At 63.6% G+C, this 57,671-nt stretch carries 46 protein-coding genes (2 of these 46 running past the window's edge); 22 read left to right on the top strand and 24 right to left on the bottom strand.

Annotated features, from left to right (window positions below; translation table 11 throughout):
- The 3 genes from ACSFDB_RS20170 to ACSFDB_RS20160 all read right to left on the bottom strand — a co-directional run.
- Positions 1-650, bottom strand: partial view of a hypothetical protein gene (locus tag ACSFDB_RS20170; RefSeq protein WP_440772687.1) — the start only. 1,132 nt of this gene lie to the left of the window's left edge; 650 of the gene's 1,782 nt are visible here — the first part of the coding sequence; its start codon is at positions 648-650; its stop codon lies off the left edge, out of view.
- A 750-nt stretch (positions 651-1,400) separates the two neighbouring features.
- The gene (locus ACSFDB_RS20165; RefSeq protein WP_440772686.1) at positions 1,401-2,348 is read right to left on the bottom strand and encodes a hypothetical protein; all 948 of its coding nucleotides are present in this window, start codon (positions 2,346-2,348) and stop codon (positions 1,401-1,403) included.
- Positions 2,349-3,251: 903 nt separating this feature from the next.
- Complete coding sequence (locus tag ACSFDB_RS20160) at positions 3,252-5,042, bottom strand: hypothetical protein (protein ID WP_440772685.1); 1,791 nt, start codon at positions 5,040-5,042, stop codon at positions 3,252-3,254.
- Positions 5,043-5,512: 470 nt separating this feature from the next.
- Between ACSFDB_RS20160 and ACSFDB_RS20155 the strand changes: the two genes are divergently transcribed.
- Positions 5,513-6,817 carry a hypothetical protein gene (locus ACSFDB_RS20155; RefSeq protein WP_440772684.1) on the top strand — a complete coding sequence of 435 codons (1,305 nt, stop codon included), beginning with the start codon at positions 5,513-5,515 and terminating at the stop codon, positions 6,815-6,817.
- 60 nt (positions 6,818-6,877) lie between these two features.
- Here the strand turns inward: ACSFDB_RS20155 and ACSFDB_RS20150 are convergent, their stop codons facing one another.
- From ACSFDB_RS20150 to ACSFDB_RS20135, 4 genes are all read right to left on the bottom strand, one after another.
- Positions 6,878-7,207 carry a hypothetical protein gene (locus ACSFDB_RS20150; protein ID WP_440772683.1) on the bottom strand — a complete coding sequence of 110 codons (330 nt, stop codon included), beginning with the start codon at positions 7,205-7,207 and terminating at the stop codon, positions 6,878-6,880.
- Between the two features lie 220 nt (positions 7,208-7,427).
- Complete coding sequence (locus tag ACSFDB_RS20145; protein WP_440772682.1) at positions 7,428-8,633, bottom strand: carboxylate--amine ligase; 1,206 nt, start codon at positions 8,631-8,633, stop codon at positions 7,428-7,430.
- Between the two features lie 29 nt (positions 8,634-8,662).
- Positions 8,663-9,958, bottom strand: coding sequence for a GNAT family N-acetyltransferase (locus tag ACSFDB_RS20140; RefSeq protein WP_440772681.1), 1,296 nt, complete (start codon positions 9,956-9,958; stop codon positions 8,663-8,665).
- A 231-nt stretch (positions 9,959-10,189) separates the two neighbouring features.
- Entirely contained in the window at positions 10,190-11,782 is a 1,593-nt protein-coding gene (locus ACSFDB_RS20135; RefSeq protein WP_440772680.1) for an alkaline phosphatase family protein, read from the bottom strand.
- Positions 11,783-12,069: 287 nt separating this feature from the next.
- Here ACSFDB_RS20135 and ACSFDB_RS20130 point away from each other — a divergent pair, with 287 nt between their 5' ends.
- The 4 genes from ACSFDB_RS20130 to ACSFDB_RS20115 all read left to right on the top strand — a co-directional run bounded on the left by ACSFDB_RS20130 (position 12,070) and on the right by ACSFDB_RS20115 (position 16,188).
- Positions 12,070-13,020 carry a polysaccharide deacetylase family protein gene (locus tag ACSFDB_RS20130; protein WP_440772679.1) on the top strand — a complete coding sequence of 317 codons (951 nt, stop codon included), beginning with the start codon at positions 12,070-12,072 and terminating at the stop codon, positions 13,018-13,020.
- Between the two features lie 158 nt (positions 13,021-13,178).
- On the top strand, positions 13,179-14,282 hold the full coding sequence (locus tag ACSFDB_RS20125) for a Gfo/Idh/MocA family protein (protein ID WP_440772678.1): 1,104 nt from the start codon (positions 13,179-13,181) through the stop codon (positions 14,280-14,282).
- Positions 14,279-15,220 carry a DUF362 domain-containing protein gene (locus ACSFDB_RS20120; protein WP_440772677.1) on the top strand — a complete coding sequence of 314 codons (942 nt, stop codon included), beginning with the start codon at positions 14,279-14,281 and terminating at the stop codon, positions 15,218-15,220. The genes ACSFDB_RS20125 and ACSFDB_RS20120 overlap by 4 nt, the downstream gene beginning before the upstream one ends.
- Positions 15,217-16,188, top strand: coding sequence for an NAD-dependent epimerase/dehydratase family protein (locus ACSFDB_RS20115; protein ID WP_440772676.1), 972 nt, complete (start codon positions 15,217-15,219; stop codon positions 16,186-16,188). Before ACSFDB_RS20120 ends, ACSFDB_RS20115 begins: the two co-directional genes overlap by 4 nt.
- 61 nt (positions 16,189-16,249) lie before the next feature.
- Here the strand turns inward: ACSFDB_RS20115 and ACSFDB_RS20110 are convergent, their stop codons facing one another.
- The 3 genes from ACSFDB_RS20110 to ACSFDB_RS20100 all read right to left on the bottom strand — a co-directional run bounded on the left by ACSFDB_RS20110 (position 16,250) and on the right by ACSFDB_RS20100 (position 18,485).
- Positions 16,250-16,699: a hypothetical protein gene (locus ACSFDB_RS20110; protein ID WP_440772675.1), complete on the bottom strand. Its 450-nt coding sequence runs from the start codon at positions 16,697-16,699 to the stop codon at positions 16,250-16,252.
- Between the two features lie 9 nt (positions 16,700-16,708).
- Complete coding sequence (locus ACSFDB_RS20105; protein WP_440772727.1) at positions 16,709-17,188, bottom strand: DUF7342 family protein; 480 nt, start codon at positions 17,186-17,188, stop codon at positions 16,709-16,711.
- A gap of 331 nt (positions 17,189-17,519) precedes the next feature.
- Positions 17,520-18,485: a glycosyltransferase gene (locus ACSFDB_RS20100; protein WP_440772674.1), complete on the bottom strand. Its 966-nt coding sequence runs from the start codon at positions 18,483-18,485 to the stop codon at positions 17,520-17,522.
- 479 nt (positions 18,486-18,964) lie between these two features.
- Between ACSFDB_RS20100 and ACSFDB_RS20095 the strand changes: the two genes are divergently transcribed.
- From ACSFDB_RS20095 to ACSFDB_RS20070, 6 genes are all read left to right on the top strand, one after another.
- Positions 18,965-20,074, top strand: a complete 1,110-nt coding sequence (locus tag ACSFDB_RS20095) for a DUF354 domain-containing protein (RefSeq protein ID WP_440772673.1) — start codon at positions 18,965-18,967, stop codon at positions 20,072-20,074.
- Positions 20,075-20,225: 151 nt separating this feature from the next.
- Positions 20,226-20,477 carry an AbrB/MazE/SpoVT family DNA-binding domain-containing protein gene (locus ACSFDB_RS20090; RefSeq protein ID WP_440772726.1) on the top strand — a complete coding sequence of 84 codons (252 nt, stop codon included), beginning with the start codon at positions 20,226-20,228 and terminating at the stop codon, positions 20,475-20,477.
- Between the two features lie 7 nt (positions 20,478-20,484).
- The gene (locus ACSFDB_RS20085; RefSeq protein WP_440772672.1) at positions 20,485-20,865 is read left to right on the top strand and encodes a type II toxin-antitoxin system VapC family toxin; all 381 of its coding nucleotides are present in this window, start codon (positions 20,485-20,487) and stop codon (positions 20,863-20,865) included.
- A gap of 165 nt (positions 20,866-21,030) precedes the next feature.
- Complete coding sequence (locus ACSFDB_RS20080) at positions 21,031-21,456, top strand: universal stress protein (RefSeq protein ID WP_440772671.1); 426 nt, start codon at positions 21,031-21,033, stop codon at positions 21,454-21,456.
- Positions 21,457-21,716: 260 nt separating this feature from the next.
- Positions 21,717-24,926 (top strand): bacterio-opsin activator domain-containing protein, encoded by a 3,210-nt coding sequence (locus tag ACSFDB_RS20075; protein WP_440772670.1) that lies wholly within the window; start codon positions 21,717-21,719, stop codon positions 24,924-24,926.
- 272 nt (positions 24,927-25,198) lie between these two features.
- Entirely contained in the window at positions 25,199-25,912 is a 714-nt protein-coding gene (locus ACSFDB_RS20070; RefSeq protein ID WP_440772669.1) for a helix-turn-helix domain-containing protein, read from the top strand.
- 180 nt (positions 25,913-26,092) lie between these two features.
- Here the strand turns inward: ACSFDB_RS20070 and ACSFDB_RS20065 are convergent, their stop codons facing one another.
- Both ACSFDB_RS20065 and ACSFDB_RS20060 read right to left on the bottom strand, forming a co-directional pair.
- The gene (locus tag ACSFDB_RS20065; RefSeq protein WP_006090883.1) at positions 26,093-26,284 is read right to left on the bottom strand and encodes a DUF5786 family protein; all 192 of its coding nucleotides are present in this window, start codon (positions 26,282-26,284) and stop codon (positions 26,093-26,095) included.
- 248 nt (positions 26,285-26,532) lie between these two features.
- Positions 26,533-28,596, bottom strand: a complete 2,064-nt coding sequence (locus ACSFDB_RS20060) for a cation:proton antiporter domain-containing protein (RefSeq protein WP_440772668.1) — start codon at positions 28,594-28,596, stop codon at positions 26,533-26,535.
- Between the two features lie 852 nt (positions 28,597-29,448).
- Here ACSFDB_RS20060 and glmS point away from each other — a divergent pair.
- The gene (gene glmS / locus ACSFDB_RS20055) at positions 29,449-31,263 is read left to right on the top strand and encodes a glutamine--fructose-6-phosphate transaminase (isomerizing) (RefSeq protein WP_440772667.1); all 1,815 of its coding nucleotides are present in this window, start codon (positions 29,449-29,451) and stop codon (positions 31,261-31,263) included.
- Positions 31,264-31,732: 469 nt separating this feature from the next.
- On the opposite strand, the gene glmU is transcribed toward glmS, so the two are convergent.
- Positions 31,733-32,914 carry a bifunctional sugar-1-phosphate nucleotidylyltransferase/acetyltransferase gene (gene glmU, locus ACSFDB_RS20050; protein ID WP_440772666.1) on the bottom strand — a complete coding sequence of 394 codons (1,182 nt, stop codon included), beginning with the start codon at positions 32,912-32,914 and terminating at the stop codon, positions 31,733-31,735.
- A 391-nt stretch (positions 32,915-33,305) separates the two neighbouring features.
- On the opposite strand from glmU, the gene ACSFDB_RS20045 reads away from it, so the two are divergent.
- Together ACSFDB_RS20045 and ACSFDB_RS20040 are read left to right on the top strand one after the other, a co-directional pair.
- Positions 33,306-33,515, top strand: a complete 210-nt coding sequence (locus tag ACSFDB_RS20045; RefSeq protein ID WP_006090878.1) for a DUF7563 family protein — start codon at positions 33,306-33,308, stop codon at positions 33,513-33,515.
- Between the two features lie 635 nt (positions 33,516-34,150).
- Positions 34,151-34,423, top strand: a complete 273-nt coding sequence (locus ACSFDB_RS20040; protein ID WP_440772665.1) for an ATP-binding protein — start codon at positions 34,151-34,153, stop codon at positions 34,421-34,423.
- Positions 34,424-34,504: 81 nt separating this feature from the next.
- Here ACSFDB_RS20040 and ACSFDB_RS20035 read toward each other — a convergent pair whose 3' ends face one another.
- Both ACSFDB_RS20035 and ACSFDB_RS20030 read right to left on the bottom strand, forming a co-directional pair.
- Positions 34,505-35,515 (bottom strand): lipid II:glycine glycyltransferase FemX, encoded by a 1,011-nt coding sequence (locus ACSFDB_RS20035; RefSeq protein ID WP_440772664.1) that lies wholly within the window; start codon positions 35,513-35,515, stop codon positions 34,505-34,507.
- A gap of 2 nt (positions 35,516-35,517) precedes the next feature.
- Complete coding sequence (locus ACSFDB_RS20030; RefSeq protein WP_440772663.1) at positions 35,518-37,143, bottom strand: alkaline phosphatase family protein; 1,626 nt, start codon at positions 37,141-37,143, stop codon at positions 35,518-35,520.
- Positions 37,144-37,368: 225 nt separating this feature from the next.
- On the opposite strand from ACSFDB_RS20030, the gene ACSFDB_RS20025 reads away from it, so the two are divergent.
- Positions 37,369-38,481, top strand: coding sequence for a DegT/DnrJ/EryC1/StrS family aminotransferase (locus ACSFDB_RS20025; RefSeq protein ID WP_440772662.1), 1,113 nt, complete (start codon positions 37,369-37,371; stop codon positions 38,479-38,481).
- A gap of 641 nt (positions 38,482-39,122) precedes the next feature.
- Here the strand turns inward: ACSFDB_RS20025 and ACSFDB_RS20020 are convergent.
- Entirely contained in the window at positions 39,123-40,853 is a 1,731-nt protein-coding gene (locus tag ACSFDB_RS20020; RefSeq protein WP_440772661.1) for an ATP-binding protein, read from the bottom strand.
- Positions 40,854-41,885: 1,032 nt separating this feature from the next.
- On the opposite strand from ACSFDB_RS20020, the gene ACSFDB_RS20015 reads away from it, so the two are divergent.
- Both ACSFDB_RS20015 and ACSFDB_RS20010 read left to right on the top strand, forming a co-directional pair.
- On the top strand, positions 41,886-42,716 hold the full coding sequence (locus tag ACSFDB_RS20015; protein WP_440772660.1) for a ParA family protein: 831 nt from the start codon (positions 41,886-41,888) through the stop codon (positions 42,714-42,716).
- Positions 42,709-43,185, top strand: coding sequence for a DUF7970 domain-containing protein (locus tag ACSFDB_RS20010; RefSeq protein ID WP_440772659.1), 477 nt, complete (start codon positions 42,709-42,711; stop codon positions 43,183-43,185). Before ACSFDB_RS20015 ends, ACSFDB_RS20010 begins: the two co-directional genes overlap by 8 nt.
- 20 nt (positions 43,186-43,205) lie before the next feature.
- Here ACSFDB_RS20010 and ACSFDB_RS20005 read toward each other — a convergent pair whose 3' ends face one another.
- The 6 genes from ACSFDB_RS20005 to ACSFDB_RS19980 form a co-directional block, all read right to left on the bottom strand.
- Positions 43,206-45,137 carry a DEAD/DEAH box helicase family protein gene (locus ACSFDB_RS20005; protein WP_440772658.1) on the bottom strand — a complete coding sequence of 644 codons (1,932 nt, stop codon included), beginning with the start codon at positions 45,135-45,137 and terminating at the stop codon, positions 43,206-43,208.
- Positions 45,138-45,222: 85 nt separating this feature from the next.
- Positions 45,223-48,285: a DUF7286 family protein gene (locus ACSFDB_RS20000; RefSeq protein WP_440772657.1), complete on the bottom strand. Its 3,063-nt coding sequence runs from the start codon at positions 48,283-48,285 to the stop codon at positions 45,223-45,225.
- The gene (locus ACSFDB_RS19995) at positions 48,282-49,247 is read right to left on the bottom strand and encodes a DUF7284 family protein (RefSeq protein ID WP_440772656.1); all 966 of its coding nucleotides are present in this window, start codon (positions 49,245-49,247) and stop codon (positions 48,282-48,284) included. The genes ACSFDB_RS20000 and ACSFDB_RS19995 overlap by 4 nt, the downstream gene beginning before the upstream one ends.
- 64 nt (positions 49,248-49,311) lie before the next feature.
- On the bottom strand, positions 49,312-50,283 hold the full coding sequence (locus tag ACSFDB_RS19990; protein ID WP_440772655.1) for a DUF7283 family protein: 972 nt from the start codon (positions 50,281-50,283) through the stop codon (positions 49,312-49,314).
- Positions 50,284-50,376: 93 nt separating this feature from the next.
- On the bottom strand, positions 50,377-52,623 hold the full coding sequence (locus ACSFDB_RS19985; RefSeq protein ID WP_440772654.1) for an AAA family ATPase: 2,247 nt from the start codon (positions 52,621-52,623) through the stop codon (positions 50,377-50,379).
- A 65-nt stretch (positions 52,624-52,688) separates the two neighbouring features.
- Positions 52,689-53,324, bottom strand: coding sequence for a helix-turn-helix domain-containing protein (locus ACSFDB_RS19980; RefSeq protein ID WP_440772653.1), 636 nt, complete (start codon positions 53,322-53,324; stop codon positions 52,689-52,691).
- Between the two features lie 86 nt (positions 53,325-53,410).
- Between ACSFDB_RS19980 and ACSFDB_RS19975 the strand changes: the two genes are divergently transcribed.
- Both ACSFDB_RS19975 and ACSFDB_RS19970 read left to right on the top strand, forming a co-directional pair.
- A complete protein-coding gene (locus ACSFDB_RS19975) occupies positions 53,411-54,319 on the top strand; it encodes a ribonucleotide-diphosphate reductase subunit beta (protein ID WP_440772652.1) in 909 nt (302 codons plus the stop codon).
- A gap of 123 nt (positions 54,320-54,442) precedes the next feature.
- Positions 54,443-54,577: a DUF7128 family protein gene (locus ACSFDB_RS19970; protein WP_440772651.1), complete on the top strand. Its 135-nt coding sequence runs from the start codon at positions 54,443-54,445 to the stop codon at positions 54,575-54,577.
- 48 nt (positions 54,578-54,625) lie between these two features.
- On the opposite strand, the gene ACSFDB_RS19965 is transcribed toward ACSFDB_RS19970, so the two are convergent.
- Together ACSFDB_RS19965 and ACSFDB_RS19960 are read right to left on the bottom strand one after the other, a co-directional pair.
- Entirely contained in the window at positions 54,626-54,871 is a 246-nt protein-coding gene (locus ACSFDB_RS19965) for a DUF7508 domain-containing protein (RefSeq protein ID WP_440772650.1), read from the bottom strand.
- Between the two features lie 4 nt (positions 54,872-54,875).
- Positions 54,876-55,397: a DUF5796 family protein gene (locus tag ACSFDB_RS19960; protein WP_440772649.1), complete on the bottom strand. Its 522-nt coding sequence runs from the start codon at positions 55,395-55,397 to the stop codon at positions 54,876-54,878.
- 155 nt (positions 55,398-55,552) lie between these two features.
- On the opposite strand from ACSFDB_RS19960, the gene ACSFDB_RS19955 reads away from it, so the two are divergent.
- The 3 genes from ACSFDB_RS19955 to ACSFDB_RS19945 form a co-directional block, all read left to right on the top strand.
- Complete coding sequence (locus tag ACSFDB_RS19955; protein ID WP_440772648.1) at positions 55,553-56,425, top strand: shikimate kinase; 873 nt, start codon at positions 55,553-55,555, stop codon at positions 56,423-56,425.
- Positions 56,422-56,748, top strand: coding sequence for a chorismate mutase (locus ACSFDB_RS19950; protein ID WP_440772647.1), 327 nt, complete (start codon positions 56,422-56,424; stop codon positions 56,746-56,748). Before ACSFDB_RS19955 ends, ACSFDB_RS19950 begins: the two co-directional genes overlap by 4 nt.
- Positions 56,749-57,101: 353 nt before the next feature.
- On the top strand, positions 57,102-57,671 hold the 5' portion of the coding sequence (locus ACSFDB_RS19945) for a DUF2270 domain-containing protein (RefSeq protein WP_440767331.1). Its footprint extends 147 nt past the window's final position; 570 of the gene's 717 nt are visible here — the first part of the coding sequence; its start codon is at positions 57,102-57,104; the stop codon falls past the right edge of the window.

Raw genomic sequence — 57,671 nt, 5'->3', positions numbered from 1 at the left:
TTGTACGCGACACAGTCGCGGAGCGTGTCGCCGCCGCTGGCGGCGCGGAACGTCGTGACGCCGTTGTTCTTCCCGAAACACCGCTCCCACGTAACGGACCCGCCCCTGGAGCTGTTCGAACAGTACCAGCCGTTGTTGGGATAGCCCTGTACGTTGCACTCGCGGAACACGACGTCGGCGCTGGCGTTGGCGTGGTAAAAGATTGCGCCGGGACCGTGAACGAAGCTCGAGCCCGACTTGTTCGCGCCGTCGCCGATGTAGATGTTCTCGAACTCGACGGTTCCTCGAGGAGCGGTGATCGAGAAGATGAAGCCGTCTCCCTGGTAGAGACCGCTGATTCCGATGTTTCGGATGGTTGCCGCACCGTCGACGACGAACGTGATGCCGTTTCCGTTCGAGACGTCGACGAGCTTGTTTTCGAAGGTCTCGTTACCGATCCTGATCACCTGCCCGCGCGCCTCGATGACGTCGTAGTCGCCCTCGTCGGCGCTCGCGCCGGTACTAAATACCGCTGCCGCCGCGGTGGTTGCTCCAGCCAACTTCATGTAGGATCGCCGGCCGAGTAATTCACTGGTCTCGTCATTACTGGTCGACGACAGCTCGTCGCCGACGCATCGATCGTCATTCGGTACCGAAGATTCGCGTGCCATGCAATCGAGTAATCTAATACTACCACCATAAACTTTCTCCTCTACTTATCTTAAAATTAACAGACTATATCTCCAATCTGAATTTTCCTTCACGAAACCATTGACGAATAATCGCGAAATTTTATATATTGGTGAGATCGAGCGACGTTCCAAGTAATCATAATTTACCAGCAATACGGCATCCAGACCGCTTCTAACCCTATAGTAATACAGTATTACCGCAAATTTCGGTCCGTTCAGGGGCGCAGAAACTGACTGAACGGTTCGATACGGCGGGATGCCGGACTGACAGCGGCTAGAGACTTATCCGCAAGAGAGACGGTCAAGACGGAGCGCACTACCGATACAGGGGGACGCATGTGACTGTCACGTTCGGTGGTTGCACCGGTGGAGTTACTACCGAATGTGATAGAAAAGCGGAACGAAACGGTAGCGGGGGACGGACAAAAACGTCGCTGGCAGCGTGGGCGGTAGTAAGTTCGCCAACGAAGCTGGCAGACACGTCGTCAGGGGGTGAAAATGAGTTCCAGCGAGAAATGGAGCGGCGTCGCCGGTAATGGGGTGAGTCGCAGTGAGATGAAAGAAACCGTCGTCAGCGGGGATGTGGACTCGGTCGGTGGAGGGGGTGGGGAGCCGAGTCGTCAGCGGGGATAGGGGTCGAGTTGTCGGAGGGGGTGGAGGGGTGAGTCGTCAGCGGGGTGGTGGGGGATCGTTCGGTGCTGGCGTCAGCGGGGTGTCGAGTATCCTCGATCAGGCGTCACCGGCAGCAGCGTCTTCGGCGCTGGTCGGGGTGCCCTCGGGGATGAACGCTTCGGGATCGGTTCCCGAGTCGCCCTCGAGTTGGACCGACGAGCCGGCGTGTTCGACGATGCCGGCCTGGTCGTCGTAGTCGGTGTCGCGGACAAGAACTTCGGTTCCCTGTCCGTTGGCGCCGGCGTCGATCGCGGTGTGGTTGCCGTTCATCTCGATCTGGCAGTCCTCGATCTCGATCGTTCCGGGGGCCCAGGCCCAGATGCCGCGGCCCGCGTAGCCGTCTTCGTCGACTAAGATGCCGGAGTTCGTCACCTTGCTCCCCTCTGTCGCGAGACGGAAGTGGGAGACGTGACAGTTGGCCGCGAAACAGCTGTCGATGTGGATCGTTCCGCCGCCGCTGTTTCCGGGTGCGGAGCCGTAGACCGCGTTGTCGGCGAAGCCCTGAATGTTGACGTTCTGCATGTCGATGTGACCCGCGTGGTCGGGATTGACCCAGAACGCGGTCTGTCCGTGACCGGTCGAACTGCCGTTGCGGTCGTCGGAGCCGTCACCGAGGTAGACGTTCTCGATCGTACTCGAGCCGCCGGCGTCGGAGATACCGAACGTCGCGGAGCCGGCTCCGGAGGTGTTCTCGCCCTCGAAGCCGATGTTGCGGATGGTCCAGTCGCTCCCGAGGGTCGTGATCGTCACGTCCTGCCCGGTGGTCATGTCGAAGAGTTTGTTCTCCCAGGTCTCGCCGTCTTCGACGGTGATCTCCTGGTTTGCGGCTTCGATGACTTCGTAGTCGTCCTCGTCCTGTGCGGCGGCCGTGCCGGCCGCACCGATGCTGGTTGCGGCGGTCACGATCGCTGCAAGCGAACGCACGTATGTGCGGCGGTGTAAGCCACTGTTACGGTCTGCAGTCGGCGTAGTGTCCGTCTCGGACGAGCGGGGGTTCTGCGCCATACACTCTCGTAACCTGGGCTTACACTCATAAACTTTTCCTTGGGAGTATAGCCTTCATTTACAGAATGTCTTTCTAACATTCTATATTGTAACACAATTCGTGGTTATTATCCTAAGAAATTGTGAACGTGCGTGCGGGAATACGGCGTCCGTTAGCCACTGTTTTCGGCAGAAATAGATGATTACTGCGCTTCGGAGCCGGTGTACCGCCTGTATTGCGAATCGGCGGTCGATCGTTCTGATCGTTCACGGACGGGTCCGAAACGGCGTGAACGATCGGGGCGTTACGGTCGAGCCGCCCGTCGACTCGTCCCCGTCTGCTGTGTACGCAGCAAAACCAGTGCGGACGAACGCGCTCGACGGACGGCTCCGATCGGTCGAAGACGGACGGGCTGCCTGCGACGACTCGCTGGCACGTCGTTCCGAAACAGCTCTTCGACCTCGCTCCTCACACTCGTCGCGGCTCGTTCGTGAGGTCGATTCTCGCGAGCGACTCGTCGGGCGCGTCTCGGGTGGCGCGGGTTGACGATTGCGGGAAACCACGGTGCCCACCGAGCGACGCGTAAAGGCCGCTCGTTCACCGACCGTCCCCACGCAGTCGCAGTACGCCCGTTCCCTCGCTCGCGTGCGACACGGTTCTACGGCATGCGTCGGTCGTTCATCGCTTGCAAGTGGTGACTTGAGCGCGGTCGCGTTCGCACCTTCGTTTGCCGATCCGCGCCGGCGGCTGCTCGAGTTACCGATCTGCGCGACAGCCCTCGTCGCGTTCGGTCGAACGACAGATGGGAGTCAGCGACGCTCGGAGTGGGCAGCGGGAACGGTGATGATCGAACACCGTCTCGAGTCCGAACGGAACGACGTTCGCACTTCACACGCGCGCAAAGAACCTATAAAAGAGCCGAGTTAGTCGTCGCCCTGGACGTTGTACATCCGGAACTCGTCGTTCGAGATTACTTTGTTCGTACTCGAGTCCTTCTCGAGGGCCTCGAGTGCGGCTTCGCTGTGGTGGAGCTCCTGGTAGACCTCGAGCTCACGGGTGGTGTCGAACTCCGTCACGATGAAGTTGTAGTTCACCCCCCCATACGCGCCGCTGAAGTTGCCCTCTTCGAATTCATCGGGCTCGACGGTGCCGCTGGCGGTTGTCGCTGCGCTGAGACTCTCCTGTCCTTCGACGCCGTTGATGCCGTGATCGTACCGGAACGGATCGTACCCCATCCCGACGAGCGGCACGTCCTCGTCACCGTGTTCCATGGTGGTCTCGTAGCCGCTGAACTTCTGGTCGGTGACGTGCTGACCGGGGTTGTAGATGATCGGTGAGGAGAACACCGTCATCAGCCCGAGCACGAGACAGGCGCCGAGCAAGAGCGCTGCGACGGCTGTCCCACCTGGGACCGTAATCACGCCCGAGAGCGCATCGATGGCGCGTGCGATCCCAACTCCCGCCAGGATCGTCAGGATGATCGCGATGAACCCGATCTGGCGGAACGCCATCGTCGGCGTGCCGACGAAGTAGATGAAGAACATCCCCGTCAGCGGAATCAGCGCGATCGCGAAGTAGTTGACGAACGACTTCGTCTCGGGATCGAGTCTGGTCCGGCCGAGCCACACCAGCAGGATGAACAGCCCCACGGCGAGCGAGATCAGTGCGAGGTCGAGGAACATCGTTACGAACAGTTCGCCGAGGCTCCCACCGACTTCGCCGAGCGAGGCTTCCGCTTGGTCGACTTCGGCACTCCCGCCCACGTCTTCTGCGAAGACGCCGCTGACGAGCCCTTCGACGGCCCCTCTGAACCGCGCGTTACTCGCCGCCCAGACGGTGAAGATGACGCCGAGAACGGCTGTGTGGGCGTACGTCGTCGGGTGATCGAGCATCGGATGATCGTCGTACCGTCGCCGGGCGAGATACTGAACGCCGGTGACCGCGGCGATGAGGACGACGACGTTGATCATCTGCTGGGGGTGCATGAACAGCAGCCCGATACCGGTGACGTAGATGAGGAGGCTGAAGGGCGAGAGCCCGAACGGCAGCCGTTCGATCGTCGCGCGCCGACGGAGGTACGCGAGGAACGCGAAGATGACGACGGGCACCAGGAAGAGCGCGTTCGAGTTCGTGTGGATACCCATGTGCGTCGCGATGTTGTTGATGGGGAGCACCATCCAGGAGACGATCGCGGCGACGCCGATCGCCATCCCGCTGCCGCCCATCTCTCGGACGACGAGCGGAACGAACAGCAGGAACGGGAGGAAAGTGATCGCGACGACGAACAGCATTCCGCGCTCGATCGGAACGCCGCCGACGTAGTGGAAAACCGTCGAGATCGCGTGGAACCCGGGATAGAACAGCTCGTGTGGGGCCAGTGACCCATCGATGATGTCCCGGGCCCAGCCGAGGTGAGTGAGCGCGTCACCCATTCCGGAGAACCGGTAGTTCCTGATCACCGGAAGGCCCACGATTGCCGTCACCGCTGTTCCGCCGAGTGCGATTCCGTAGGCCTGTTCGCGACCCCGGCAGGTAAGCGCCGTGCTGGCGGCGATCGCGAGCGCGAACGCGAACGCGATCCACGTAATCGTCGGCGTGCCAGTATAGATCGACGCTTCGTAGCTTGTTGCGGGGTTGGCTCTCGCGACGAGGATTGCGATCGCAACCGCGAGGAAGCCCACGGCGAACGTGACGTTGAGTGTCGACCGTTTCATGTGCTCTCAGAAGTGGCGCTGTCCGGTCCAGTAGCGATACGCATGTGTTGGACGGATGGTCATCGATAGCGACGTTTGTTATACGGCTCCTATCGGTTCTGCGCACGGAGAAGGCCTCGGTTGCTCGGCCGCTGTGACGTCGTCGCAGCCGATCGACAGCTCTCGAAGATCAATCCGGCCGGGTTAGCCCCCCTATCATCCCACTTCGAAACCGCTCACGCCCCGCCGTTGCCCCTTTCTATTGTGCGTCTCGTCGCACCGATCGTTCTCCCCCCGGTCCTGACTACCCCGGTCGGAACTGCTCTCGCTCTGAAGTATGCACTCATTACCGATTCCAACCCGTCGCTATGGATTGCATTCTCGAATTCGGGACGATCAACGGTTCTGATGCTTTTTGTACCCGTTTGTACTCCGTTGACTCGACAGCGGACAGTGCACCACCGACACTGTGACGCGATTTGGACCCAACTATGTCATCAATCGTTATCGACCACGTCAACGCCGACGGTACGACTCTCGAGTGTGATGTCCGAACGTCTCCGGACGTAGAGCGGTTCTTCTCCGGCGAATCGTTTCGAACCGAGTACGACGTCTCGATCGAAGACGTTCCCGACGCAGTTCTCGTCATTCCAGTTCTCGCGCAGGTCTGTCCCGTCGCGTGGGCGAACGGTGCCGACGTCTACGTCGACGAAGTCGACGCAACGTTCGCCGCGGCGTTAGACGACGTTCAGGCGTCGCTGTGCTCGATGCACGACTTCCTCGAGGGCGGCACGCTCTACGCGAAAGAGACCGTCGACGTCCAACGGGAGGCGGGCGGCGAGAGCGGCCTGCTCTTTACCGGCGGCGTCGACTCGACCTGTTCGTACGTTCGCCACCGTGATGAGGAGCCGACGCTGATCAGTATCCGCGGCTGGACGATTACGCCCGACGCCGCCGACGACGACAAGTGGGACCACCTTCGGTCCCGGGCCTCGTCGTTCGCCGACGATCACGGTCTCGAGACCGCGTTCGTCGAATCGAACATGCTCTCGTTTCTCGCCCACCCGATGTTGCTGGCTCACTACAAGCGCCACGTCGACGGCGCCTGGTACAGCTCCGTCGGCCACGGGCTCGGATTACTCGGCCTCTGTGCGCCGATGGCCTACGCGCGCGGCATGGACGACCTCTACGTCGCCGCCACCCACTGGGAGGGGATCGACCTCGAGTGGGGTTCGCGACCCGATATCGACGACCACGTCCGCTGGGCCGGCACCCAGTGTCACCACGACTCCTACGACCTGACTCGACAGGAGCGACTCGACGCCATCGCCGACTACATCAAGGCGGAAGCGCCGGCGCTCCAGTTACAGACCTGTAACGTCCGGATGGACGGCAACTGCGGCGAGTGTGAGAAGTGTTACCGGACCGCCGTCGGCCTGCGTCTCTCGGGACTCGAGCCGACGGACCACGGCTATCAGTTCGAACACGAGGACTACCGGGAGATCCGGACCGCCATCGAGGAGGGTCAGTGGATCCTCGGACAGGACGAACGCTACATGTGGGAAGATATCCGCGATCGCACGCGAGAGACGGAGCCGTCGTCGCCCGACGAGGCGGCCTTTTTCGCGTGGCTCGACGACGCCGACCTCGACGAACTCGTCTCCGAATCGAAGTCGCCGCTCTCGCACCGAATCCTTCACGCGGGCGCGAGAAACACGCCGGCCCGCGTCTACAACACCGTCTACCCGGCTTGGCGGAGCGCGAAGTCCGGACTGCAGCGCGTGCGGAGTCGCTGACGCGTCGCTCCCGTTCGAGCGCCGTTCGTTAAAAAACAGCCCCCTACCTGGACAGCGCGTCTACCGTTCGGGAACGCCGTAGTCGACGTGAACGTTGGGAACGCTCGCGGACTCCGGCGCGGGGACGCCGTTCCAGTCGACGAGGTGGACGTTCGTTACCTGGCCGTCGAATCGGAATCGCTGGACGCCAACGTCGATCGACCCTTCGGCGACGCTGCCCGAAACGACGGTCGCTTCCTCGACGGGATCGTCCGTATCCATCTCGATCTCACCGTCGACGGTGATCTCGAAACTCGAGGGAACGCCGCGTCCAACGATCGTTACGAGGTTCGGGAGTGGTTCAGCGTCGGTCGTGGCAGCTTTGTTCTGTACCGGTGTGTCACGTGCCATACTGTGGTAACCCGAGTATCCCGGTATAAGCTTTCCTGTCGAATTAATGGTAGCTGTTTTGGAAATACACTCAGTTGGATACTGACACTGCGGTGAACCGCCGTCTCGTTGCTGACGAGAACTGGACAGCCGCGGCCGGCGGTGGATCCGTGGGACGGTCCACGACTGCCCGACTGGTGCGGCCAATCCTCGTCACTCTCGGACATCGGACCTGATCACGCTACTGCCGGATCGCCGAGAGCGTGTTCAGGAAATCCCGAACGAACGGCTGTGGATCGTCGCGAGAGAGGTAGTCGAACCGCGGCTGCTCGAGGAGCGAGCGACCGATATCGAGGACGGCCTCAGCCAGCCCCGGCTTCTCGACCAGATCGATCTCGTCGGTGAGGACGGAGTGGAGATATAACAGTTCGCCGCGGAGGAGGTGGCCGCCGATACCCGGCTGATAGCTGTGATCGATCCGGTCTCGCATCCCGTTCGCTAGCAGCCAGTAGTAGTACGGAAAGTCCGCGCCGGCCTGTACCGAAAACGGCAGCGACGACCAGAACCGGGGGTTGACTTCCATCAGTTTGAACTCGCCGGTCTCGTCGTCGCGCAGGAACTCGACCATCGCGAGCCCGTGCCACTCGAGTTCGTCGAGCAGCGCCAGTCCGGCCTCCTCCAGCGCCGGAATGTCGACCGATTCCCGAAACGCGCTGGGGCCGCCGGCGTAGCTGTAGCCCCGTCGCTGTCGGTGTTGAAACGTCGCGACCGGCTCGCCCTCGTCGTAGAGGGCGAAGAAGCCGTACTCCTCGGTCGTCGAGACGTACTCCTGAACCAGCGGGACGTGTTCCATCTCGGTCCGGACGTCCTCAGTACTCTTGGCGCGGGTCGACTCGAGATACTGGGTCGACGGTGGTGCAACACACCGTTCGGGCGCGTACTCCTCGAGGTACTCGTCGCCTAGAATCGTATACCGCGGCTTGACGATCCACTCGCGTTCCCTGTCGGGAGTCGCCGTAAAGAGGGTCGTCTCCGGCGCGGCGACCCCTGCCGCGGCGGCGGCCTCGAACAGCTGAACCCGATCCTGGGTACGCGACAGGGTCTCGAACGTCGGCCAGGGGGTACTCACGAACTCCGCGAACTCGTCTCTGTACTTCGACAGCACGTAGATATCCGGCTCTCGGACGGGAACGATCGTCTCGACGTCGGGCCGCCTCGCGAGCGAGCACAGCACGTCCTTGTACGCCACGAGATCCTCGTGTGGCGATGGCGCGCGGATCGCCTCGTCGCAGTACTTCGACGCGAACGCCGGCGTCGTGTCGTCGCTCGAGACGACGATCGTTCGGATGCCGCGGCGACCGAGCGACCGGACGCAGGCGACGGTACTCGGCGCGGTGACTCCCGGAACGACGACTGACTGCGACCCGTCCCAGGGGGCAGTGTCCATACGTCCAGTTCTCGTACGGAATAGAAATGTTATGTCGTGTCTACATCGAGACCCGAGAGCGTCCACTCGTCCGGCGTCGTCTCCTCGAATGCGGTTTCCCGCTCGAGATCGCGAGCGAGTAATGTCAGCGCGGTCGGCCGGTCCAGCGTCGAGAGCGGAAACCGCGTGTCGGGATAGAATCGGTACCGGATCGGCGTCGGCAGCGTCTCCCCGAACGCGGTGACGTAGCTTCGATTCGGACAATCAGCCAGCGCTGCCGCTAGTACGTGATTGATCGCGTCCTGCGCTGCCGTAATCTCCCGTGGAAGGGTCTCGACGATCCGGAGGTGGTCGTCGACGCGCGAACAGACCAGCGCAGCGATCGGCGTTTCGCCGTCGCGCGTCGCGACGTAAGTCGTGTAGCTCCGCGCGGGGTTCTCGAGGCGCCACCGGTAGAACTCGGCGGTGCGATTCGTGTGAATCTCGTCGGGAATCGACCGCCGGTATACCGACTCGAGAACCTCCGCAGGCGGCGTCTCGAACTGAATTACGGCAATTTCCGACGAGCGCTGTGTTACCAGCGTGTCGCCCGCGAGCTGTGAGTTCGTGACGACGTCCGAGAGGACTGCCGTCACGCCGTCTTCGTCGTCCGAACCGTCGTCGCGAGGTCGATCGGAATCGTCGTCCTCGGACGGAAGGTCACGGTACACCCACCCGTCCGCCCCATCGCTGCTTACCGTTGTATCACTGCTCGTTGCTGTTTCGCCGCCCGTTGCTGTATCGCCGTTCACCGCTGCATCGCTGCTCGTCGTGGTTTCATCGCTCGCCGCTCTGTCGTCTCTGTCAGCGTCGTCTGCGACCTTTTTTATGCTCTCGACCGGATCCTGTGGCCGGTAGTACGTCGGGACCGTTCCGATCTCTTTCCAACCGTGTTTGAGGTTCCCCGGCTTGGCGCTCTCGTTCGGAAAGTTGAAGCACAGAGTCGGTGGGCCGTCGGCGTATCGCTCGAGCGCGTACTCGTTCATGCGGCTGAACAGGCCCCGGTCCCGGTGTTCGGGGTGGACCATCGTATCGCAGGGTTGGTACGCGATCGGCCGGTCGTCGCCGACGCGTAGCTCGAGGGCGAAGAAGGCCCGACAGCCGACGAGTTCGCCGTCGGCGTCGGCGACGACGATCGGCACGTGATCGACGTACGGGTTCTCTGCGTACTTCCAGCGGAACCAGTCCGCGCCGCGCTCTTTCTCGAAGACGGTCTCGTACAGCGACAACAGCGCGTCGCGGTCGCTAGGTTCGAACGAGCGGATCGTATACGACGGCTGCGTCGCCGGTGATGTGGATTCTCCCATAGCGAAGTCTCGTGCTGCCAGCCTGCGGATGGTCGGTCGTTCGGTTCGCGTCGGTCGCGTTCGTTTCCTCCGAGAATCAAACGGATCCAGAGCCGAACACGGTGCGTCGGCCGAGAGACGTTCAGTACAGCATCCACTGCGGACGAGTGTCTGATACGCTCTCACTCGAGTATCGCGCTAGCCGAAAACGAAACTTGAGTGACTAGTCGAGACCGATCGTGCGTCCCCCGATCACTCCATGTAGCCGAGGCCCTTCAGGCGATCCTCGACCTCTCCGAAGTCGTCGTCGACCTCCTCGTCGGTGCCGCCCTGTGAGACGCCCGTCCGTTCGACCTTCGTCGATGCGGGGGTCGTCTCCTCGTCGAACGCGTCGAAGAGGACGCGACCGTCGGCGTTCTTCGGGACCGGTTTGCCGATGCCGTGGAGCAGCGTCGGCGCGATGTCGACGACGCGCGCCCCGCGCAGCTCCGCCCCGGCGTCGATCGAGGGGCCGCGACAGAGCACGATTCCCTCCTTGCGGTGGCTCGCGTCGTAGTTGCCGGTGTCGCCGGTCGGCTCGTCGGTAAGCGCGTTTCGCGCCTCGTAGACACCCCGTCCGTTGACGATCAGATCGGGCGAGTCGTCGTCGGTCGGGAACAGTTCGTCGCCGTCGAACACGTTGAGCATCGGTTCGCCGTCGTCGTTGGTCACCGACTCGAAGAGGTCGGTGAGTTCGTCTTTGACCGCCGGCACCTGGCTCGGATCGACGACCCCGCTGTCGAAGCGTTCGGTGTCGTTGACGTACAGGCAGCCGGCGCCGTGGACGAACGCGACGGTCTTCTCGTAGTCGACGTCGTAGAGGGCGTGATCGCCCGGGATCTGCTCGGCAACGGTGTCGACGATCGACCGGGGCAGCGTCGAGACGATCTTCTCCTCGGAGATGCCGACTCGATCGAGCGCGTCCGTGATCCGGTCCCGGGAGATGCCGAGACTCGAGAGCGCGCCGCGGGTCCCCTCGTCTTCCTCTCGGAAGAGGTAACCGTCCTGTTCGAGGATGTGGTTGACGTAGACCAGTTCCTCGATCGGCCCGAAGCCGTGGTCGGAGACGGTGTAGAGGTCGGCGTCGTGTTCGTCCGTGTAGTCCATCACCTCGCCGAGGATGTCGTCGAGCTTCTTGTAGTGGTCCAGCAGCCGGTCCATATCCCAGATGAGGTGCTGGAATCGGTCGGGCGCGGTGAAGACGAAAAAGAACAGCCCCCAGTCGTCGCCGGCTTTCTCCATCTGGAGCTGCATCAGTTCGCGCCGGTTCTCGAGCATGTCGTCGACCGCGACCTCGAACTCGTCGAGTCGGTCCGCGTAGTCGGGGTAGTCCAGGCTGATCTCGTAGTCGGGGATTCGGGACTCGATCTCGTCTTTCAGCTCGGGCGGGTGCGTGTACTCCTTCTCGGTCGACGGGGTCATCATGCCGGTGACCATCGTCCCGTCGATCTCTCGGGCCGGATACGTCATCGGGACGTTGCCGACGTGGGCTGGCGAGAGCTGCTCCCAGAGCGTCGGTTGTTTCATATCGTAACTGGTGTACATCTCGTGCGTGTAGTTCGACGAGAGATTCTGGAAGCCGTAGAGACCGTGTTTGTCGGGCCAGACGCCCGTCGCGATGGTCGGCCACGCGAGCGGCGTCGTCGCCGGCTGGGTGCTCTCGAGGGTGCCGGAGGCGCCCTCTTCGCGCATTCGGGCGAAGTTCGGGAGCTCGCCCTCGTCGCTCCATTGTTCGATGAGTCTCCACGGTACGCCGTCGAATCCGAGCACGAATGCGCGCTCGGCTGTCTGGGAAGACCTGCTCATGATTGGATATCTGAGACGTTGGGGACGTCTGCTGTGCTGGAAGTTACTGGTTGTCGGCTTTGTTATGGGGAGATTTCATCCACCGTCCGGACGATGGCCGGCGAATTTGCTCGATTTGTTGTCGAATGTCGCGTCCTATCGTGTCCCGATCTACCACGCCTATATCCGGCCACTATACGTCAGCGAGTACCCCCTCGTCCGGAACAGGCCATCCATAACAAAACTATTCGTCGGGTAGCTGTGACGTATGAGACGGATTCACCGGCCGTATCCTGGTGGTGACTGTCGTGGGTAGCGTCGTTATCTCCCTCGACGCCGAACTCGGCTGGGGCTTTCACGATCTCGAGGACCCGCCGGACGACCGCGTCGAATCGGGCCGCCGCGGCTGGAACGTCATGCTCGAACTCCTAGACGAGTTCGACGTCCCCGCAACGTGGGCCGTCGTCGGCCATCTGATGCTCGAGGACTGTGACGGCCGCCACGCCGACCATCCGGCCCCGCCGGGCTGGTTCGATCGCGAACGCGGCTCGTGGCGCGACCGCGAGGACCTTCGGTTCGCTCCGGATCTCGTCACCGATATTCTTCGGGCCGACGCCGACCACGAGTTCGCGAGCCACTCGTTCTCCCACGTCCTCTTCGGCGGCGCGGAGACGGATCACGAACTGGCCGACGCCGAACTCGAGCGGGCGACCGAGATCGCCGACATCTGGGACCAGTCGATCGACTCGTTCGTCTACCCGCGCAACGACGTGGGCCACCGGGACGTCCTCGCGGATCACGGACTCTCGGCCTACCGCGGCAAATCTCCGACCAGAGACGGTGTCCGCGGCGTCGTCGACACGACGCTCCGGGATCAGTCGATGATCGTCGAGCCCGAGATCGACGAGTACGGGCTTGTCAACGTCCCGGCCTCGATGTTCCTCTTCGGGTTCGAGGGACCGGCGCGGACCGTCGCCGAGTCGGTCTGGACCGATCCCATGCTCGAACTCGCTCGTCGCGGCATCGACGAGGCGGTCGAGGCCGACGGCGTCTTCCACATGTGGCTGCACCCGAACAATCTGACGAGCGAACGGGACGACCGTCGCATGCGAGCGATCCTCGCGTACCTCGAGCGGCGACGCGCCGAGACGGATCTCACGGTCGAAACGATGGCGGACGTCGCTCGACGGTTTCAGGGGTTTGAGGGAGCCGACGTCACGGAACGGATCGACGGACAGGTGCCGGCGAGCGGTAACTGACGGCTATCGGTCCCGCCAGTGACGGTTGTTCTCAGCTGAACCGCCTGCAGTCCCGGCACCTCGAGCGTCCACCGGCGGAACGAATGCAGGTGCTACCGTCTGCTTCTCGTCGGTATGGCGACGATAACAAAGCCCGCTGCTGGTCCGTTTTCGACCGAATGGCTCCACCCTTTCTCGACCGGTGGTCCGACTCGAGCGCGCTGCAACTCGGCGTCCTCGGTGTCGGAAACATCGGCATGGTACATCTGAAGTCCGCGCTCGCGATGCCCGGCGTCGACGTCGTCGCGGCCGCCGACGCGATGCCGGCGAACCGCGACAAGGCTGCTAGCGCCGGCGCGACCCGAACGTACGACGATTACACGACGTTGCTCGAGCAGGAGGCCCTCGACGCGGCGGTGGTCGCGTTGCCGCCGTTCCTCCACGCCGACGCGGTCGAGTGCGCCGCCGACGCGGGCGTCGACGTCTTCGTCGAGAAACCGCTCGCCCGAACGGCCGCGGAGGCCGAAGCGATGCTCGAGACCGCTCGCGAGGCGAACATCGCGCTCGGCGTCGACCACACGCTCCGATACCAGCCGGACATGGAGGGCGTCAAGGCGGCATACGACGACGGCAGCGTCGGGCACGTCCCCTACGCCTCGATCACGCGGCTCAACGATCACCCGCTCGGAAAGCCGCCCGCCGCCGAGGCCCCGCCGGCCTGGCCGATGGATCCCGACGCCGCCGGCGGCGGCTCGCTCATCGAACTCGGCGTCCACTGTTTCGACCTCCTCGAGTGGTTGTTCGGCGACCTCGAGGTACAGGACGCGACGATGGGCAAAACGCTCAACATTCCGGCTGAGGACGCCGCGACGGTGTTGCTCCGCGCGCCGGAGACCGAGACGACGATCAACCTCCACTGTGGGACCTACCAGTGGGAACAGCTGCCCGAGGTCAACACCCGACTGCGACTCGAGGGCGTCACGGGGACGATCAGTAACAAAGAGCACATGCCCGGGAACTTCTACGCGGGCGCGGCCAAATCCGCGCTGTCGAACGTCGCGAGCCGATTCACCGGCGGCGAGCCGGACGTCTTCGGGCCGACGTTCTACCTGCAGGCTCACTACGACGCGTTGGAAGACTTCTGTGACGCGATTCGCGAGGACGAGGCGCCGCCGGTCGGCGGCGAACTCGGCCTGCGAACGCTCGAGTTAGCTGAAACCGCGTACGAACTCGCGGCCGAGGGCGACGGTGCGGAGCTCGAGCCGCCGGAGGTGATGACGTGAGCGTTCACGTCGCCGGCGTCGACGCGACCGACCGACGCGGCGGGTGGATCGCCGACACCGACGCGCGACTCGCCTCGTTCGAGTCGGCCACTCGGTCCGTCCTCGAGCCTTACGTCAGTTCGCTCACCGCGGCGGATCGAATCACGGTCGTCCCCGACGCTCACTATCCGTTCCACCCCTCCACGGGGATGGTCACCGACCCCGCCGTCGTCGGCTCGATCGCCGACCACATCGCGGGCTGGACCGAGGCCGACGTCGCCGTCGCCGGGGCGAGCGACGACCGAATCGCGTTCGACCGGACCGCCGACTATCTGAGCTACCCAGACATCGTCGAGCGCTTCGGCGCCGAGGTCGTCGACCTCGCGGACGAGTCGCGGCGCAACAGCGTCGTCACCGTCGACGACGAGCAGGTGTCGGTATCGGTTCCGGAGCGACTCCTCGAGAGCACCGTCCTGGTTGTCCCGACGCTGCGACCGACCGAAACCGGCCCGGTCGCCGGCGGGATGCGCGCACTCGGCCGACTCGTCTCGAGTGCGGCCGACGCCGACTCGACCGCGGTCGCGGCGACGCGAACGATCGAACCCGCCCTTTCGGTGCTGGACGCGACGACCGCGTACGCCGGCGATCCGATTGCTGCGGACGCCCTGTTCGCCGGGCCGACCCAGCAGGTCGACGCGATCGCCTCGTCGCTGCTCGAGCGCTCGATCGAGGAGGATCCGGTGCTCCGCGCGGCGTTCGGCGTGGACGATCCGTCGATTACGGTCGAAAACGCCGGCGGATCGGGAGACGACGTCGATCTCACGGCGCTCAGACGCCGGCTCCCGAACGGGGGGCTCCCGCCGCGGGACGAGACGCACCCCGCCGTGACGCTCGCGTACCGACTCTACGCGCGGGTGGCCGGTGACGCCGTCCCGCCGCAACTCGAGAGTGGACGATGACCGGCCAGCGAACTGCAGCCGTCACCGGCGCGACGGGCTTTCTCGGCTCGGCGCTCTGTGAGCGCCTGCTCGAGGAGGGCTGGGAGGTGCACGGTCTCAGCCGCCCCACGTCGGATCGCCCGGATCTCGAGGGGATCGACTGGTACGTCGGCGATCTCTTCGACGACGAGACGCTGCAAGAGTTGGTCGACGGCGCCGACACCGTCTTCCACCTCGCCGGCATCGGACTCTGGAGCGCGGGCCCCGAGACCGTCCACCGGGTTAACGCCGACGGGACAGAGCGCGTCCTCGAGGCCTGCCGCGAGCGCGACGTCGGCCGACTCGTCTTCACCAGCACGTCCGGGACGCGCCGACCGTCGGGCGACGACGAGTTCGCCGACGAGACGGACGTGGCCGAGCCGATCGGCGCCTACCAGGAATCGAAGGCGGAGGCCGAGCGACTGGTCGACGAGTACGCGGCGACGGATGGCAACGCCGTCACCGTTCACCCGACCTCGATCTTCGGCCCCGGCGACGAGGAGTTCACCGCCCAGTTGCTGGCGATGGGACTCGAGCCGACGATGCCGGCCTACCTGCCCGGCGGGCTGAGCATCGTCGGCGTCTCGGACGTCGTCGACGGCCTGCTGCTGGCCGACGAACGGGGAACCACCGGCGAACACTACATCCTCGGCGGCGAGAATCTGACGTTCGACCAGGCGGTCTCGCGGATCGCCCACGCTACCGACGGCTCGCCCGCCCGGATTCCGGTTCCGGCGATGGCGATCCACGCGGCCGGTCCGGTCGCCGAAGCCGCCAGCGCCGTCGCCGACGTCCGCGTGTTTCCGTTCGACCGACAGATGGCCAAACTCGCGACCAAACGGATGTTCTACACCTCGAGGAAGGCGGAGCGCGAACTCGGCTACGAGTACCAGCCGATCGAGGCCCACCTCCCGGAGACGATGGCGTGGTACCGGGCGGACGTGCAGTAGCTGTCGGGTATCTGCGGCCAGCAGAGCGCGTCGGTCGGATCTCTAGAACATTCGACCGCTCCTATCGGTCTTCTTCGGCCGTGAGCGCCGGGATTCGATCCTCGAAGAGTTGTTCAATCGCTGTCCAGAGAACCTCCGTCGGAACGGTTTTCGTGAACTGAGCGTTCTTGTAGTGACTCTCCCCCGTCGACGGATTTTCGTACTGAAAGTGAACCGCTCCGAGTTCGGGGTGATCCTCGTCGCGGTGCCGCCCGCAATTGAATCCCGTGTTCGCATCGGCGTAGTGAATGCGATAGTACTGTTCTCCTCGCTCGTATCGCCACTCGACATCAAGCGTCGGTGACGTCGGACCCGTGGACGGTACGACGCGAGCGGGATCGATCTCTGCCCGAAGGAACTTCTTGGTGATGCTATCCGGTTCGTAGGCGACAGCCGTAACTTCGGGCTGTCGTTGAAGGACGTCTTTCAGCCCGCCGTAAACCGCGGTATCGACGACTCCTGGAAACCCCATCCGTCGACCTCACGCGGAGATTGCGTCTCGTTCGGCCGCCCAGTCGTACTCGTTGAGCGCTGCTCGTACGACGGGGAGGCGACCCGCGAGGTGCTCCCACTCGCTGGCGATCTCCCGGCGTCGCTCGACTTCGTCGGTTTCGTCGAGGTCGGCGATGCTCGCCCGGAGTTCACCGGGACTCTCGACGTCGTACGTCTCTTTCCAGTCCACGATACGGGATCGCATCGAGTCGAGCGCACTGGTGAGTTCCTCACGATCGTATTCTCGCTGGAGCGTCGCGATTTCCCGATACGTCGCCATCAACTGGTCGACGCAGTACACCGTCTGGTCACCCTGTTCGATTTTCCGAAGGACGTCGTCTTCGACGAGTTGGTCGAGATATTTCTGCGCGGTTTTCACCGAGACCTCCGTTTCGTCAGCGATCCACGAGGCGGAGCGAGGACTTCGCAGCGTACGCGCCGCCGTACGAACGCGCTCGCCGCGCGTCATCGAGGGACGATCCCGGGTAATGTCTCCGGACATACCCCCGAATAGGTGCCACTGAAATATATATCCAGTGGGTAGGATATATGTTCGAACCCTCGGCGTATCCGTAGCTACGGTGGCTCTTCCCCCGCGTTCAAGATCGGTGGATCCTCGCCCTCGAGGCCGTTCCACCAGCACGCGAGGACGACGAGCGTGACCAGTTCGGGCTCTTCGTGCGTGATGCACGACTCGCGATGCGCGGACGGGCCGTCGGGACCCCTACGCGCCGTGGAAAACAGTGTTGGTACGGAAACAATTCTTTGCTATCTGCGCCGCGTCCGGCACCCTCGAGCGATCAGTCGATCCGCGGCGTCTCCCGCACCTGTTCCGTCGTTTCGCCGGCGACCCGTTCGTAAACCTCGAGTATCCGCTCCGTCGTTCGCTCGATACTCACTTCCTTCGCAGCCTCCCGTCCGTTCGATCGCTCGCCGCGCTCGAGGACGTCCATCAGTCCCGTGATCAGTTCCTCGTCGCTGGTGGCGACCCACGAGGGCTCCACCCTGGCCAGCCGTTCACGGACGTCCCCGACGTCGACGGCGACGACGGGCAGGTTGCAGGCCATCGCTTCCTTGACCGAGTTCGGCGACCCCTCGCTGTGGGAGGTCAACAGGAGGGCGTCCGCGGCGTTCATGTAGTCCGGGACGGTGTCGTGGTCGACGCCGTGGACGGTCCGGAGTTCGACCGGCCGGTCGAGTAGGTTGTCGGCCGCGGTGACGATCCGGCGCGCTCGCGGGTAGTTCTTCACCTCGCGCTCGGGGGGGTAGGGAAACAGCACCTGGTAGGCGTCGCCGGCGTCGTCCCAGCCGACCCTCTCGCGTGCGCGTTCCTGTGATCCCGGCTGGAACTGCTCGAGGTCGACCCCGTCGGGGATCACTCGCGCATCGCGGCCGAGCTCCTCTCGCATCTCCTCGGACATGACGACGACTTCCTCACACAGCGGCGCACAGAGGCTGCTGACGGGTTTGACGGGTCCGTGTACGTCCGACCCCCACAGCGACAGGACGACCGGCGTTCCGAACTGGGCGAGCGCCATCGGGGCCATCAACCCGTAATGGGCGTGGATCAGATCGTAGCCGTTGCTCGACTCGCTGATGACCTTCGGGACGGTCCGAAGGTAGTCCGTCGGCCCGCGCGCGGTCGTCGCGTCCACGTCGCCGGAGACCGACACCGTGGTAAAGGAGACGCCGCGACGCTCGAGTTCGGCCATCTGCTGGTTCATGAACGGTGCGTCCGCGCTGTTCGTGAGGGTGAGGACGTGCATTCCGACTTGCTGTCAGCTAGCAGCCGGCGGCGTTTTGTTATAGAGCGAACAGCCCGTGAACGGCGAGACGCAATCACCGACTATCTTCGTTTCAGTTGCTGAGAACGGGACCGTCAGAGGGCGACGATCGAGTTTTTCTTCACGTACTCTTATACGTCGGCGGACACTCCGAACTGATCCGTTCGTTCGCTTCGATCGGCCGGCACGCTGGTTACGCACCTGCTTGCTGTCCGCTGTATCGCTGCTGTCGCGCCGCTGGATCAACTCGCCGACGCGTAGATCGCCCGTCTCGGCGTCGGTATTCGGTGGCTGAACCGCGTCCTGCTGTCGTCCGTCGGCGGTAGCGAATTTCTGATTTCCGTTTTCGGGTCGTTTCTCTCTCGTCGCGACCGCCGTCTATCGGCGCTGGATTTCTCCTCAGGCGATCATATCGGGTAGCTGTACGATTACAAAGGTTCAGACACGGATACAGTCTGTTGATGCGGATCCTCGTCTTCGCCAATACGCCTGCACACGTCCACCTGTATCGACATACCGTCGACCGTCTCGAGGACGCGGGACACGACGTCCGCGTCCTCACGCGGGAGTACGCCTGTACCACGGACCTACTCGAGTTCTTCGACATGCCGTACCGGGTCTACGGCGGCCACGGGACCGATCGCTACTCGAAGCTCCGGTTCGCCCGCGAACTCGGCGGACAGGTGGTGACGATCGGTCGCGAGGCCCGTCGGTTCGATCCGGACGTCGTCTTCGGCCGCGGGCCGTACGCGGCCTACGCGGGCACGCTCACGCGCACGCCGGTCGTCCTCGTCCTCGACGACGAGCCGGGCGACTTCAACTACGCCGTCTCGCGCCCCTTCGCCGACTGCATCCTCTCGCCGGCGGTCACTCGTCGGGACCTCGGCGACGCCCACTACACCTTCGAGGGGTTCAAGGAGTGCGCCTATCTCCACCCCGACGTCTTCGAGCGCGACGAGGGCGTCCGCGAGTATCTCGGCGTCGAGTCGGACGAACCGTACGTGCTCGTCCGGTTCAACGCACTCGACGCGCTCCACGACGCCACCCTCGAGGGATTCAGACCGGAGCAGCGCCGCGACCTGATCGAGCGGCTGAGCGAACACGCGACGGTCTTCGTCTCGGACGAGGGAGACGACATGGACCTCGCGGACCTGCCCGCTCGGTCGTACGATCTCCATCCGGCGCTGATTCACGACGCGATGGCCGAGGCGTCGCTGCTCGTCGCGGATACGGGGACGATGGCCACCGAGGCGGCGCTGCTGGGGACGCCAGCCTTCCGGTACCGCGGCACCGACGACCACGAGTACGGCGAGTTCCAGGAACTCGAGCGCGCGGGGCTCGCCGAGCAGTTCGACGAGTTCGAGACGGTTCGCGAGCGTTCGCTCGAGGTCGTCACGGACGACGACGCCGCGGCTCGCTGGCAGCGGCGACGCGAGGCGTACGTCGCGGACCTGGTGAACCTCTCGGATCTGCTGGTCGAGGTCGCCGAGTCCCGCGGTGCCGTCGATCGGCTCAGTTCGTCGATACGGGGGTCGTTACAGGCGAAAGGGCGGGAACAGCCCCAGATTTAGCGGTTGACAGTCGCTGACTGCGTTGAACTGCTTCCCGCTCGGTTACGAAAGACGCACGGCACCTTTCGAAACCGTCCGATGACGGGGGCAGGGGAGCGTAACGATATTTGTGGGAATCTTTTTGATTGTTCCCGCAGTAGTAGTGGCTACAATGAGCAAAACAGCAGAGGCCGACGACCGAGGTCGAATCGTGATCCCCCATAAAATTCGGGAAAAACACGGTGATCGATACCGCGTCGTCGAGCTTAAAGACCGAATTGAGCTGATCCCGCTCGAGGATGACCCGATCGAGGGGCTCCGGGATGCTGTCGGCGATGCGTTCGACGACAAATCGATCGAGGAAATTAAGCGAGAGTCGCGCGAGGCCGCTCGAGAAGACGCTATAGACGGCTTAACCGAGTAAGATAGTGATGATATACGCCGATACGGACTTCTTTATCGCGCTGGTCAAAGACGACGATTGGCTCCAGCGTAGCGCAGCCGAGATCGCTCTCGAGAACGAGGGAGAGATTTACACCTCGCGGGCGACGCTGCTCGAACTTCTTGTAATTTCGAACCGGTTCGAGTTCGATCGGATGGAGGCGCTCACCTACGCACTCGAGCTCGCAGTGGTCCCCGAAGACGAGGACGTGCTGTTTCAGGCAGCGGACTACATGGAACAGAACGGACTCACCGCGTTCGATGCGTATCACGCCGCTTACGCGGACGAAGACCCGATCATTTCGTCGGACAAATCGTTCGACGATATCACGGACGATCGCATCGCAATCGAAGAGAACAGGGCCGAATGATCGAAAATAGGATGAATTCGATCTCGTCCGCCTCGAGCGACCGTCCATCGCGACACCGTCTATGTCGATCCCCTCGACCCGCTCGATGTCCGATACGGGCACTGGATAGCCTCCCGGCAACGGCAAGTGCGGTATGTTTCCGTCCGTCCGGTGAACGTTCAGGTCATGTATCAGGATCTGCTGCTCGCGACTGACGGCAGCGACGGCGCTCGACAGGCAACCGAGCACGCGATCGAACTGGCCGACCGTCTCGGGGCCACGCTCCACATCGTCTCGGTGTCCGAGGACGGCCCGCACAGTAGCGAAAAACAGGACGCAATGCGCTCGGACCCCGAGGGCGAGGCCGCGGAGGCCGTAGAGGAGGCCGAACGGGCCGCGGCCCAGCGCGACCTCGAGGTGACGACGACCGTCCGTCACGGCGTCCCCCAGGAGGAGATCGTCGACGTCGCCGAGGTGAACGCGATCGATATGATCGTCGTGGGAACCGAGGGCCGGACCGGTCTCGATCACCTGGTCGTCGGCAGCGTCGCCGAGGAGATCGTCCGCAACGCGCCGGTTCCGGTCGTCACGGTCCGGGATCAGACGGAGTAAGGCTCGATCCGATCGCTTCAGGGGGCGTCTCCGCCGGACGACAGACGAACGGGTACGCTCCCGAAGCGTCGCCCTAATCGACCACTAGCGTCCGATACGCGATCGATAATTAACCGCCGAGCGACCGATAGCCGTCCTATCGTGTTCCGTCGGTTCACGACGACTCACTGTCGGCCGGCGACCGGTCGACTCTGCCATCGTTCGTCGTCCATCCCCCGGCTCGCATCCGCGACGCCGTCCTGCACGGAGGTGGATCTCCGGTGAGCGACGGTACTACAGCCGTCGTCGGCGACGTCCTCCGGGTGCTCGTGGTCGGCGACTCGAAGCCGGTCGACGCGGCGATGGACGCGCTCTCCTCGCAGTTCGACTCGATCTCGCTCGTCAGGGAGCGCTCGGTCTCGAGCGGGCTCGATCGACTCGCACACCTCGATATTCACTGCGTCGTCGCTCCGCTCGAGAGTGGTTCGAACGGGGTCGCGATCGAGGAAATCCGCGAAAGGGACAGCGAGCTGCCGGTCATCGCGGTAATCGAGGCGGGAGAGACCGATACCGACGCGGTCGAGCGGGCACTCGAGGCGGGCGCCATCGACGTCTTCGACGCCGATGATCCCCAGTCGCTCGTCGCCGCCCGCGTCAGGAACGCGGCCGAGCGCTACCGACTCGAGACCGCCTCTGTCCGCCGCGATCGATCGATCCTCGAGCGCTCGGACGCGCTCGTCTGGGTGGTCGACGAGTCGGCGACGATCGAGTACATCAGCGCGGCCGTCGAGCCACGGCTGGGGTACACGCCGGCCGAACTTGAGCGAACGCCGCTCACCCAACTCGTCCATCCGGACGACCGCGAGACGCTCTCCGAGGTGTTCGAGGCGGTCTCGGCGGCCCCGTTCGGAACGACCGACCGCGTCGCTATCCGTATCGGCCACGCCGACGGCACCTGGCACGCCTACGAGCTGACGTGCAGCAACCGCCTCGCGGATCCGCTGGTCGGCGGCGTCGTGCTGACGCTTTCGGAGACCTCGGCCGCCGACGTCGGAGCCGACAGCGGTGTTCGGCCGGCGCTCGAGCGCCTCGCGGAGCCGCTGTTCGCGCTCGGGCCGCAGTGGGAGCTTCGGTACGCGAACGCGGCCGCCGAACGACTGCTCGACGCGGACGGTTCTTCGTCGCCCGGGACCGTCGTCTGGGATCTCCTCGACGAGCGCGTTCGAGGGGTGTTCTACGAGCGCTTCCTCGAGGCCGCCGCCTCGGAGTCGGCCGTCGAGTTCGAGACTCCGTACCCGTCGCTCGAGACGCGGCTCGTGGTCTCAGTCTACCCCGGCGACGACGGTGTCACGGTTCACGCACGCGAGGCGGCCGAGGGCGACACCGCAGCTGTCGACCGAGACCGATTCGACCTGCTCGAGTCGGTCGTCGACGGACTCGACGACGGGGTCGCCGTCCTCGAGGAATCGACGATCCGGTTCGCCAACGCGGCGCTGCTCGAGGCCACCGGTGCGGCGACGCTCGTCGGCCGGGAACTTGACGACGTTTTCGACGACGACCTCGCGGCGACGATTCGAGAGCGCGCCCGTTCGTCCGTCATTCGGTGGATGGTGCCCGTCACTGGGACGATCACGGCCGCTGACGAGCCGCGAGCTGTCGATGTCTTCGTCACCCCGCTACCGGACGACGATCGAACGCTCTGTGTCGTCCGAGACAGGGACCGATCCGCCGCCGGTGCGCTGTCGGCGATCGACCGATCGATCGCGACGATGGCCGACGCCGAGAGCCGTTCCGCTGTTCGGCAGGCAGCCGTCGACGCCGTCCTCACGTACACCGGCGCCGACCTCGTGGGCTGGTACCGCCTCGAGGACGATCTGTTCAGGCCGGCAGCAGTCGCGACGACGGCCGCGAGTTCGTCGGTCGAACTCCCGCCGATCGATCGCGACCTAATCGACCGGATCGATCCGGCAGACGGGACGGACGCCGACGCGGACGCGAACGGGGAGCGCGTGACGACCGTTCTCGACCGATCTGAACTCGAGTCGCTCTCTACACGGACGGGGATCCGTGCCGAGCGAATTCTCGCGATTCCGATCGACGGTCGCGGCGTCGTCCTCGCGACCAGCACCGATCCGATGGCCTTCGAAGGGGACGGTCGAACGCCGCTCGCGGTCGTCACACGGGCCGCGGCGATCACGCTCGAGTCGCTCGAACGCGGCTCGACGATCCGGTCGTCCCGCTCGGAACTCGAGCGACTCGAGAGCGTCGTGGCTCGCTGCCAGCGCTTGCGAGAGATCGAGCGGACGGTACTCGCCAGCGAGGCCCGCGGCGAGATCGAGCAGTCGCTCTGTGACGCGCTGGTCTCGTTGCCGTTCGCGGAGACGCCGGGATCGATCGAACTGGCCTGGATCGGCCACGTCGATACCGGCTCCGAACGGATCACGCCGGACACGTGGGCGGGCGAGAACGGCGCGTTCCTCGAGTCGGTCTCGGTATCGATGGCGGCCGCGGACCCGGACCACCCGACGGCGGTGGCGGCCGCGACGCTCGAGCCGGCGGCCATCGCCGATATCGGCGACGGGGACCCCGCACGCAACGGTGCGGAGTGGCGTCGACGAGCGATCGAACGCGGCTTTCAATCCGTACTAGCTGTCCCGCTCGTGACCGACGAGTTCTGTTACGGCATACTCACCGTGTTCGCCGACCGGCCGTCCGCGTTCGACGACGTCGCACGGGAGCTCTGTATCCATCTCGCGTCCGTTGCCAGCCACGCGATCGCGGCCGTCGAACGGAAGCGGGCGCTGCTGGCTGAGCGACTGACCGAACTCGAACTCCTCCTCCGGGAGGACGACGAGCCCCTGTCCGCGATCGCCCATCGACTCGACCGGCGGCTCGACGTGCAGGCGGTGATTCCTCGGTCGTCCGGCGGCTCGACGGTGTACTGTACCGTCCCGGCAGTCGACGACGCGGCGATTCGGGCGGCCGTCGACGCCGTTGCCGGGGTCGAATCCGGCCGGCTCGTCGGCGACCGATCTGAGGAGTCGCTCCTCGAGTTCGTCCTCACGGCGCCGTCCGTCGCGGAGCCGTTCGCGAACCACGGCGGGACGTTGCGATCGGTCCTTCCGGTCGACGATCGGACCCGGCTCGTGGTCGAACTTCCCAGCACCGTCGACGTTCGCTCGTTCGTCAGCATGGTCGAGCGTCGGTACGCCGGGGCGGAACTGGTCGCCCGACGCGAGCGCGATCGATCCACCCGATCCGCTCGCCCGTTCGACGCCGAACTCCGTAACCGGCTCTCGGAGCGCCAGCTTCGGACCCTCGAGACGGCCTACTACAGCGGCTTCTTCGAGTGGCCTCGAGAGAGCACTGGCGAGGTGGTAGCCGAATCGCTGGGCGTCTCACAGCCGACGTTCAGCCGCCATCTCCGACTCGCCCAGGACAAGCTGTTCGCGCTGCTGTTCGACGAGCGCGACGGTGACGACGAGGCGTAATCTCGCTCGCTCGAGCCGACGGCACGAACGCGATTTTGCCCGCTCGCGGCGAGTAGTGTCTGATTACCGCGCCGGACCGTCGGCGAATACGGGTGTAAGGCGTTGTTTCTATTGACGACAAACACTCTGGATGAACGACGCGTGAATAGATATAGCGTATCGGTGGCGTGTCGATTTCCTATATAGCGTCTACCACCATGTACTCGCGGTCGAATTTGGCATTCAATGAGCGAGTTCGTGGTAACGAGGAATTACAGCCGCCATCTACCCGGATGGGGGATTCACCTGTGAGCATCGAGAGTACGGAGTTCGAACACGAGCGGACCGGCGTCCGGTCCCAGGCCGACGGCGGAATCGTCACCCAGCTCCGTCTCGATCACTCGTCGCTGTTCTTGCGTCCGACGCTTCGTCGCGCGCCCGATGTCACCGTCGAACCGGAGTACTGGACGACCGTCGGAACCGGTCGAACCCTCGTCTTCTGTAGCGTCTTCGGCGAGTCGTTCGATGGCTTCGAGAGCGCCCTCGAGACGGATCCGACGATCAGCGAGCCGATTCTCGCCGACCGCTACCCCGACCGACGCGTCTACCGCGTCGAACTCACCAGCCGGGCGATCCCCTTCATCGCCCAGACGGCGGAATCCGACGGTCGACTGCTCGAACTTTCGAGTTCGCGCGACGGCTGGCTCGTCCAGCTTCAGTTCCCCAGTCGGGACGACCTCATCGCGTTCAACGACTACTGCCGCGGGCGCGATATCTCGGTCACGGTCGATCACCTGCGCGTGTCGGACGACGAGGACGACGGCGTCGTCGCGCTGACGGAGAAACAGCAGGAACTGCTCGCGGTCGCCTACGAGGAGGGGTACTTCGACGTTCCTCGCGGGATTTCTCAGGACGAACTGGCCGATCGGCTCGGCGTTTCGAAGTCGGCCGTCTCCCAGCGGCTTCGTCGAGCGATCGGCGAACTCTGCGCGTCGAAACTGTGCTGAGCGTCGCAGTCCGGCGGTAGTTCGACCGTTCCCCGTCCATTGTCAGTCCGACTCTGCGTTCGGTGACTATCGGTTCGACTCTGCGTCGGTTTGGTTCGTGCGTAAAAAGATCGAGATGCATCGGTACGGGCCGGTCGAGCCGTTTCGCGGACGGCTACGCATCCGTCCGCTGCCGGCCGGTTACTCGTCTTCCTCGTCCGGGTCGTCTTTCATCGCGTCGAGCTGGGAGACGAGCTCGTCGGTCGAGGCGTCGGACTCGAACGACATTTTCCCGTCGTGATCGTTCTCGTGGACGTTGACGGCCTCCACGTCGTCATCGTCGTCGGCCGTCTGCTGCTGTTGTTCGGATTCGTCGTAGCTACCAAAACCCATACCCTAGCTCTCTCAGTGACTGTCAAAGGTGTGCCGGTTCGCTGGCCGTTTTCCGACACATTGTGTTTGAATTTGATATATCCGTCTCGGTCCGAGCCGACGTCGTTTCCGGACCCACCCCCGAGGCCGTTCCCGCGTGCGGTCTGGACCGGAACCGTGGTGTGTTCGAGCCCGGAATCGATTCGCGTATCGACGAAAACCGATCAGATTCGAAGCCAATCCGATTGCTTCGTTGCTCGGACTGGCCGTCACTTCAGCCGTAGGTACTGTCGATCGTACTCCGGTTCGCCCTGGCGCGGGTGGATCGTGATGAACGACTCCGGGGGCATCTCGGCCAGTCGGGCCGGGAGGTCCTCGAGTTCGTTGTGCCAGCCGACGTCGCCGCGACGCGGCGAGATGGTGACGATGAGGTCGTCGTCCTCGGATTCGCTCTCGAGCGTCGGGAGGAGTTGCCCCCAGTCGCCGAGTTCGGTGAACTCGGCCGTGGCGTCCTCTTCGACGAGTTCGAACAGCTGCTCGAACTGGTGGGCGGAGCCCTCCACGACGATCACGTGAAGCTCCGCGCCCAGGCTCGCGGCGATCCGCTTGACGATGTGGACGGCCTCGTAGAACCCCTCGTGGTGGTCGGCGCCGATCGGGACGACGACGAAGATCCGTTTGGTCGTGTTGATCGGGTGGCCCAGCCGGGAGATCAGGACAGGCAGGGTGGTCCGTTTGAGCACCTGATCGATGATGCTCCCGAAGATCCGGTGCCGGAACGTCGAGGCGGCGTCCCACCCCATGATGATCTGGTTCGCTTCGATCTCGACCGACCCCTGCACGATTCCGGAGGCGACGTTGTGGTTGACGCGCGTCTCGGTTTCGATGGGAACCTCGGCCGCACTTCCCGCGGCGGCGAGCTCCTCGAGTTCGTCGTTGACCCTTGCAACTTCGGTTTCGGTCGTCTGATCGTCGCTGGGCTGGACCACCGTCATCACGTGCACCGGGCTGGAGCCGCGCTCGCCTTTGATCACGAACGCGAGCTCGAGCAGTCGTTGCTGGAGTTCGGCGTTGCGGGACAGCGGGAGCAGGATGTTGGGATCCTTCGCGCTGTCGTCGCCCTCGCCGACCTCGCGCTCGAGGGCGAGGCTCGTCGCGGCCCGTTCGGTCAGCCACGGACTGATCAGGGCCGTGATGAGCAACATCAGAACGACGGCGTTGAGCACTTCGGAGCCGAACAGCCCGGCTTCGAACCCGATGAGCGTGATCGCCAGCGCGGCGGCGGCCTGTCCGACTGAGAGCCCGAAGATGACGTCCCGTTCGTTGGCCGTATACCCCTGAACCGTGGCGACGAGCCAGGCTGCACCCCCCTTCGTGACCACCATGACGACGACGATGAGCGCGGTGATCTGTAGCGTCTCCGGCCCGTCGAGAATGACGCTCGGATCGACGAGCATGCCGACGTGCAACAGGAAGAAGGGGATGAAAAAGGCGTTGCCGACGAACTCGACGCGGTTCATCAGCGTGCCGCCCTCCGGAATGAGCTGATTGAGTGCGATCCCGGCGACGAACGCGCCGAGGATGGGGGCGAGTTCGAGGATCTCGGCGAGACTGGCCGCGGCGAAGATCGCGACCATGACGAACAGGAACTCGAAGTAGCTCTCCTCGCTGAAGCTCTGGAAGAACCACCGCGAGAGCGGCGGGATGACGAACCAGGCCGCGCCGAAGAGCACGACCAGCGCGAGGAAGACCTGGGCGAACAGCCAGACGGTGAGTTCGCCCTCGACGGCCCCGGAGACGATCGCGAGCACGACCAGCGCGAGCGTGTCGGTGAAGAGAATGCCGCCGAAGACGGCCGTGACGGCCCGGTTCTTCGTCACGCCGAGGCGGTTGACGATCGGATAGGCGAGCAGGGTGTGAGAGGCGAACACCGACGAGAGCAACAGTGCGGCCCACAGGTTGTCCGGAAAGAGGAGAGTGTACGTCGCGATGGTCCCGACGATAAACGGGATGAAGAAACTGGCCAGTCCGAATAGGGCCGCGTTCTCGGGGGCCTCCTTGAACCCCTGGATATCGACTTCCAGACCGACGGTGAACAGCAGGTAGATCAATCCGACCTCACCGAGCAACACGATCGCGTCCGAGTGCTCGACGAGTTCGAGCGCGCCCGGCCCGATGGCCGCCCCGAAGATGACGATGCCGACGATTCCCGGTTGACCGAGCCGTTTGACCAGCAACGGGCCGATGAGAAAGATCGCCATCGCGATCGTAAAGACCAGCACCGGCTGATCGAGCGGGAGACCGAGCGCGTCGACGACGAGTGGCGTGTTCATCGGTGGTTCGAGATCTCGTATGTACGGATTTGCGTCCGCTTGCATCGAGGTGGCGCCGACGGCGTGTCGGGCGACGGTTCCGGCAAACGATGCGCCTTTCGTGTGGTTTCAGCTCGGAGCAGCGTAATCGTCGCGAGAAAATGGCCGGATAGGTAATAAAATGTCCTACTTGGGACGACGGATACGGATAAGCGTTCAATTTGTTCCTGGATCAGGGACGCGAAACTGTCTCAGTGAGTGGTTTCCACGGCATTTTCCGCGATCAATTCACGTTTGTTCGGCTCGAGGTGGTTCGTCGTCTCCCTGTGTATTGGTAGACAATATCGGGACCAACGCTGGCACGATTTCTCTCACCATACTGTGTTGTTTGGCCATCGATACCGTTTCGTCGCTCGTTCATACTCGAGTACTGTGGCGCTGTTCGCTTGACATACTGGTTCTCGGAAGGGCCTTCGAACGAACTATCTTCGTACTGATACCGAGAACTGGACGAATATTTCAAAAAGCACTTCGATCACGTTAGTGTATCGAGAACTGACTTCTGGGGGTGGATATCCGCCACTGGCCGTTACCCCCTCGCTACCGGGACTAGTAGCCCGTCTATAGTAATGGGTGCTGGTGGGTAGGTCTGTATCATGTCCGTGCACCGTCCCCGCTCTCGAATAGTCTTCGTGGACGAACGACTCCCGATGACACGATCACGATTGTCACGGGCGGGCGCTCGAGCGCCCGTCCGCGTTCGTCCGATATCAACGCGTGCAGACCGAACCGTCGTCCCGTCTACTGTGCAAACCGAACCGTCGTCCGAGGGAGCAGCTCTCCCCGGGCAGCCGTCCGAATGGTGAGTTTCTAATGTGTGGAATAATCGGCCGAGTCGGTGATGGAAACGCGCTTGAACCGCTGCTAACTGGACTCGAAAACCTCGAGTACCGCGGCTACGATTCGGCCGGAATCGCCGTCCAGAACGGCTCCGGCATCGACGTCCAGAAGCGGTCGGGGAAGGTCGACGAACTGCGAGAATCGATCGGTGATACGGTGCTCGAGGGCGAGGTCGGTATCGGCCATACGCGCTGGAGTACGCACGGTCCACCAACCGACGAGAACGCCCATCCCCACACCGACGAGACGAAAGACGTCGCCGTCGTCCACAACGGAATCATCGAGAACTACGCCGAACTCAAATCGAAACTGGCCGACTACGGTCACACGTTCACCAGCGACACCGACACCGAGGTCATCCCGCATCTCATCCAGTTCTATCTCGACGAGGGAATGGACAACGAGGCGGCGTTCCGTCGAGCGATCGACGAACTCGAGGGGAGCTACGCCGTCACGGCCATGCTCTCCGGCGAGCACGTCCTCTACGCCGCCCGACAGGGCTCGCCCCTGGTGGTCGGCATCGAGGACGGCGAGTACTTCCTCGCCAGCGACGTCCCGGCGTTCCTCGAGTACACCGACAGCGTGGTCTATCTCGAGGACGGCGACGTCGTCATCGTCGACGACGACGGCGTCGAGTACACCGACCTCGAGGGCAACCCCGTTACGCGCGAGCCCGAGACGGTCGAGTGGGACCCCGAGCAGGCGGGGAAAGGCGAGTACGACCACTTCATGCTCAAGGAGATCTACGAGCAGCCGACCGCGCTGGCCCAAGCGCTCGAGGGACGAATCGATCCCGAAAACGGACGAATCGCCCTCGAGAACTTCGAGCCGGGGACGTTCGCGGATATCAGCAGCGTCCAGTTCGTCGCCTGCGGGACGTCCTACCACGCGGCGCTGTACGGATCGCTCGCGCTGAAACAGGCCGGTGTCCAGTCGACCGCGCTACTCGCCAACGAGTACAGCGTCTCCGCGCCGCCGATCGACGACGACACGCTGGTCGTCGCGGTCACCCAGAGCGGCGAGACGGCGGACACGCTGAACGCGATGCGACACGCGAAAGCCGAGGGCGCGTCGACGGTGACCGTCACGAACGTCGTCGGCTCGACGGCGGCCCGCGAGGCCGACGAAGCGCTGTTCATCCGGGCGGGTCCGGAGATCGGCGTCGCCGCCACGAAGACGTTCTCCTCGCAGGCCGTCATGCTCACGCTGCTGGGCCAGCGTATCGCCGCGGACCTGCAGGGGGAAGTGCCCGCGAACCTCGAGTCGCTGTTGCCGGAGCTCGAGGCGATGCCCGATTCGCTCGAGGCGTTGCTCGAACAGTCCGACGCGGAAGCCATCGCCGAGCAGTACGAGAACAGTCAGTCGTACTTCTTCATCGGCCGCGGACTCGGCTTCCCGGTCGCGCTCGAGGGCGCGCTGAAGTTCAAGGAGATCACCTACGAGCACGCCGAAGGCTTCGCCTCGGGCGAGCTCAAACACGGGCCGCTCGCGCTCGTGACTCCCGACACGCCCGTGTTTGCCGTCTTCAACGGGATCGAAGACGAGAAGACGTTGAAGAACGCCGAGGAGGCCCAGACTCGCGGCGCACCCGTCGTCGCGGTCTGTCCGGACGGGCATCGGGCGGTCGACATCGCTGACGCACACCTCGCGATCCCCGAAACCGAGCCCGATCTCGCGGGGCTGCTCGCCAACGTCCAGCTCCAGCTCGTCTCCTACTACGCGGCCGATCTCTTAGACCGGCCAATCGACAAGCCGCGTAACCTGGCGAAGAGCGTCACCGTCGAGTAAGTGCTCGAGAATCGGGTCTTGAATGCCCCGTGCGGTCGCTGTTTTCTATGCGGTGTTCGCGGATAAACGAGGTTCACTTCGACTGCACAATTCTGCTTGAGTCCTCGTCTTCTCACGGCACACGTCCGTCTCGAGGAGGAGCGGTCGCGTCGCCGCGCTCGACCGCCCTGATCGCATCGCTCGACGCACGGTGTGCAGTGATGTCGACGGAGACGAGTACGAGTCGCCGACGCCGCCGGAACCGAAACCACCCCCATAGTCTCGGGTCCACACGGCCTCTTCGGGCACCGACCCGTGACCCGCACTCGGTCGAGTCGGAACCGTCCTGGAGGGTGTCTCGGTCGTATCGTCGTTCGATCCCTCCACGTGTGATAGCAATTCGCAATCTGATAAAGCTCATACTTGCGATGGACGGTTCGCTCGAGCGCCGCGTTCTCCGTCTAGAGCGTCGAAAACAGCCGATCTCGAGCTATCGATCCTGCTCGACGGTTTCGCCGGGTCGCGTCGTCGCGCCGGTTGTGAGCTTCAGCCCCGGTGTCAGGCTAGTGTTGGTCCCCGTCTTCGCGTCGTCGCCGGCGACGACACCGAACGTCTGTCGCTCCGTCGAGATCCCCTCACCTTTGACGGTAAACTCGACGTCCGCACCGTCGTGACGGCAGTTCGCGACGTTCGTCCCCGCGCCAATGGTGACGTTGCGGCCGAGGACGCTGTCACGGACGGACGAAAGGTGCTCGACCGACGTCCCGCCTGAGAGGACGCTGTTTTTCACCTCGGCTCCGTTGCCGACCGACGCCTCCTCGCCGATCAGGGTCGCCCCGCGAACGGACGCGTTCGGCCCGACGGTCGCGCCCGAGCGAATCAGTACCGGCCCCTCGATCACGGCACCCGATTTCACCGTCGCACCCGACTCGACGACGATGTCACCCGACAGGTGGGCGCTGTCGCTCACGTCGCCGTCGATCCGGCGATCGAGCGCCGCGAGCTTCCACTCGTTGGCCTCGAGTAGTTCCCACGGCCGGCCGACGTCGAGCCAACGCTCGAGGGTGACTGGCGTCACCGCGTACTGGTCGACCACCGAGGCGAGCACGTCGGTGATCTCGTGTTCACCGCGGTCGCTTTCGGGGACCTCGAGCCACTGCTGGGCCGCTTCGGGGAAGGCGTAGGCCCCGGCGTTGGCGAGGTTCGTCGGCGGGTCGGCCGGTTTCTCGACGATGTCGACGACGGTACCGTCATCGGTACTGAGAACGCCGTAGTTACGGGGATCGTCGACCTCGACCGCACAGACGGCCGGACAGCTATCGAAGAGTCGATCGATCGCCGCGGGATCGTAGAGATTGTCGCCGTTGAGGACGGCGAACGGCCCGTCGAGGTGCTTGCGTGCGGTGTCAACGGCGTGGGCCGTGCCGGCCTGTTCGGTCTGGACGGCGTAGCTGACGGGGACGCCGCGATACGCCGAACCGAAATAGTCACGGACGGTCTCGGCTTCGTAGCCGACGACGAGAACGATCTCGTCCGCGCCGGCGTCGACGGCGGCGTCGACTGTGTGGGCGGCGAGCGGTCTATCGGCGACGGGCAACATGGGTTTCGGCAGTGCCGCGGAGAGCGGCCTGATCCGCGTCCCTTCGCCCGCGGTAAGCACAACGGCTTGCATGTCGTCTTCCTACCTCGATTTCGTGGATAATTATACGGCTGCTACTGCCGTCACCCGTTTTCTCGGGTGGAATCAGTCTATTACCGCCTGGAAATACCCCTCGTCCCGTCGTCTCGAGGGTGACCGCTCCGAGCGCTTTCGACGGGTCGGCCGTGTCGCTGGCTCCGTTGATTCTGTGAGCGGGTTACACCCCGCCCAGCGAGGGTCAGCACCCGGTAAAACGAATCATTACCGGATAGAAATATTGAATTTCTGCCGAGTGAGGGTGTGACACTGCCGTTCTCCGGACAGTCTTCGTTCAATGAATAATCCGGCTGGATTCAGCGTGACCGTGCCCGACACGGAATTATGCTGTCTATAGTAAATACCGTTCTGTGGCTACGAGTTGTTGATGTCGACGGAACCAACCGACACGAAGTGGACGCCGATGACGTCCGGCCAGCAAACGACTGCCCCCCGTTGTGTCAACTGTGGAAACCAGGTCACCCGGCAGTTCGCTCGCGTCTTCGGGGACAATCGCGACGTCGTCCACGCCTGTCCCGACTGCGCGACGTACCGTGAGATGAAAACGTCCGATTTCATTCCGAAGGAACAGCGATAACGGTTTCTTGTAGACGTCTCGTTCGTCCGCGTGTCGTCGCCGATCAGTACGCGGGGAGGTCGCTTCTCTCGCCGCTACCGACGGTCGATATCCACTCGAGCGGCCGCCGGTCGTTCGATAGCGGCTCGCTCGAGTAGCGTTCCGTCTCTCGTGGCGTCCATCGATCCAGTCGGCGGATTCCCCCACTTCCACTTGCTTGCGTCGGTCGCAACTGACTGTTCTATGCAGTTCCTATACGGCTTCGCCATCGACTCCGGGCTGCGTGTGTCGAGTGTGATCCGCCGGTCGATCCGGTCGATCGCCTCGCTGGCTGTACCATCCGTGGCGGCTCGCAGAATCCCGTGTTCGTCCCGCGCCGGTGCTCCGACAAGCGGCGAAAGTCGGACGGTACGGGACGGCTTGAACACCGGTTACGACGCCGTTAGTCTCTCCCTATATTTTTGAACTGTCGTCAGCGTATATACGACCCACTCGCGTTGGACGCGTACGAGAATGCATTCAGCGTCACCGTCTCACAGCCGACGGCCTGCTTCGGCCCGCCCAACGACGTTCGAACGAACGCGAAACGCGTCGCCTCCCGACGAACAGTGCGTCGGCGCAGCACGAACCGCTCACACCGACACGCGGAGGCAGCGATGAGCGCGACCGAACCCGACGCCGAGGTCGATGCGGACGACGTCAACGCGGACGCCAGCGGGTCGCTGACCGAACTCCCGCCGAGCTCGAAACTCGTCTACAAGGTTCTCGAGTACGAGGGGTCGATGACCCAGGAGGAGATCGCCGGCGAGTCGAGGCTCTGTTCGCGCACCGTCCGGTACGCGCTCGGGAAACTCGAGGACGAGGAACTGGTCACCAGTCGCGTCTACCTCGAAGACGCACGACAGTCGAAGTATCGGATCGTCGAGTAACTCGCCTCTCGAGTCGTCGACTGTCCGACGGTCGACTGGCGACGGGGTCGCCGGGCTGCCACCGCGGCACAGTCGGGACCGCTACCTGTGTTTCTGGTACCGATCGACCAGGAGGTCGAGTCCGAACGCGCCCGACGTGATCTGGTAGTGCGTCTCGAGACGCGGGTTGAACTTCGCCTTGTAACGGTTGATGCTCGGCACGCCGGCGCCGACGAGATCGTACGTCTCGACGCCGTCTCGGAGGCCGTCGCGCATGACGTGCCAGTCGAGGAGATCGTTGATCGGCAGATCGATCCCGGTATCCGGTTTGACGCCGCCCTGCCATCGGTATCGAGTCCGCTCGGAGTCGACGACGAGGATGCCGCCGAGAAACTCGTCGTCGACGCGACAGACGTAGGGACGGATCGAGCCGTCCGGGAGCTGTTCGTGGACCGCTCGCGCGAACTCCGGGCTCAACTTGAACGATTTCCCCTGGCTTTCGTATCGGTTCGCGACCTGTTCGACGATGCGCTCGACGTCGCCGTTGGTCCCCTCCTCGATCACGTATGCGTCCTCGTCGGCGTTCCGAACGTTACTCCGCGCGTCGCTGCTGAACCGCTTCAACAGCTCGTCTTCGGAGCCCTCGAGGTCGACGACGTACGTATACCCCGGCTCGACGTCGTAGCCGTTCCAGATGAACGGCCGCACGTCGTCGAATTCGGCGGCGACGAACTTGGTGTACAGCGGCGAGATCTCCCGATCGATCCACTCGAGACAGCCCTCGAGGAAGCGTTTCGTCCGGCGGTCGGCCTTTCGTTGTTTGAGTTTGTTGACGTTCAACAGCGACGGCCCGAGGTAACACGACCACGAGTGTGGGGCCGGCGAGAACGCGCCGGTGATCGGCCCCTTCCTGTACTCGAAGACGGGGAAGAGACCGACGGCTTCCTGTCCCTTAAAACCGGCCAGCAGATGCGCCGTCGACCCGGTGTCCTCGGCCTGTAACTGCAGCGCCTCGGCGCGGAAGAACGGGTTCGTTCCGTCCGATCGTTCGACGTAGCGATTCCACTCGTCGGCGTCCGTCTCGGCGTCGAGCGTGGTGACTTCGATGGTCATCGTTAGAGGTACCCCAGATCGGAGAGTCGATCTTCGACGGCCGTGTCGTCGGTCGCGCTGATCGGGTCGGCCTCGTAGTCCGGGTACTCCGCCTCCGTGCTGCCGTCGACGACGGGGAGGGTCGTTCCGTCCATGGCGGTGTCGACCGGCACGTCGAACAGCGTACAGACCGTCGGTGCGACGTCGAGGATCGTCGCTCCCTCGACTCCGGCCCCGTCGTCGAACTCGTCTCCCGTGGCCGCGACGATTCCGGTCTGCTTGTGGTTCCACGGCTCCATCGGCTCGCCGAACTGGTCGGTGCCGACGTCGGCGACGATCGCGTTGTCGAATCCGGCGGGGACGGTCACGATGTCCGGGCCCTGCTCGACGTAGGGTCCGTCAAAGTACGCTTCTCGAGGTGCGACGACCTCGAACATCGGCTCGCCGTCGGGCGTGTCGACGGCGGATAGCTGTTCGATCAGTTCGTCCCGAACGGTCTCGTACTCGTCCTCCGGCACCTGCCCGTTCGGCTCCCGTCCCTCGAGGTTGATCCGGACGCCGAGTTCGCTTTTCGACCGGAGGTAGGCCTTCGACTCGGGGAAGTCGACCTGCTCGCTCGCCGCTCGAATCATCCCGTTGGGTACCCGGCTCCCGATCGGCTCCTTTAACCCGACCCTATCCAACGCGCTCGCGACTCGTTGCGTCGTGATGCCGACTTTCGCGGCGACGTTCATGGCTCGTTCGAGGACGCCCTCGTCACGCTCGCTGGCGCCGTCGCCCTCGAGCAGGTCGTTTTCCCACGCCGCCGACCAGTCGGGCATCCCTTCGCCGCCGCTTTTGACCTCGAGGTAGCCCCGCTCTCGGAGGAACTCGTTGACTCGGAACTCGTGGCCCGTTACTTTCCCCATTCCGTGATCGCTGACGAGCAGGACGTTGTCCGGATCGACCGCCTCGAGCGTCTCGGCGAGTTGGCTGTCGACCGCGCGGTAGACGGCCTCGATCGCCTCTTTGTCGCCGGGACGCTCGTGGAAGACGGTGTCCGTCTGCTGGAACTGCAGGAAGCCCATTTCGGGGGCGACCCGCCGACAGAGGTATCGAAACGCCTCCCCACGGCACTCGATCGTCCGTTCGTACCCCTCGATGGACTGCTCGGGCGCGTCCGTACTCTGGGGGTAGACGTGATAGTCACCACAGGCCAGTTTCACGTCCTCCAGAATCCCCTCGGGGTGGCAGGGCGGATCCTCCGGGGCAGTCATTCCCGGGATCAGGGCACCGTCGAACGCTCGCGGTGGATGCGTGACGGGAACGTTGACGACGACGCTCGAGATTCCGTGATCGCTCAACAGTTCCCACAGCGGCCGTTCCCGAACGTACGTCGAGTTCACGACGTTCCAATCGTAGCCGTCGAACGACAGAAAGTCGTAGACGCCGTGTTTCCCGGGATTTTTCCCCGTGTACATCGACGGCCAGGCGCTGGCCGTCCACGGCGGGATCTGTGACTCGAGGGGTCCGCTGGTGCCGTTCTCTATCAGCCGTTCGAGCGTAGGCACTTCACCCGCCTCGAACAGCGGTTCGAGAACTGAACGACAGCCAGCATCGAGACCAACCACCAGCAACCGAACGTCGGTTTCGTCGGTCGAACCTTCCATGTGCAACTATGGTACCCACCCCGTTTTTGTTATTTGACTGTTGGATTCGTGTAAGCCTGGACTGCCCTTCGGACAATGAGTCATAGTCTCCAGTGCCGATTTCCTGTAAGCGGTGCCTGCGGTACTATCACCCGACAGTACCGTCCCAATCACTAAAACGACGTTCGACTAGGTTCTACTCATCTGGCCGTGTCGTTCCTCACGTCCGTCGAACCCACATCTCGTATGCTTAGTCAGAGTCCGTCGCTGTTCGGCTGGTCGATATCCGAGCCGCGACCGGCCGGTATCGAATCCTTCTTCGAGCGATACACCGCATCCGTCACGTACTACGGCTCCAGCAAGACGGCACTTCGTGACGGTCTCGCGGGGCTCGTCGACCCCGGTGGAAACGTCCTCCTCCCCGCCTATCTTCCCGACGCGGTCGTCGAACCGTTTCACGAACTCGGTCTCGAGGCCCGGTACTACCGCCTCGAGGAGCATCTCGCGCCGGACCTGGTCGACGTCGAACGCCGGATCGACGAGGAGACGGCGGCGATCATGTCAGTCAACTACTTCGGCTTTCCACAGCCCGGCCTTCGAGAGTTCACGGCGCTCGTCGACGAGTACGACTGCTATCACATCGATGACAACGCCCACGCCCCGCTCAGCGTGGACAATGGGACGTTACTCGGTACTCGCGGCGACATCGGCGTCACGAGCCTCTGGAAGCTGCTGCCGATTCCGAACGGAGCGGTTCTCTACTGCAACGACGACGCCGTCGCCGAGGCGTTCGAACCGTCGTCGCTGGCCGGCATCGACGATCAGTTTCGACTCGCCGACTATCGGTTCATCTGCAAATCCCTCCTCACGGATCTCCTCGACAGAAACGCGACGGTCCGCCAGTCGGTCGACGACTTCGTCGCCGGACAGTCAGCCGGGAGTACGGGTCCCCACGCGCGATACGAGAACGGAAAAGGATCGATGTCGAAATTGTCCGCGTACGTCGTCGACGACGCGGATCCGATCTCGATTCGATCCACTCGCCGGGACAACTACCGCGCGTGGCGACGGATTTTCGACGGTCGACCGAACGCCGACGTGCTCTACGAGTCACTGCCACCGGGGATCTGTCCACAGGTGTTCCCGATCCGAACCTCGGCGCCACAGCAGTTGCGCGACGAACTCGAGGCGTGTGGCGTGGGTGGGGCCCACACCTGGCCGCGACTCCCCGGTGTCATCCGCGACAACCCGACCTACGACGTCGCGACGCGGCTGGCTCGAGAGATCGTTGTCCTTCCCGTCCATCAGGATCTCGACTCCTCGTCGATCGACGCGGTCGGCGAGCGCTTGGAGTGGTGACGCCCGACGCTCCGCCGCCGTCGCACACGCCTCGGTGTTATACGTGGAACAGGCGCAATACCACGGCCTTCAGGCCGTGGATACGCACCGTCACTTGTGGGCACAGTCCACCGTTCAAACGCCTGTCCCGAGTTTCCTTCAGTGACGTTTAAGTGACAGGATTCCCAACCAGAGAGCAGGAATTGGTCGGAACGGAGCGGATTCCGAACCGTCCTTCGGAGGTGGCCTGTCCACCCACGTAACGAGGTAATATCCGAAAGGGCAGTCGGTGAACGTACATGCTAGAAGCGTGTACCCGTGCCGACTGCTCAAAGTGAGCAAGACGATACCCCCGACTCTGTTGACGCCTGCTGGCGTCCCCGTGGCAAAAACAACACGGGGACACCCTACATGGTCGAAGATAGGGGTAACGGTGGTTTGGCACCGTCCTCAGAAATCTTCGATTTCTGATGTGCGAACGAGAACTCCGTTCTTGTTAACGCCAGCAGTCCACCAGTTCGATGCTGTGGGACTACCCGTCCCCGAAAGAACTGGTAGTCTGGTGATTGGACTGCAAACCTGAAACTCCCCCCGCTCGGGATTCCTCCGCGTAAACGCGGAGGAGGATGTCAACGCACACGCACCGCCAGCGCTGTACTCGACTACTCCGCGCTCGCCATCGCGTCAAGCTTCGATCGGACGTCGTCGCTCAGCGTGTACGTCCGTGCGACCGGTCGCTCGAGCACACCCTCGGTCAGGAGCTCCGAGCACAGCCCCTGTACCGCGACGGTCGACCGACCGACCGCGTCGGCAATGGCGGCCGACTCGAGCGGTCCGTTTCGAGCCAGGACGACGAGTGCGCGCCGGGCCGTCGATGCCGTACACTGGGACTGTTCAGCCGCGCGCTCGAGACGGTCGTCGATCCACTCGCCTTCGAAGACCGCCTCCGGCGGTTTCGGCTCCGGCGCGGTGGTGATCTCCTCGGACTCGTCGGCGTCGGACTCGGTCTGACTCGGCCACTCGACCGACGTAAACCCGAACTCGACGTCGTCGCCGCCGGCTTGGAGGATCTCGGTCTCCTCGGCCGACGTTGCGTTCGACTCTTCCTCCTCCGTCTTCGCTTCCGTCTCGAGATCCCGCACGCGGTCGCGCAACCGCTCGTTTTCCTCGCGCAGTCGGTCCACCGTCTCCGTTCGTGACGCGAGTTTCCCCTCGAGCGTTTCGATCCGATTCGTCCGCTCGTCGAGTTTGGCTTGCAACTCGTCGCGTTCGTCCTCGAGGTCCTCCCGCTCGGTCTCGAGATCGACGATCTCGTCGTGGAGCCGACGCAGTTCCTCGTCGTCACCGCCGCCGAGTTTCGTCTGGAGGGTCTCCTTTCGCGTCAGCGCGTCGGCCATCTGCTTGGCCGCGTTCGAGACGTCCCGTGCAGACTCGAGTTCGTCCTCTAAGGTTTCGATGCGTTTCTCTTTCTTCTCGAGTTCGTTCTCGAGTTCGAGGATGCGGCTCTCCTCGCGGTCCTTTCGCTCCGAAATATCCTGGAGGTCGCCGACGAGGGCGTCGGAGACGGATTTGAGCTCGGGTCGTTCGAAGTCGTCGAGACCGGGCGTCGCGCCCGCGTCGAACGTGCGCTTGCGCCGGAACTGCACCTTGCGGACGTCGACGTCCATCCAGTCGGTCTGGACGAACCCTTGCCCGTCGTTCAACTCCGAGACGAGCTCCGAGTACTCGGTGTCGATGATCCGCCCGACGACGTTCGTGTCGTTGTCCCAGGTCAGTCGGTGCCAGACGAGCCAGTTCGCCTGCGTGATGAAGTCCTTCTTGACGTCGGCCGGCCGCTGGCTGATTCCCAGAATTCCCAGCCCGTGTTTGCGCCCGCGCTTGCTGATCTTGATCAACAACCGGCCCGTCTCGCCCATTCCGCCGCCTTCCGGAATGTACTCGTGGACCTCCTCGACGACCAGCAGGAACGGCTTCTTCAACTTCTTTTCTTTGACGAACAGCTGTCGGGCGATCTTCCGAAGCAACTCGTCGGCCACCTCCTCGTCGAGGTAGCCCGAGACGTCGAGGATCACGGGGACGTTCTCCTCGAGTGCGAGCGAGGCCATCTGTTCTGCGTGTTCCGGTCCGATCTGGATGTCACACTCCTCGTCGGCCCCGGCGTGGAGCATCTCGTACTCCTCTTTGAGCCCGTAGTACTCGCCGTCCGTGTCGACGATCAGGAGCGGAAAGCCGGACTCGAGCAACTCCTCGGCGATCACCGACGCCGTGTTCGATTTCCCCGACCCCGACTTCCCGGTCACGAACCCGCGGCCGGTCAGCAGTTCGACGACGGGGAGATGTAGATCGGTCCCGTCGTCGCGTTCGCCGACCAGAATCTCGCGTTGATCGGTCACCGACCCACGACCTCGTTCGCGCGCGACGTGTTCATACGTCGTACAGTTCGAACACGACACCTTGAATATTGGCCTCGATTCGTGTCCCGACTCTCGGCACGTCGTGGCACACTCCGACCCTCCCAAATCCCGACCGTGTACAATGTGTGAGAAGTGCAGAATGTTTACACTGTTCTACCTGGGTATCCACATCGGATCGTCTACGCGTCGTTCTCTCCCCGACCGATGGCCGATCGATGCGTCGGAACTCTACGTCGTCCTCCAAGGGGGTTTGGACGAGTCTGTCGCCGGTGGGGCACGGTGTACACTCCGTATGCCGTATCGATCGGTCGGCGAGGGTTCTTCGTCGGTGCTTGCTGACTCTCGCTGACCGTTTCCGAATTCTACACCGTTGGAACCATTTACAGAGTGTAAACAGCTTACACAGTGTACAATGTGCAGAATGTGTTTTCCTAAACTGATTGTCCAGCACTCGACATACCACCCGACACAACCGCCGATGCTTTCGTTCCAGAGAACACTTTGTAGACGGTGTACACGGTTTCGAATCTGTATCTCTCTTACACCGTTCAGACGGTTTGGACTGTGTGGACTGTTTCCGCTACTGTTAAGTCACGTCACTCGGATGATTGACGTGACACTCGCCGTGTCCGATCGGTCCGAACATCGTACAATGTCCACACCGTGCACACGCTGTAAACGGTTCACACCCCGAACACTGTTCGAACGGTCGGTCGCACGATCGGCCGCTAGAGGAGCTCAATCTTCACACTGTGCAAACATTCTACACCGTTTGAACCGTTCGGACGGCTCGAACACTCAACACAGTTTGCACCGTTCGCTTGTCGTCGGCCGTTCGCTTCGTGCGATCGATCGCTCGGAGCGCGCGCCGACTCGGCCGCTCGACGAACCGTTCGAACGTTGCAAACCGTGTTCGAATTCGACACTGTGTACACGGTGTGGACTGTTCGAACCTCGAAGGCGGTCTTCGACGTTCGGACGGTCGACACGGCGACGGAGGTGTACCCACGAATGACGAAATCCCCACGCGCCGTCAGCGTCGCCCTCCAGAAAGGCGGCGTCGGCAAGACGACCCTCGCGATCAACCTCGCTGAACGACTCGCCAACCGAGACAACGACGTCCTGCTCGTCGATCTGGACCAGCAGGGCAACGCTACCGAAGGCGTCGGTCTGAGTGATGCCTACTCGAGCGACGTACACATCGGTGACGTCCTCGAGGACGGAACCGACACGACGCTCGAGGACGTAATTCACTCGACGAATTCGTTCGACGTGCTCCCCGCTCACGAGGATCTCGATAGCGTCGAGAACAGCATCCGCAGCGCGACCTTCGGCGAACTCTGGATCAGAAACGAGATCGTCGATCCCGTGCTCGGCGACGAGTACGACTACGTCGTCGTCGACTCGCCGCCGAATCTCGGCCCGCTCGCCGACGCCTCGCTCATTTCGACGCAGAACGTCATCGTCCCGCTGCGGATGAGCGAACCCAGCGTGAGCGGTTTCGAGCGGATGTACACCCAGCAGATCGGCCCGATTCGCAAGGAGATCGACCTCGACATCCTCGCGATCGTTCCGAACTCGCTGGCCGGCGACAACGAGGAGAAGCGGATCATCGGCGACTTGGAGGAGTCCCAGTTCGGCGAGTACCTCCCGGCGTTCGCCCGTTCGGCCCACTTCGACGATTCGGACTCGCCTGGGCCGGGGATTCGGGAACGGATCGCCTTCAAGCGAGCGTGGCGCGAGGGCGTCCCGCTCGCCGAGTACGACCCCGAAAACGACATGCTGGACCGACTGGATGAACTGGCTGCGGCCGTCGAGCGCGGAGGTGTCGCCGATGCCTGAGGACAACCGGTTCGCGGGGCTGAGCGAGGCCGTCGAGGGCGAGGACCCGGAAGGCGAGGACTCGAACGAGGTTCCGAATTCCGATACTGAGTCGTCGACCGCGGACGATTCGACTGGGGATGACGAACCGACTACCGAAGTAGCGTACGAGTCAGTCGAGGCGGACGCCGAATCGGACGAAGATACCGAGCAGAGCGAGACGGGATCAGATTCCGACGACTCGGCCGACGGTGACGCCGACGATCCGACCGCGTTCCCCTTCGATGCGACCGAGAAGAAGACGGTCTACGTCCGGCCCGAAACGCTCGACGGTCTCGAGGACGCCCGCGCGCTCGTGGACGCACAGCTGCGGACCGAACACGACGTCCGCGACTTGACCGGCCGGGAGTTCTACGACGCCGCGTTTCGACTCGCGGCCGCCGATACGGACGGGTTGATCGACGAGATTCTCGAGGCCCGCGAGGAGTAGTCCGTCGGCACTTTCGTCTGTTACTCGTCGGATTCGGACTCGTCGCTCTCGCCGCTCGCCTCGACCGTCTGCTCGCGAATCGTCATCCCCTTGCGGCCGAGATGTTGGAGCTGTTTTCGCGCGAAATCTTCCTCGCGCGTGCCGCGAGTGGCGAGCACGTAGACGAGCGCCCCGCCGGCGGGCCGCATCGTTCGGCCGGCGCGCTGGGTGCCCTGCCGGCGAGAGCCGCCAAGCCCGGAGGCGACGATGGCGAGGTCCGCAGTGGGGAGGTCGATCCCCTCGTCGCCGACGCGCGAGATGACCAGCAAGTCGCGTTCGTTCCGCCGGAACTCCTCGAGCAGCCGTCGTCGCTCGTGGTGGGGCGTCTCACCGCTGAGGAAGGGAACGTCGAGTGCGGCCGCGACGTCTCGTCCCTGCGCTAAGTAGTCTACGAAGACAAGCGCCTTCGCGTCGGGGTGAGCCGAGAGCAGATACCGAACGTCGTCGACCTTCCCTCGATTCTTCGCGGCGATGCGGTAGCGCTCCTGGCCGTCCGCGGAGGCGTAGGCGTTTCGCTGTTCCTCGTCGCCCCACGGGACGTAGCGAATCTCGAGTTCGGGTTCGGCGACGAAGCCGGCCTCGAACAGCGCCTCCCAGTCGGTGCCGATGGGCGGCCCGACGAGGGTGAAGATCTCGGTCTGGCGGTCGTCTTCCCGGATTGGGCTGGCGCTGAGACCCAGTCGATGACGGGACTGCAGGTGGGTACTCCGCCGGTAGACGTCCGAGGGGACGTGCTGGCACTCGTCGAACACGACGAGTCCCCACTCGCGGTCGTCGAACAGCGAGCGGTGGCGGTCCATGCCTGCGATCTGGTAGGTCGCGATCGTCACCGGCCGGACCTCCTTTCGACCGCCGTGGTACTGGCCGATCTGGTGGGGCTCGAGCGAGGTGTACTCCTCGATCGCGTCGGCCCACTGTCTTGCCAGATCCCGACTCGGGACGAGCACGAGCGTTTCGCCACCCACGTGGGCCATCGCGCCCATCGCGGCGATGGTCTTCCCGCTCCCCGGTGGGCCGACGAAGACCCCCTCGCCGCCCTCCGCGAAGCGATCCACCCACGTCTGCTGGTAGTCGCGAAGCGAAATCTCGAGGTCGATCGGCAGGTCCTCACCGGACTCGAGGTCGCGGTGGTCCTGGACTGGGTAGCCGGCCTCGTAGAGGAGCCGTTTGATGGCGGCTTCCGCCCCCTCACGAACCCAGTCCTCGGTGTCCGAAATCGGCGCGTGGACGTGTTCCTCGTCGAGTTTCTGGCGGGCGACGTTCCCCATGATCTCCGGGCTCTTCGCCTCGAGGACGGTGTACCCCTCCTCGTGGGTGGTCAATCTGAACTGGTGGGCGCGATCCCACTGGCTGTGGACCCACTCTTCGAGAGCCTCCGAGCGCTGGCCGAGCGCCTGTCGCATCGTTCGCGCGAGAGTGTCGAACGAATCGTGGGGTGCCTGCCAGATATCCTCCGGCCTGACGACGTATCGGTACCCCTGTTCGCCGTTGCCGTCCGCGAGGTGGGCGAACTGGGAGAGCTGTGCGCGCGTGAACTGATCCGGTCGATCGACGATGATCTCGCGACGCTTCGGGAAGACGACGACCCGCTCGCGATCGGTGAGATCCTCGAGTTCGCTGGGATACCAGACGACGGGATCCGTCTCGACGGAGAGGCGTTCGACGTCGCCGCGGCCGGCCAGATCCGCGAGCGCCTCGCGTGCCTCTTCAATCGTGATTTCGAGCGTCCGGGCGACGGCTGCGGCGGTGAGAACCGGGCGTCCGGCCTCCTGAGATGCGTCGTGAAAGTCCGCCAGCGTGAACTGGCCGTCCTCCTGCTCGTCTTCGGCAGTTTCGTCGCTCGCTTCGGGCGCTGAATCGCCGAACCCCTGCGTCTCGTCGCCAGCCGTTTCCGAAGCGCGTTCGTCGGTCACTGGCGGGGCCTAACGGCGGTGCGGGTAAACCGATTTCGCTCGGCAGCCGAGTGCACCCTGCACTCGCTGTGGGATCGGATCCGCCTCAGTCAGCAACCGGCAACGCGGCGTCGATTTCGTCCGAGATGCAGTCCGCCGGTCCGTCTCGTTCGTCCGGCTCGAAGCTCGCGCCCACATCGTTCCACGCCGTCGAACACTCCTCGCGAGGGACGTCGAGGGTCGTCGACTGCCACATATCGCCGACGCCGGGCGTCCCTCGTGGGAGCAACTGGGGACTCGGGACGATGACCGGGACGACGAGGCGGTTCTCGAAGCCGATCGGCTCGACGGAGCCGACCGCGAGTTCGTCCTGATCCGCCCACGGGGGCGTCTCGAGGGAGACCTCCTTGTCCTGACGTACGTACGCCGTTTCGTCGCTGGCCGCGGGATCGCCGCTGTTCGCCCGAACCTCGAAGCGAGCGTACTCGCCCTGCACTTCGAGAGAGTAGACATCGAGTTGCAGAAACGACAGCGACGGAACGGGCAGAAGCGGCAGTCCCGGGAAGCCGACGGCGTCGAAGTAGCCAGTCCCCAGCGACGCGTGTTCGCTCGTCGGGTCGGTCTCGAGCAGCGCTCCCCCTTCCGGACGGACTGCAGGGACGTCGGTTCGGTTGACGGTCTCGAGTGACAGGTACGTTGGCGAAGCTTCGACCTGATAACTGGTTGCTTCTAGCAGGTCCGAGTCCGGACCTGGTGCCCGTGCGTCTTCGGGTCGGTTTTCGGGATCGAGCATCGACTCGACGAACTCCAGCGGCGCGCCGAGCAGGTCGTTTCCGGCGTCGAGTAGCCCACCGAGCAGGTCGTCGACCATCCCGGCACCGCCGTCGATCGTCTCCTCGTGATAACCTTCGACCGTCTCGATGTGCTCGTAGATCGCCTCGAAGTACTGTTTCCGGACTTCGGCCCGAAGTACATCGGCGGTGTTCTCGTAGCGTCCCGTCGTGTTCTCGTAGACGAGTTCGTCCTCGACGCTTCGAACGTTGTCTTCGACCTCGCCGAGTGGACTCGGCTGCTCGAGCATACTCCAGAGGTCGGTCTCGTGGGGTGCAACCGACGTTACGACCGCTTCGTGAGTTCGGTTGAGTTCGCCGATCACCCAGTCGTAGAGCAGGGTTCTGTCCCGCGGTTCGACGTCGACATCCGGATCGTTCGCGTACGGAATCGCGCGCTCGAGGTCACTTTCCGTGACGATCGACCGGCTTGCGCCTTCGATCTCGTCCTCGAGTTCGCGTTCCTGTGCACCCACTGACGTCGCATCGAGATCGAACGTTTCGCCGACGGCATCCGTTTCGATATCGTCGAAGTTGCCGACGAAACCGTACGACTCGTTCCACGAATCGGTACTGAACGGAGACTCGAGCCCTCGGGAATCACGTTCGGCGTCGACGTCCTCTGCGAGAGCAGCGTCGATCTCGTAGCTTGAGCTGTACGTTACCGGCCGTTTCCAGTTCGTTCGAACCTGTTCGAGGGGGATCGTCACGTTCGTTATCGGATCGACGATCGTCTCATCGTCGTGCTGCCACGTTTCGCTCACTCTGACATCGGTCTCGTACTCAAGGTCGATTTCGGCGAGCTGCCGATCGTCGAACCCGGTCCCGTCGTCGGAGACGACGTCGATCGAAACGCTGGCGTCGCCGCCGCTGGTCGTATAGCTGCGGTCGACTCGAGACCAGTTCTCGCCCGGTCGCTCCGTCCGAGGCAACTGACTGTGTTTGGTCGGCCCCGTTTCGCTCGTGTCGATCTCGACGTCGTAGATGCTCTCCATACTGTCGTCCGTCAGATCGCTCTCGGGTGCGGTCTCGTCGATTAGTTCCTCGAGATCGGCCAACTGATCCTCGAGCCCGTCGACGGCGTCCGCCGCGCCCTGATTCGCCGGCTCGTCGGTGAAGTAGTCCTCGAGGTAGACGTCGCTGAACCGCTCGTGGCCCTCGAGTGAGTCGTTGAACTCGGATTCGACGTCGTCCATCGCGAGCCCCGCGACCAGCTCCATGTATGCGATATCGGCGAACGGGTGGGCCTGAATCTCGACGTCGGTGTCGACGTTGTCCTCGAGGAGCGTGAGGACGATCTCTTGGATCGTCGGCGGCTCCGGATAATCGATCTCTCCCTCGCTGTCGACCAGGTCGCTATCACAGACACTATCCGACTCGTTGATCTCGTCGCCAAGTTGCTCGCCCAGGAGTTCGTCGAGGTCGATATCGCCCGCTTCCGAGGCGAGGTCGTTCGCCATGCAGACCGTCGGCAGGAACGTCGCGCGATCTTCGTACGGATCTGCCGTCCCGAACGAGGCCTCCTGCAGCGCGAAGACGGCGTCGTTCGCCATCACCTCTGTGTGGTCGTTCGGCGTGAGATTGTGAAACGTTCGATCGCTGCTCACGAGGCGATCGTAGTACGCCTTCCCCCAGACGTAGGAGTACATTCGCGCCGCGAAGTAGCGACCGAACCCGTCGTAGAACTCGTCGGCCTCGAAGAAGCCGGTCTCGAGTTGGTCCTCGAACTCGCCCGTCCGATCGTGTAACTCGAGGGCGTTCGTTCCCACCGAGACCGTGATATCACGCCGTTCACTGACGGTCTCCCGGTCGTCGTGCTCGACGGTGAGTTCGACGTCTTCGACCGTGACGGTGAGCACGTCGTCGTCCGTTTGCTCGAGATCGATCCGATCGATGGCGTCCTCGAGGTCGTCGCCGTCGTCCCAGTCGAGCCGTTCGACCGACGCGACCGCGGTTCGGTCGTGGCCGATCTCCTGCTCGGCGCTGGCGAGCGATACCGCGACGTCGCGGTAGATACGGAGCGCGAGATACTGCTCGAACACGTCGTCGGAATCGACCGCATCGGCGAACGCCGCGTCGGCGCCGTCCGTCGAACTGACCGGTGCGCTGGCGGCGTCGTCCGTCGCACGGACGACCGCGTGACGAACTTCTCCGGTCGCGATCGATTCGGCCCTGTCGACCGCGAGTCCCTGATCGATTTCGACCTCCGGACGGTCTCTGGACTCGAGTACGGCGACGATCGAGATACTGCTGACGAGCAGGAGGACCGCGAGCAGCGCGAATGGGATCCGCGCCCGGTCGTCCGTCGCGAGCGAGACGGTTCTTGGCCGTCCGCTCATGGTTGCCACGTTTGGACGGTGATCGTCACGTCGTCAGTCGATACCTCGTCGGCGAGCAATGCGGAGATCGCTTCGTCTCGCTCGGCGTCATCATCGGAGTCCTCGTCGATCGTCTCGAGTTCGTCCGCGAAGGCGATTTCCAGATCGCTCGCGATCCAGTCTGCGAGCCCGCTCGCGTTGGTGTCTGGTTCACTTCCGCCGTCGGAGCCGTAGAGCACTCGCTCGTTCGCCTCGAGCGCGTCGGCCTCGCTTCGATTGAGTGGGTTCTCGTCGTCGGAATCCGTCTCCTCGCTGAACTCGTACTCTAGTGGGGCGACCAACCGTTCGTAGTGGTAAACCGTGAGTTCCCGCGAGAGCCCCTGACTCTCGAGCGTTCGCTGGGTTGATTCGGGCGGAAGGTAGCCCTCGATAATCGCTGCACCGATGGCTGCTCCGGCGGTTTCGAGCGCGTCGTTGGGCTCGCCAGACTCGGTGGACAGATCGGCTTCCTCGACGGCTGGAAGGTCACTCGAGGCGGTTATCGTGCGACTCGAGACGTCCTCGTTCGGCGGCGGGCGCTCGCCGGCCGTCGCCGTGCCGTTGATCGCCGCGCCGTCGTAGGGTTCCCACTCGGCGACGACGTAGAACTCGTGGTTCGCCCCGAGGAGAGCGCTCGCCGTAGAGGCGTCGACGGCGTCTTCGAAGTCGTCACCGTATGGTAGTATCCGCTCGCCGTCGATGTGGAGATTCGTGACGGCCGCGTCGGCTAGCAGCCCGGTCGCCGAGCCGTAGTCGGTTCGGGTGTAGTTGCCGTCGCGCTCGTCGACCGGATCGACGCCCTCGAGATCGTATTCGACGCTGAGCGTCACTGCAGCCAGCGTCTCGACCGTTCTGTCGGCGCGGGTTTCGTCGCGGTCGTCGTCCGCCGCGTGAAGATAGGCTCCGATCAGGAGCACGCTCGCGCTGACGAGCAACAGTGCCATCGCAACGTCTACGACCGTACTGACACCCCGTTCGGTGTGCCGGTTACGCCGTGCGCTCCGGTCCTTACGCGGTGACGAGCGTGACACGGTACTCACCCGATTGGGCGTCCTGCGCTATCTCCGCAGCGTCGCTGGCGATGTCGGCTGTGATCGATCCACCCTCGCAGATATCTGCGAACCCGTGACTGCTCTCGAGCCGACCGTCGCACTCGAGGGAGCCGTCGGTGTAAACCCCGACGGCGATGGGGTAGACGAGCGCGTTCTGGTTTTCTCCTGGCTCCGAGAGAATGGGCACCTCGAAATCGGTTTGCGAGCCGTCCGCGGTATCCGTCTCGCTTTCGGTCACCAGCAACTCGTTGTCACCGCCGTGTTCGACGTCGTCGAAATCTCGATTTCCGTGGCCGGCGTACTCGAATCCGGTGAGCACGACTTCGATCTCGGTTCCCGATGCGGTCGTGTAGCGAACCGTCGCTTCGGTGGCAGCCGTGGACTCGAAGCTTCTGGAGACGTTTTCGGCCCGGTCGATGGAACCGGCAGTCTCGACGGTCGTTCCCGCTTCCGCCTCGACCTCGAGCGTTCGAACGGCCAGTTCACCGTCTGCGGGAGTCCACTCGCCGTCGGTCTCGTCGTGTGCCTCGACGAGATCGGCGAGGAACTCGCCCTCGACGTCCTGTCGATCGGTCTCGACGACGTCGCCGTATGCTGATTCGATCGATTCACCGCGAGCGATCGCCTCGAGCCGTTCGTTCCCTGCGACGGGAACGACAGTTCCGTAGGCGAGACTCGAGCGAGCGGTCCCGTGTTCGTTTCGAAGCGAGACGGTGGGTCCCTCGAATTTGACTTCCGCGGCGTCGTGGCCGTACGTCGCGCTGGCGTCGTGCGCGGTCCCGGCCACACGGTCGATCGTGTTCGCGGCCTGATTCGCGTCCGGCGGCGGGCCCGCTGGGAGCCCAAGTACGAGACCGGCGAGTCCCACACTAACGATGCTGACGGCCAGCCAGACGTACCACGCGTCGGCCGGTGTCTCCCAATCCATGCGGCCACTGGCCGACTATTCGTATTTAAACCTCAGTAGCAACGGAGTGGTGTGTGGTTCTTCTGTGCTGTGCTTCGTCGGACTACTCGATTCTCACCGGGTCGGCTTCCCGTTCTCCCGCGCCGCCTCCAGATGCCGTCGCTCGATAACTACCTCGTCCGCCTTCTCGTTCGCCTCGTCGGGATCGTACTTGCTGGCGACCTCGCGGATCGCCTTCATCGAGGCCGTCCGAACGAGCGCCTCGAGGTCCGCACCCGTATACCCCTCCAACTCGGCGGCCAGCGCCGAGATGTCGATATCGTCGTCCAGCGGCTTCCCGCGGGTGTGGACCTCGAGAATCTTCTCGCGGGCCGCCTGATCGGGTTCGTCGACCAGCACGTGCGTGTCCAGCCGTCCTGGACGGAGCAGGGCGGGGTCGATCTGGTCCTTGCGGTTCGTCGCCGCGAGCACCACCAGGTTCGGGTTCTCCCGCATCCCGTCGAGTTCGGTCAGGAGCTGCGAGACGACGCGTTCGGTCACCTCGTGGCCCTCTCCGCGCGCGGCCGTGATCGCGTCGATCTCGTCGAAGAAGACGATCGAGGGTGCGGACTGTCGGGCGCGCTCGAACACCTCGCGGATCGCCTTCTCGCTCTCGCCGACGTAGCGGTCGATGATCTCCGGGCCGTCCACGCGGACGAAGTTAACGTCGGTTTCGCCCGCGAGTGCGCGTGCGAGCAACGTTTTCCCCGTCCCGGGTGGGCCGTAGAGCAAGACGCCGGAGGGTGGGTCGGTATTCGTCTCCTCGAACAGCCGATCGTACGTCAGCGGCCACTCGACGGATTCTCGAAGGATCTGTTTAGCATCCTCGAGCCCGCCGACGTTCGAGAAGTCCGTGTTCGGCGATTCGGCGACGTACTCCCGCATCGCCGAGGGTTCGACGGCGGCGAGCGCGCTGTCGAAGTGGGCCTTCGTTACCGTCGGGCTCTCGTTCCAGTCGTCGCGTTCGTCGGACTCGGTTGGTCGGTCCCGAATCGCGGCCATCGCAGCCTCGCTCGCGACGGCGTCGAGATCGGCGCCGACGAACCCGTGCGTGCGTCGAGCGATGGCGTCGACGCTCACGTCGTCGTCGAGCGGCATCCCGCGAGTGTGGACCTCGAGGATCTCTTTGCGCCCTTCCACGTCAGGGACGCCGACCTGAATCTCGCGATCGAAGCGCCCGCCGCGACGGAGCGCCGGATCGATCACGTCGACCCGATTCGTCGCGCCGATGACGATCACCTCGCCGCGAGCGTCGAGTCCGTCCATCAGCGTCAGCAGTTGGCCGACGATCCGGTTTTCGGCGTCGCCGTCGTCGTCGCGCGTGCCGGCGATGGAGTCGATCTCGTCGAAGAAGATGATCGTCGGCGCGTTCGCCTCGGCCTGTTCGAACACCTCGCGGAGTCGCTCCTCGGACTCGCCTTTGTACTTCGACATGATCTCCGGCCCGGAGATCGTCTCGAAGTTGGCGTCGACCTCGTTTGCGACCGCGCGAGCGATCAGCGTCTTCCCGGTTCCCGGCGGCCCGTAGAGTAAGACGCCGGAAGGCGGCTCGACGCCGAGCCGTCGGAACAGTTCCGGCTCCGAGAGCGGGAGTTCGATCATCTCGCGGACGAGTTCGAGTTCTTCATCCAGTCCGCCGATGTCCTCGTACGTGACTCCGGAGGTGGGTTCCGCCTCGGTCGTTCCGGGTGGCTGACCGTCCGCCGCTCCACTCGCTCCGCCGCTACTGCCGCTTTCGCCGGCACTGGCGGCATTCCCGTCGGCGCTTCGGGTGGTGCTCGAGGATCCCTGTCGAGCCGTCTTCGAACCGCCGCCGGCGATTCGAATCGTGGTCGTACTCGTGATCCGAACGTCGCCGCCGGGATCGGTGTCGGTGACTCTGAACGGCTCCTGTCCGAGACCCTCGATTCGGATCTGCTCGCCCGCACGGACCGGCCGGTTTCGAAGCGTTTTGGCCGCCTCCCGCTCTGCACTGCCACGCTGGGTGTCGGTGAACGACGACGGTGCGGCGAGCGTGACCCGGTTCGCTTCGGCGATCGTCGACGTGTCCTTCGTTCGAACGGCCACCGTATCACCGACGTGTGCGCCGGCGTTCGCCCGGGTGTCGCCGTCGATTTGGATGACGTTCTCCGGAACCGACGAGTCCGCCGGCCACATCTTCGCGACGGTCGTCTTCTCGCCTTCGATGACGACGGTGTCGCCGCTCAACACGCCGAGTTGCCGACGTGCGATCTCCGGGATCCGTGCGACCCCTCGCCCCGCGTCTCGCTTTTCGGCGGCCCGAACCGTCAGCGAAACGCCGTCCGAATCCGACTGGCTCATACTCGTTCCTTTCGCGCGGGCCGTCTTGAGAATTGTCCTGTCAGTCGGTTCCGAAATCGAGTCACTTACAGCCCGTTCTCGAGCACTCGATCGATCCCCCGTCGAATCCGTTCGGACGCTGAGGGTCCCGAAATCCCCAGTTCGTCCCCGATCTCCGCGGTCGACGCCTCCCGCGGGACCGCGAAGTAGCCCGCGTCGCGGGCCGCGGTTAGCGCTTCGTACTGCTCGCGAGTGAGTCCGAACGGCGGATCGTCGGCCGTCGATTCCCGACTCAGTCGCTCGAGTTGGAACGTGGCGCCGCGTTCGATACAGAACTCGCGGTACTCCGCGAGCGCTTCTCGGTCCGGAAATCGGGACCGACTCCACCAGCCGTCGACGGTCACGATACTGCCGAGCGGGGTGGTGCCCAACTCGATGAATTTCCGGTATATCGGCACCGGCGGATCGCGGAGTTCGATCCGATACAGCGCGTTCCCGTCGTACTCGTCCAGCGTCACGGCCCCTGCGACCGTCGCATCGTCCGCCAGTGCGTCGCGAAATTCGTCGTCAGGTTCGTCGACGACTCGACAGAGCGCTACGGGACGGTCGGGGTCGATGACGAGGATCCGTTCGATGTAGACCGTGACCGACGGAACGGCCGCTACTGCGTTCGTCAACGGGAGGTCGAGTGACGTCACTCGAAACTCTGCAATGAGTCCCATGGCACCAGATTCAGCTTCGATTACTTAAACACCCTCCTCTATGAGATACAAATTCATGTGGATTCTGCCGGTAGGTCTGCCCAACGATGGCAACCGATAGCCAGCCACAACCCGAAACGCAACTCGACACGACGGTGCGCTCGCACAACTACTACCGAAACGCCGTCGAGAAACACTGGGATCCTCACGAGATCGACCTCGAGGCCGATCTCGACGGCGCTGCCGAACTTCCGGAGCCGGCGTTCGAAGGGCTCAAACAGTCGCTCGCGCTGTTCGGCGCCGGCGAGGAGTCGGTGACGGAGGATCTCGCGCCGCTCGCGGTCGTCCTAGATGATATCGGCGACCAGATGTTCCTCACCACCCAGCTCTACGAGGAGTCGAAACACACGGATTTCTTCGACCGCTACTGGCGCGAGGTGGTGCACGCCGAAGAGAAGCGGCGCGGTCAGGAGCTGTCTTCGCCGACCGACGAGAAGTGGTTCAACGAGCCCTACGACGAACTGTTCGAGCGCAACGAGCGGGCGATGGACCGCCTTCTCGAGGACGACTCGCCCGAAAACCGCGCGAAGGCCCACTGTCACTACCACCTGACGATCGAGGGCATTCTGGCGCAAACGGGCTACTACGGACTCACGCTCGCCTACGGCGAGAACGAACCCGACCTCCCCGATCTGCCGGGACTGGTCGAGGGACTCAAACTGATCCGCAGCGACGAGGGACGCCACGTCGGGTTCGGGATGGCACAACTCAAGTCGCTCGTAATCGACGGCGACGTCGAGGCCGACCTCCTCCGCGAGACGGTCGGCGAACTGGTTCCGCTCGTCCAGAAGAGTCTGACCAGCGACGACGGTGCCAGCTCCGAAGGCGGTCCCGGTCCGAGCCCGTCCGATCTCTCCGAGTACGCCTATCACAAACACGAACAGCGAATGCGACAGATCACCACCGCCAGCGAGAAAATCCCGGAAGTCGAGGAGCTCACGGAGCTCGACGCCTGAGCGTCCCCCGTTACGTCGGGGCCGTCTTCGGATTCAAAGCACGCTCTCGCTCGTCGCCTCACCGCGTCGAACACCTAGTCACCTCGAAGAAACGCCTTTGTCGTTCGTCGTGAACTGTCGGGTATGGTAGTCCAGACCGAGCGGGACGACGCCACGTGGTGGGAGTGTGAGACCTGCGGGCTACTGTTCGACGAGAAATCGGACGCCTCGGAGCACGAGCAGCGGTGTGACGACAGCGAACCGTCGTACATCCAATAGCTCGGCGCGTTTCCGGGTCGGCGCGTCGTTCGGCGGATCGGCCGACGATCACTCGAGTCGGTCGCGGTGATCGACAGCTAGTTCCTGAGCCTGCTCGAGCGTGTGGGTTTCCGTCCACCGCACGCGCTCGCCGTCGCCGTAGGCGAGCGCCGTCTTGAGTTCGTCCCGGAGGACGCCGTGTCCGACCGACTGAACCGTCCCCGACGAATCGGCGAGTTCGTACACGCCAGGTCGTTCGGGTGCGCTGGCGACCGTCCTGCGGTCGAGGTCGCGCCAGGGTTTCTGTAGCGGCATCGCGTTATCCCCACTCGGTGCCGTCGGTCTCGGCACTCTCGTCCGGTTCATCACGCTCGGTATCGGTGCCGTCACGTTCGCCCTCGCTATCGGCGTGCTTGGCGTGGGCGACGAGTTCGTAGGCGTGCTCGCTGAGTTCGTCCTCAGCGAAGACGAACACGCGGCCGTCGACCAGCGAGAGGTCGGCATCGACGCGGATCGAGTATGCTTCCGTCGAGACGGTCACGCCCGGGAACAGGACCTCCTCGTCGTCTCCCTCGAGCATTACGCGGCCGACGCCGGTCGACTCGAGGATGTCGTCGTGAGTATTGTGGTCGTTGACGTAGGTCATGACGCCCTCGATCCCGTCGGGGTCGGTGACGAGGACGTGGACCTCCTTCCCCGGCGGGGTCTTGATCGACTCTTCGACGGGCTTTGGCGGGCCATGATAGAAGACGTCTCGGCCGTCGAGATACTCGACGACGACGCCACCCTCGACGAAGTCGACCCCGATCGTACTGGGTGCGACGTTGCTGCGAACGCTCATTATTCGTCCATTGGGCAGGTTCCCGGAAAAACGGTCCGTTCTGGCGCTCGCGTTACTATCGAACCGGCTCTCGCCTGCGTCTCACTCGGCCGAGGGCCGCGGAGAGAATCGTCGAGACCGTCAGCCGTAAATACGCGCTCTGAGTCGGTTGTTGTATGGACGGCCGCGCCGTCGCCCCAGCAGCCGGAACGGTTCTCAACGCGCTCGCAACCGGGACCGGCGCTGCGTTCGCGATCGACCTCGAGACGACAGCCACCGTCGAACTCACGACCGACGGGAGTATCGACGCCGAAATCGCCGGCCAGCCCGACGCCGATACGGTGCTCGTCGAGCGCTGTGCCGAACTGACGATCGACGAGTACGCCGAGACCGCGGGACTGGACGGATCAGCCGTCGGCGCTCGCGTCCGAACCGAGAGCGAGGTGCCGATGGCGTCGGGGCTGAAAAGTTCGAGCGCCGCGGCGAACGCGACCGTGCTCGCGACGCTCGATGCCCTCGAGATCGTCGGTACGGTCGAGCGAATCGACGCCTGTCGACTGGGTGTCCGTGCGGCCCGCGACGCCGGCGTCACAGTTACGGGTGCGTTCGATGACGCCAGCGCGAGCATGCTCGGCGGTGTGACGGTCACCGACAATTTGGGCGACGAACTGCTCGCTCGCGAGGAAGTGGATTGGTTTGCGCTCGTGTACACCCCGCCCGAACAGTCCTTCAGCGCCGACGCCGACGTCTCGGCCTGCGAGCGGATCGCCCCGATGGCCGATCTCGTCGCGGAACTCGCCCTCGACGGCCGCTACGGCGAGGCGATGACCGTCAACGGCTTCGCCTTCTGTGGCGCCCTCGAGTTTTCGACCGGCCCGATGATCGACGCCCTGCCCGACGTCACCGGCGTCTCGCTGTCGGGAACCGGCCCGAGTTACGTCGCCGTCGGCGACCGGGACACGCTCGAGACGGTTCGAGAGCGGTGGGCGGAACGGGATGGAACGACACGATTACTGCGGACGCGGACAGACGGAGCACAAGTGACATGACTCGAGACCCAGAGACAGCCACCGACGGCGGCGAGACGGAGCGAACACCGGACGAGATGAGCCTCGACGAACTGCGCGAGGAGATCCAGACGATCGATCGCGAAATCGTCGAACTGATCGCGCAGCGAACGTACGTCGCGGATACGATCGCACAGGTCAAAGACGAGCAGAATCTGCCGACGACCGACGAGAAACAAGAACAGCAGGTAATGGAACGCGCGGGAGCCAACGCAAAACAGTTCGACGTCGACGACAATCTTGTAAAGGCGATCTTCCGACTGTTGATCGAACTGAACAAAGTAGAGCAGCGTGATAAGAGGTAGCGCACACCACTACAAGCTGATAGTAGGTACCGGAACTGTCCCCCCACTACGTTTGTGCTGACTGACCAGAGCCGTCAAGAGAGTAGCTAGTATCGTTTTGTGAAATAATGGATATATTGCTCAGTAAAGGTAGTCAGGGATTTGTCTCTCTGGATGTTGTCAGGACTACCCTGGGGAACATCTAAACAAGGCCCAGAAGATACATCCGGCACATCATCGTTATTATTCCGATGGATGTTTCTCATGATAGAATTTATAGACTGGCACTGAAAGGTATGACAGAGAGAATGATAGTTATCTAACTATATTGAGCACGTAGAGAACGTTATCCCGGTCGGATGAGTACAATTGACATGGACGAGACAGCCGATCGACTCGATGCTCAAGATGAAGAGGTTGCGACCGATGCCGGCACTGATCGGGAGGAATTCCTTTCGCTCCTCCCGCACTTTTATCGAGGTAGTGTGAGTCAGTCGGTAAGCGCACAGGATCGCCTCGACCGAACAACCGACTGGGCAATCACCCTGATTGCCGCCTTGCTCTCGATCGTGTATTCAAGCGAGGATATGCCAGCGTACCTCTTGTTGATCGGGCTGGTACTACTGGGTATGTTCCTCTTTTTCGAAGTCCGACGCTATCGGTTCTACGATGTGTGGCGGTCTCAAGTCCGGTTCGTCGAGGAGAATATCTTTGCGAACGCCTTCAATCCCGCAAACGCCAAATATCACTCAAATTGGAGAGAAGAGATCAGTGACGATCTTCGCCAGCCGACATTCAAGGTCTCATACCTCGAAGCCCTGTCTCGTCGGGTCCGTCGGGTGTACGCGTTGCTGTTTGTTGTCGTCGGGCTCGCCTGGGTTTCTAAGATCACCCTTTTTAGCCCCGGAACACAGTGGACTGAGGCCGCGGAACTTCCGGGAATC

The sequence above is a fragment of the Natronorubrum amylolyticum genome (assembly GCF_052040145.1).
Taxonomy (GTDB): domain Archaea; phylum Halobacteriota; class Halobacteria; order Halobacteriales; family Natrialbaceae; genus Natronorubrum.
The sequence above is the reverse complement of the archived record's forward strand: the minus strand, read 5'-3'. Positions and strand labels throughout refer to the sequence as shown.

Excerpts from the sequence above, each read along its gene's own strand:
- ACSFDB_RS20165 (WP_440772686.1), bottom strand. The coding sequence starts at position 2,348 with ATGGCGCAGAACCCCCGCTCGTCCGAGACGGACACTACGCCGACTGCA.
- ACSFDB_RS20160 (WP_440772685.1), bottom strand. The coding sequence starts at position 5,042 with ATGAAACGGTCGACACTCAACGTCACGTTCGCCGTGGGCTTCCTCGCG.
- ACSFDB_RS20155 (WP_440772684.1), top strand. The coding sequence starts at position 5,513 with ATGTCATCAATCGTTATCGACCACGTCAACGCCGACGGTACGACTCTC.
- ACSFDB_RS20150 (WP_440772683.1), bottom strand. The coding sequence starts at position 7,207 with ATGGCACGTGACACACCGGTACAGAACAAAGCTGCCACGACCGACGCT.
- ACSFDB_RS20145 (WP_440772682.1), bottom strand. The coding sequence starts at position 8,633 with ATGGACACTGCCCCCTGGGACGGGTCGCAGTCAGTCGTCGTTCCGGGA.
- ACSFDB_RS20140 (WP_440772681.1), bottom strand. The coding sequence starts at position 9,958 with ATGGGAGAATCCACATCACCGGCGACGCAGCCGTCGTATACGATCCGC.
- ACSFDB_RS20135 (WP_440772680.1), bottom strand. The coding sequence starts at position 11,782 with ATGAGCAGGTCTTCCCAGACAGCCGAGCGCGCATTCGTGCTCGGATTC.
- ACSFDB_RS20125 (WP_440772678.1), top strand. The coding sequence starts at position 13,179 with ATGGCTCCACCCTTTCTCGACCGGTGGTCCGACTCGAGCGCGCTGCAA.
- ACSFDB_RS20115 (WP_440772676.1), top strand. The coding sequence starts at position 15,217 with ATGACCGGCCAGCGAACTGCAGCCGTCACCGGCGCGACGGGCTTTCTC.
- ACSFDB_RS20110 (WP_440772675.1), bottom strand. The coding sequence starts at position 16,699 with ATGGGGTTTCCAGGAGTCGTCGATACCGCGGTTTACGGCGGGCTGAAA.
- ACSFDB_RS20105 (WP_440772727.1), bottom strand. The coding sequence starts at position 17,188 with ATGACGCGCGGCGAGCGCGTTCGTACGGCGGCGCGTACGCTGCGAAGT.
- ACSFDB_RS20100 (WP_440772674.1), bottom strand. The coding sequence starts at position 18,485 with ATGCACGTCCTCACCCTCACGAACAGCGCGGACGCACCGTTCATGAAC.
- ACSFDB_RS20095 (WP_440772673.1), top strand. The coding sequence starts at position 18,965 with ATGCGGATCCTCGTCTTCGCCAATACGCCTGCACACGTCCACCTGTAT.
- ACSFDB_RS20090 (WP_440772726.1), top strand. The coding sequence starts at position 20,226 with ATGAGCAAAACAGCAGAGGCCGACGACCGAGGTCGAATCGTGATCCCC.
- ACSFDB_RS20085 (WP_440772672.1), top strand. The coding sequence starts at position 20,485 with ATGATATACGCCGATACGGACTTCTTTATCGCGCTGGTCAAAGACGAC.
- ACSFDB_RS20080 (WP_440772671.1), top strand. The coding sequence starts at position 21,031 with ATGTATCAGGATCTGCTGCTCGCGACTGACGGCAGCGACGGCGCTCGA.
- ACSFDB_RS20070 (WP_440772669.1), top strand. The coding sequence starts at position 25,199 with ATGGGGGATTCACCTGTGAGCATCGAGAGTACGGAGTTCGAACACGAG.
- ACSFDB_RS20065 (WP_006090883.1), bottom strand. The coding sequence starts at position 26,284 with ATGGGTTTTGGTAGCTACGACGAATCCGAACAACAGCAGCAGACGGCC.
- ACSFDB_RS20060 (WP_440772668.1), bottom strand. The coding sequence starts at position 28,596 with ATGAACACGCCACTCGTCGTCGACGCGCTCGGTCTCCCGCTCGATCAG.
- glmS (WP_440772667.1), top strand. The coding sequence starts at position 29,449 with ATGTGTGGAATAATCGGCCGAGTCGGTGATGGAAACGCGCTTGAACCG.
- glmU (WP_440772666.1), bottom strand. The coding sequence starts at position 32,914 with ATGCAAGCCGTTGTGCTTACCGCGGGCGAAGGGACGCGGATCAGGCCG.
- ACSFDB_RS20045 (WP_006090878.1), top strand. The coding sequence starts at position 33,306 with ATGTCGACGGAACCAACCGACACGAAGTGGACGCCGATGACGTCCGGC.
- ACSFDB_RS20040 (WP_440772665.1), top strand. The coding sequence starts at position 34,151 with ATGAGCGCGACCGAACCCGACGCCGAGGTCGATGCGGACGACGTCAAC.
- ACSFDB_RS20035 (WP_440772664.1), bottom strand. The coding sequence starts at position 35,515 with ATGACCATCGAAGTCACCACGCTCGACGCCGAGACGGACGCCGACGAG.
- ACSFDB_RS20030 (WP_440772663.1), bottom strand. The coding sequence starts at position 37,143 with ATGGAAGGTTCGACCGACGAAACCGACGTTCGGTTGCTGGTGGTTGGT.
- ACSFDB_RS20025 (WP_440772662.1), top strand. The coding sequence starts at position 37,369 with ATGCTTAGTCAGAGTCCGTCGCTGTTCGGCTGGTCGATATCCGAGCCG.
- ACSFDB_RS20015 (WP_440772660.1), top strand. The coding sequence starts at position 41,886 with ATGACGAAATCCCCACGCGCCGTCAGCGTCGCCCTCCAGAAAGGCGGC.
- ACSFDB_RS20010 (WP_440772659.1), top strand. The coding sequence starts at position 42,709 with ATGCCTGAGGACAACCGGTTCGCGGGGCTGAGCGAGGCCGTCGAGGGC.
- ACSFDB_RS20000 (WP_440772657.1), bottom strand. The coding sequence starts at position 48,285 with ATGAGCGGACGGCCAAGAACCGTCTCGCTCGCGACGGACGACCGGGCG.
- ACSFDB_RS19995 (WP_440772656.1), bottom strand. The coding sequence starts at position 49,247 with ATGGCACTGTTGCTCGTCAGCGCGAGCGTGCTCCTGATCGGAGCCTAT.
- ACSFDB_RS19990 (WP_440772655.1), bottom strand. The coding sequence starts at position 50,283 with ATGGATTGGGAGACACCGGCCGACGCGTGGTACGTCTGGCTGGCCGTC.
- ACSFDB_RS19985 (WP_440772654.1), bottom strand. The coding sequence starts at position 52,623 with ATGAGCCAGTCGGATTCGGACGGCGTTTCGCTGACGGTTCGGGCCGCC.
- ACSFDB_RS19980 (WP_440772653.1), bottom strand. The coding sequence starts at position 53,324 with ATGGGACTCATTGCAGAGTTTCGAGTGACGTCACTCGACCTCCCGTTG.
- ACSFDB_RS19975 (WP_440772652.1), top strand. The coding sequence starts at position 53,411 with ATGGCAACCGATAGCCAGCCACAACCCGAAACGCAACTCGACACGACG.
- ACSFDB_RS19970 (WP_440772651.1), top strand. The coding sequence starts at position 54,443 with ATGGTAGTCCAGACCGAGCGGGACGACGCCACGTGGTGGGAGTGTGAG.
- ACSFDB_RS19965 (WP_440772650.1), bottom strand. The coding sequence starts at position 54,871 with ATGCCGCTACAGAAACCCTGGCGCGACCTCGACCGCAGGACGGTCGCC.
- ACSFDB_RS19960 (WP_440772649.1), bottom strand. The coding sequence starts at position 55,397 with ATGAGCGTTCGCAGCAACGTCGCACCCAGTACGATCGGGGTCGACTTC.
- ACSFDB_RS19955 (WP_440772648.1), top strand. The coding sequence starts at position 55,553 with ATGGACGGCCGCGCCGTCGCCCCAGCAGCCGGAACGGTTCTCAACGCG.
- ACSFDB_RS19950 (WP_440772647.1), top strand. The coding sequence starts at position 56,422 with ATGACTCGAGACCCAGAGACAGCCACCGACGGCGGCGAGACGGAGCGA.